The following is a 57,459-nucleotide window of genomic DNA, read 5'->3' on the forward strand; positions in this document are numbered from 1 at the left end:
TGGGGCCGCTCAAGCTGGTGGACTACATGGGCATGCTGCCCGGCAGCCAGCCGTTCAATGAACTGGTGGCCTGGGTCGCCGAATACCTGGGCCATGAACTGGACTGGGACCTGAACCTGGTCCTGGAGCAGCCCGAGGTCCCGGCGCTACAACTCAACGGCCGTTTCCGCCTGGGGTTCAACACCTGGCTGGGCCAGCCCGAAAAAGATGCCAACGATCTAATACTGGCCCGGCATTACGCCGAACAGGCCAACACCTCACAGACCTCAAGGAGCCATGAGCATGGGTGAAATCAGTCGCGCCGCGTTGTTCGGCAAACTCAACAGCGTGGCCTACAAAGCCATCGAAGCCGCCACCGTGTTCTGCAAGTTGCGCGGTAACCCTTATGTGGAACTGGCCCACTGGTTTCACCAGTTGCTGCAATTGCAGGACTCGGACCTGCACCGCATCATCCGCCAGTTCAACGTCGAGCCAGCGCGCCTGGCCCGCGACCTGACCGACGCCCTGGACCGCCTGCCACGCGGCTCGACCTCGATCACCGACCTGTCGTCCCACGTTGAGGAGGCCGTGGAACGCGGCTGGGTGTATGGCAGCCTGATGTTCGGTGAAAGCCAAGTGCGCACCGGGTACCTGGTGCTCGGCATCCTCAAGACGCCAAGCCTGCGCCATGCGCTGCTGGGGTTGTCGTCGGAGTTCGACAAGGTCAAGGCCGAAGCCCTGAGCGAACGCTTTGACGAATACGTCGGCGACTCCCCGGAAAACGCCCTGACCGCCAGTGACGGCTTCAACGCCGGCAGCGTGCCCGGCGAAGCCAGCGGCGCCATGGCCCCCAGCGCCATGGGCAAGCAGGAAGCGCTCAAGCGCTTTACCGTCGACCTCACCGAGCAGGCCCGCAGCGGCAAGCTCGACCCGATCGTCGGCCGCGACGAAGAGATCCGCCAACTGGTGGACATCCTCATGCGCCGCCGCCAGAACAACCCGATCCTCACCGGTGAAGCCGGCGTGGGCAAGACCGCCGTGGTCGAAGGCTTTGCCCTGCGCATCGTCGCCGGCGATGTGCCGCCGTCGCTCAAGGACGTGGAACTGCGCAGCCTCGACGTCGGCCTGTTGCAGGCCGGCGCGAGCATGAAAGGCGAGTTCGAACAGCGCCTGCGCCAGGTCATCGAAGACGTCCAGGCCTCGCCCAAGCCGATCATCCTGTTCATCGACGAAGCCCACACCCTGGTAGGGGCCGGTGGCGCCGCCGGCACCGGTGACGCGGCCAACCTGCTCAAGCCGGCCCTGGCCCGTGGCACCTTGCGCACCGTCGCCGCCACCACGTGGGCCGAGTACAAGAAGCACATTGAGAAAGACCCGGCCCTGACCCGTCGTTTCCAAGTGGTGCAAGTGGCCGAGCCGTCGGAAGACAAGGCCCTGCTGATGATGCGCGGCGTGGCCTCGACCATGGAACAGCACCACCAGGTGCAGATCCTCGACGAAGCCCTGGAAGCCTCGGTCAAGCTGTCTCACCGCTACATCCCCGCTCGCCAGTTGCCGGACAAGTCCGTGAGCCTGCTGGACACCGCCTGCGCCCGCGTCGCCATCAGCCTGCACGCCGTGCCGGCCGAAGTGGATGACAGTCGTCGGCGCATCGAGGCACTGGAAACCGAGCTGCAGATCATCGCCCGCGAGCACGCGATCGGCGTCGTCATCGGCAGCCGCCAGACCCACAGTGAAAGCCTGCTGAGCGCCGAGCGCGAACGCCTGGCCGAACTGGAAAGCCGCTGGGCCGAAGAGAAGAACCTGGTGGACGAACTGCTCGCCACCCGTGCCACCCTGCGCGAGCGCGTCGGCGTGGTGGACAGCGACGACGCCAGCGAAGCTGGCGACAACGAAAGCCACGACCTGCGGGCAAAACTGGTGGACCTGCAACAGCGCCTCAGCGCCCTGCAAGGCGAGAACCCGCTGATCCTGCCGACCGTGGACTACCAGGCCGTGGCCTCGGTGGTCGCCGACTGGACCGGTATCCCGGTGGGCCGCATGGCCCGCAACGAACTGGAAACCGTGCTCAACCTCGACCAGCACCTGAAAAAACGCATCATCGGCCAGGACCACGCCCTGCAGATGATCGCCAAGCGCATCCAGACTTCCCGCGCCGGCCTCGACAACCCGAGCAAGCCCATTGGCGTGTTCATGCTCGCCGGCACCTCTGGCGTGGGCAAGACCGAAACCGCCCTGGCCCTGGCCGAAGCCATGTACGGCGGCGAACAGAACGTCATCACCATCAACATGAGCGAGTTCCAGGAAGCCCACACCGTGTCCACCCTCAAGGGCGCGCCACCGGGCTACATCGGCTACGGCGAGGGCGGCGTGCTGACCGAAGCCGTGCGGCGCAAACCGTACAGCGTGGTGCTGCTGGACGAGGTGGAAAAAGCCCACCCGGACGTGCACGAGATCTTCTTCCAGGTGTTCGACAAAGGCGTCATGGAGGACGGCGAAGGCCGGGTGATCGACTTCAAGAACACCCTGATCCTGCTGACCACCAACGCCGGCACCGAGCTGATCGCCGACGTCTGCAAAGACCCGCAAAACGTGCCCGAGCCGGAAGAAATCGCCAAGGCCCTGCGCCAGCCGCTGCTGGAGATTTTCCCGCCGGCCCTGCTCGGCCGCCTGGTGACGATCCCGTACTATCCGCTCAGCGACGAAATGCTCAAGGCCATCACCCGCCTGCAACTCAACCGCATCAAGAAGCGCGTGGAAAGCACCCACAAAGTCGCGTTCGACTACGACGACGCGGTGATCGACCTGATCGTCTCGCGCTGCACCGAAACCGAAAGCGGCGGCCGTATGATCGACACCATCCTGACCAACAGCCTGCTGCCGGACATGAGCCGCGAGTTCCTGACCCGCATGCTCGAAGGCAAGGCCATGGCCGGCGTGCGGATCAGCGCGGTGGACAACGAATTGCAGTACGATTTCAGCGACGCGGCCTGATTCAAAGGTACACCGGCCCCTGTGGGAGCGAGCTTGCTCGCGATAGCGTAGTTACAGCCAGCATTACGGTTGACTGACACACCGCCATCGCGAGCAAGCTCGCTCCCACAGTTGATCCGGTCTATTCAGGGAAACAGCGGCGCAGCCCATACAACGACGAGATAACCGATGTTATTCAACCAAGCCTCACGCCTGGCCAAAATCACCAGCCCCCTGGGGCCCGAGGTGCTGCTGCTCAAGGACATGGGTGGCGGCGAAGAGCTGGGGCGGCTGTTCAACTATGAGTTGCAGCTGCACTCGCTGGACAACGCCATCGACCTCAACCAATTGCTCGGCAAACCCATGTGCGTGAGCCTGCAACTGGACGGCGGCGGCGAACGGTATTTCCACGGCATCGTTGCCCGCTGCAGCCAGAACGTCGACCAGGGCCAGTTCTCCAGCTACCAGGCCACGCTCAGGCCTTGGCTGTGGCTGCTGACGCGCACCTCCGACTGCCGGATTTTCCAGAACCTGACCATCCCGCAGATCATCAAGCAGGTGTTCCGCGACCTCGGGTTTTCCGATTTCGAAGACAGCCTGAGCGCCACCTACCGCGAGTGGGAATACTGCGTGCAGTATCGCGAGACCAGCTTCGACTTCGTCAGCCGGCTGATGGAGCAGGAAGGGATCTATTACTTCTTCCGCCACGAACAAGGCCGCCACGTGCTGGTGCTGGCCGATGCCTACGGCGCGCACACCAGCGCGCCCGGCTACGCGTCGGTGCCCTACTACCCGAAGAACGAGCAGCAACGCGAACGCGACCACATTCACGACTGGCACCTGGCTCAGGAAGTCCAGCCGGGTTCGCTGGAGCTCAACGACTACGACTTCCAGCGTCCCAGCGCACGGATCGACGTGCGTTCGGCGATGCCACGCCCGCATGCCGCCGGTGACTATCCGCTGTACGACTACCCCGGCACCTACGTGCAGAGCGCCGATGGCGAACACTACGCCCGCACCCGCATCGAAGCCTTGCAGACCCAGCACGAGCAGGTCGAGCTGGCCGGCAACGCCCGCGGCCTGGGCTCGGGCAACCTGTTCAGCCTCACTGGCTTCACCCGCCAGGACCAGAACCGCGAGTACCTGATCGTCGGTGCCCGTTACTATATTTCCCAGGAAAGCGGCGAAACCAACGGTGGCGCGCCCTCGGCCCAGTTCGAAAGCAGCCTGACCTGCATCGACGCCCAGCAAAGCTATCGACCGCTGCCCATCACCCATCGCCCCATCGTCAAAGGCCCGCAGACCGCGTTGGTGGTGGGCCCCAAGGACGAGGAAATCTGGACCGACCAGTTCGGCCGGGTGAAGGTGCATTTCTATTGGGACCGTCACGACCAGTCCAACGAAAACAGCTCCTGCTGGATTCGCGTGTCACAGGCCTGGGCCGGGAAAAACTGGGGCTCGATGCAGATCCCACGCATCGGCCAGGAAGTGATCGTCAGCTTCCTCGAAGGCGATCCGGACCGGCCGATCATCACCGGTCGTGTCTACAACGCTGAACAGACCGTGCCCTACGACCTGCCCGCCAATGCGACCCAGAGCGGCATGAAGAGCCGTTCGAGCAAGGGCGGCACGCCGGCGAACTTCAACGAAATCCGCATGGAAGACAAGAAAGGCGCCGAGCAGTTGTACATCCATGCCGAGCGCAACCAGGACATCGTGGTGGAAGTGGATGAAAGCCATTCGGTGGGCCACGACCGCAACAAGAGCATCGGCCATGACGAGACGGTGACCATCGGCAACAACCGCCTGCGCATCGTCAAGCAGGAGGACATCCTCTCGGTGGGCCTGCGCAAGACCGACAGCATCAGCCAGAGCTACGTCATCGAGGTGGGCGAGAACCTGCGCCTGGTGTGCGGCGAAAGCATCCTGGAGCTCAATGCCAGCGGCCAGATCAACCTGACCGGCGTGCAGATCAGCTTCTACGCCAGCGGCGATGCCGAGTTCAACACCGGCGGCGTGCTGCACCTGAACAACGGCGGCGGCCCCGGTGCCACGCCGGACGGCCAGGGCGTCAAGGGCAGCATCGACGCGAACATCAAAGCCGCGTTCCCCCAGGGTTAATCCAGAGATTCAGGCGCCATGACTTACCGCATCAACGAATTCCAGTTCCAACTGCCGCCCAGCGAACTGCTCGACGCGACGATCAATATCCTCAAGTTCCCCGAGCTGGGCACGTCCTTGATCGTCAGCCGCAGCCTGCTCGCCGAGGGCGAGACCTTGCAAAGCAACCTTGACGACCAACTGGCGCGCCTGGAAAAACAGGTCCAGGACCTGCGCTGCCAACCGGGCGTCCCGGTGCGCCTGGGCGCCAGCCAGGAGGTCGAAGGCATCGAGCTGCGCAGCCAGTTCAACAAGGGCACCGAAAAGGTATTCCAGTACCAACTGGCCCTGGTGCTGCCCGGCACCCGCAAGATGTTCGCCCTGAGCTACGTCAAGGCCGAGAAGCTCGGCGATGCCGAAGCCGCCCATTGGGCGAGCATCAAGGGCTCGCTGTTGTTCGACGTGCCGGCCTGATGAGCGACAGGCATGTCTGACGCGCTCTGGGCCGCACGCCTGGGCGATGCGCTGAACCACACCTCGATGATGGCCGACATTCTCGGCGGCGTCCTGGAAGTGGCGGCCAACATCGCCATCACCGCCGTCGCCACCGCCGCCGTGGTAGCCGCCACCGGCATCACCGTGGCCACCGGTGGGCTCGGCTGCTTCCTGCTCGGTGCGGTGGTGGGCGCCGTGGTGGGCATCGCCATGAGCAAGACCGGGGCCGACAAAGGCTTGAGCAATTTATGCGAGGGCATCGGCAACGCCCTCTTTCCGCCCACTGTGCAGGCCAACATCCTCACCGGCTCCACCGACACCCTGACCAACAACATTCCAGCGGCCCGCGCCGCCGGGGCCATCGAGTCCCATGTCGCGCCCGCCGGCACCGAACTCGAGGAGCCGCAGCCCGAGCCCAGCTACCTGGACATGGCCGAGAGCTTCTTCTCGCAGATGTGGCGCCCCACCGTCGCCACGCCCGCGCCCGGCGCCGTGCCCAAGCCGCTGGACATGATCACCTGCCTGAAGCATCCGCCGATGCCGCCGCAGTTTTTGGCCGAAGGCTCGGACAAGGTCACCATCAACGGCCAACCCGCGGTGCGCAGCGGCGACCGCAGCACTTGCGAAGCGACCGTGGTGTCGTCCGGTTTGATTTCCCCTGACGTGACCATCGGCGGCGGTACCGTGGTGGTGCGCGAGATCCGCAGCGGCAAGACGCCGGGCGTGGGGCTGGCCGTGACCGCACTGCTGATGCTCAAGGGCGGCAAGGGCAAGTTTCTGAGCAATCTGCCTTGCATGTTGATTGGCGGCGCAGCATCGATGGCGGTCAGCAGCGCGATGGGCGCGGCGGCGAACGCGGCCATGGGTTCGTCGAACCCGGTGCATGCCGCCACCGGGGCCAAGGTGCTGGGGGATGTCGAGGAACTGGACTTCGTCCTGCCGGGCATCCTGCCGATCGACTGGCAGCGTTTCTACAACAGCCGCGACGAGCGCCGTGAAGGGCTGTTCGGCGCCGGTTGGAGCGTGGCCTACGAGGTGCGCGTCGAGATACTGCCCCATCCCGAGGGTGGCGAGACCCTGGTCTACACCGACGAACAGGGCCGGCGCATCGACATGGGTTCGATTCCCCTGGGCGGTGCGGTGTTCAGCCCGGGCGAAGGGCTCAACGTGCGCCGGCACGTCAACGGCGAACTGCTGATCGAAAGCGCGGACGGCCTGTACCGCCTGTTCACACCGACGCCGGGGAACGCGGTCTTGCTGCGCCTCAACCAGCTGGGCGATCGCAACGACAACCGCATCCACCTCGATTACGACGAGAGCGGGCGGTTGGTGCGCCTGCGCGACACCTTCGACCTGGTGCAGGCCGAACTGGCCTACGACGCGCGCTGGCCACGCCGGGTCAGCCGGATCGAGCGCCTCTACCCCGACCAGCGTCGCGACGTGCTGATGCACTACGACTACGACAGCCAGGGGGACCTGGCCCAAGTGCGCCAGTCCAACAGCCAGGTCAAGCGGCGCTACGCCTACGACCTCGGGCGGCGGATGGTGGAGCACCAGTTGCCCACCGGCCTGCGCTGCTTCTACGAATGGGCGCTGATCGAAGACCGGGAATGGCGCGTGGTCCGCCACTGGACCGACGCCGGCGACACCTACACCTTCACCTATGACCTGGCCGCCGGTGTCACGCGCATCACCGACGGCTTGAACCGCCGCAGTACCCGGCGCTGGGATGCCCGCTACCAGATCCTCGAAGCCACCGATGCCCTGGACCGCACCTGGACGTTCCAGTGGAACGATGAAAGCCAACTGCTGGGCGCGACCGACCCCAACGGGGGGCAGCATCAGTTCAGCTATGACGAAGCAGGCAATCTGTGCCAGACCCTCGACCCACTCGGACGCAGCGAGTCGACCCTGTGGCTCGAACACTGGGCCCTGCCCCTGGCGGAAACCGACGCGGCCGGCAATACCTGGCAGTACCGCTATGACGCGCGGGGCAACCGCATCCGTGAAACCGACCCGCTGGGCCACGTCACCCGCTATCGCCACGATGCCCACGGCCAGGTGGTGGATGTCATCGATGCCAGCGGCAAGCGCAAGACGATGCGCTGGACGGCCCTCGGACAACTCAGCGAACACACCGACTGCTCTGGCTACACCACCCGGCTGAGCTACGACGAACGCGGGCTGCTGGTCAGCAGCAGCGATGCGTTGGGCGAGCGCACGCGCTTCAGCTATGACGACCAAGGCCGGTTGCTGAGCAAGCAACTGCCGGACGGTCGCACCGAGCACTATCAGCGCGATGCCAGCGGCCAGTTGATCGGCTACAGCGATCCCGCCGGGCACACCACCCGTTTCCAGCACACCCCGAGCGGGCAACTGCGCCTGCGCACCGACGCCCATGGCCGGCGGATAGAACTGAGCTACGACAACTACGGGCGGTTGCTGGCCCTGACCAACGAGAATGGCGAAAGCTATCGGTTCGCCTGGGACGCCGGCGACCGCCTGAGTGCCCAGCACAGCCTGGACGGCAGCCTCAAGCGCTACGCCTATGACCCGCTGGACAACGTCACCCGTGTGGAAGCCATCGCCGCTCCCGGCAGCACCGACCTGGACCTGGCGCCACAAGCCCCCATCGTCCATGAGCTGGAACGCGACGCCGTGGGCCGGTTGGTTGCCAAGGTCACCGCCGACGGGCGCACCGAGTACCGCTATGACGACCTCGACCAAGTCAACGCCATCACCTTCACCAGCCTGACCGGAGAACAGCAGAGCATCGGCTTTGGTTATGACGCGCTTGGGCAACTGATCGCCGAACAGGGCTGGGCCGGCAGCCTGGAGCATCGTTATGACGAACTGGGCAACCTCACCCAGACGCAGCTCCCCGATGGCCGCTGGCTGAATCGCCTGCACTACGGCAGCGGGCACCTGCACCAGATCAACCTCGACGGCAGGGTCATCAGCGATTTCGAGCGCGACCGCCTGCACCGCGAAGTGCTGCGTACCCAGGGCCGTCTCAGCACCCGCAGCGAGTACGACCGCAGCGGGCGCCTACGGGCCCGGCAGCGCCGCCAGCAAGGCCTGTCGACGTTGCTGCCGCCGGCGGCGCAGTCGCTGTTTGCCTATGACGGCAGCGATCAACTGGTGGAGCGCTTCGACAACCAACCCGAAACGCCTCATCGCCAACTGCTGCATTACGACGCCACCGGCCGGATCCTCGCCAGCCAGGACAACCTCCAGGGCCAGCGCGAAGGCTTTGCCTACGATCCGGCCGCCAACCTGCTCGACGGGCTGATGGGCACGGGGCACGTCGCCCATAACCGCTTGCTGACCTATCAGGACAAGCGCTACCGCTACGACGGCTTCGGTCGCATGGTGGAAAAGCGCAGCAGCCGGCGCGGTGTGCAGCGGTTCGTATACGACGCCGAGCAGCGCCTGGTGCAGGTGCATAACGACAACGGCTCGGTCGTGAAAATGACCTACGACCCGCTGGGCCGGCGCATCGAAAAAACCGAGTACGACCGCCACGCGACGCTGCTGGGCCGCACCCGCTTCACCTGGGATGCGCTGCAACTGTTACAGGAGCACCGCAACAGCCAGACCAGCCTCTACATCTACGCCGACGACGGCCACGAGCCTTTGGCCAGGGTCGATGGCCTGGGCGAGCAGCAGAAAGTCCGTTACTACCACAACGACTTCAACGGCCAGCCCGAGCAACTGTCGGAAAGCGACGGCCATACGCTGTGGCGTGCCCGTTATCAGGTGTGGGGCAACACCGCCGAAGAGTTGCGCGAGCCGTATTACATCGAAGAGCAGAACCTGCGGTTCCAGGGCCAGTACCTGGACCGGGAAACCGGCCTGCACTACAACACCCTGCGCTTCTACGACCCGGACATCGGCCGCTTCACCACGCCGGACCCCATCGGCCTGGCCGGTGGCCTGAACCTCTACCAGTACGCGCCGAACCCGGTGAGCTGGATCGACCCGTTGGGGTTGATGAAATGCAGCACCCCGCCGAAGGGCCGCAAGGTCAACCGGACGGTGTATCGATTCGAAGAGCCGGGGCGGATCAGCACGACCTGGACAGCGCACAAGTGGAACGTGGCCGCCCGCCACCGGTACACCGCGCCGGGGCTGGGTGGGGTATACGGCGCCAACTCGCGCAAGACCGCCATGGGCGAGGTCAACCACTGGGGCGTGGACCTGTCCACGCGGGTGCTGGTGAGCAAGAAGGTCCAGCTCAACAACGTCCTCGACCTGACCCGGGCCGATGTCCGCAAGCAACTGGGCGTGTCCCTCAAGAGCATCACCGGCAACAAATACACCCAGACCCACCAGATTGGTGCGTGGGCCAAGGCCAATGGTTACGATGGGATCCTGGCGCCGTCGGCGCGAAACCCGACCGGCAGCAACTTGATCTCCTTTGACGGATTCTGACATGGGACTGGAAGACGAATACGTCGGCGATGCCGACTGGCAAACGTTCGTGCGCCTGTATGAAGAGGACTACCTCGACGACAACGCCCGCACACTGGCCAAGGCCATGGACGGTCACCTCGACATGGCTGTGGTGCTCTACGGCAAACGCGGCCTCAAGGAAGGCCTGTGGTGGCTGGAACAGGTCGTCCCGGCCCTGGACAACAAGCGCCCGGCCGATTGCCTCAAGACCCCGAAACTGATCAGGCGCCTGCGCATGGCACTGATGAGCATGCCGTAACCGGCGGGACAAATCGCGGGCTCAAAAAAAAAGGCACCCGATTCCCTTGGTGTGCCTTTTTCGTGGTTGCTTTATCCCCCCGGTCCGGAGAGCCCGTAGCAATTACGGATTAACGCTGTCCTTCAAGAACTTGCCCGGTTTGAAGGCAACGGTGTTGCTGGCCTTGATTTTCACTGGCTCACCCGTTTGTGGGTTTTTGCCGGTGCGGGCGCCGCGGTGGCGTTGCAGGAAGGTGCCGAAGCCCACCAGGGTGACGCTGTCCTTGCGATGCAGGGCGCCGGTGATTTCTTCGAGTACCGCGTTGAGGACGCGGTTGGCTTGTTCTTTGGTGAGGTCTGCTTTTTCCGCGATGGCGGCGGCGAGTTCTGGTTTACGCATGAATGAAGCCCCTTTGACGGTTTTTTTGTTGTTATGTCCGTGCTGCTCTCTGTGGAACAGCCCCTAAGGCGCCGCAGGCTCTACACTGCGGCAGACGGGAGTGAGAATGGCACGGGGCCGAGGACGACGCCAGTGTCCGAACGACCTTTGTGGGGTCAAAAGTAGGGTTTTTGCGACAGAACGACCAGTATTTACGCCAGCAAGCCCGGAAGCTCCTTGTTCAGCGCCAGTTTCTCCATCACCGCGGCGCCGGTCAGGGCGTAGCCCAGCAGGTTGCCCTGGGCGTCGCGACACAGCGCCTTGATGTCGGCGCCCTGCCCTTCGACGCTCCACACGCCTTCTCGGCCGCGAGGCGGTGGCGACACCACCAGCGGACACACCGGGGTTTTCACGGTGATCGGCATGGGGCCGTAGCTCACGGCGGTCGGGTTGCCCGCCAGGGTCTGGGCCAGGGCGCGGGCGCAGCTCATCAAGGGCATGACGTACAGCAGGTTCAGCCCATCCACCTCGGCACAGTCGCCCAGGGCGTAGATGTTGGCGTGGGAGGTCTTCAAATGGCGGTCGACCACCACGCCGCGATTGACCACCAGGCCGGCAGCCGCCGCCAGGTCGATGCGCGGGCGCAGGCCGATGGCCGACACCACCAGGTCGCAGGCAATCACCTGGCCATCGGACAGGTGCGCCTCAAGCCCGTCGGCGCCGCGTTGCAGGCGATTGAGCACGGGGCCCAGGTGGAACCGCGCCCCCAGGCTCTCCAGCCCGGCCTGAACCGCCGCAGCGGCCGCCGGATGCAACAGCGTCGGCATCACCTGTTCGCACGGGGCCACCAGTTGCACCTCATAGCCGCCCAGGATCAGGTCGTTGGCGAACTCGCAACCAATCAGCCCGGCGCCGAGCAGCAGCACCCGGCGCTTGCCGGCAGCGGCGGCCCGGAAGCGCGCGTAGTCTTCCAGGTCGTTGATGGGGAAGATCAGGTCCGAGGCGTCGCCCTGTACCGGCACACGCACGGTTTCGGCGCCCCAGGCCAGGATGAGGTCACGGTAGTTCACCGCTTCCTCGCCGATCCACAGCCGCTGGTGCCCCGGGTCGATGCCGCTGATGCGCGTATGGGTGCGGACCTCGGCCTTGAGCTGCTCGGCCATGGCCCCCGGCTCGGCCATGCTCAGGCCGTCGGCATCCTTGTTCTTGCCAAAGCCGGTGGAGAGCATCGGCTTGGAGTAGGAGCGACCGTCGTCGGCGGTAATCAACAGCAAGGGGGTTTCGCTATCGAGCTTGCGAAACTCCCGGGCCAGGTTGTAACCGGCCAGGCCAGTACCGACGATGACGACAGGTGCGCTCATGTTGCTCTCCATCCGGGGAAACGGTCAGGGGTTCGCTTAGTTGATTTCGATCATTTCGAAATCCATCTTGCCGACGCCGCAGTCCGGGCACAGCCAGTCTGCCGGTACGTCTTCCCAACGGGTCCCGGCGGCGATGCCGTCATCGGGCCAACCCTCGGCTTCGTTGTAGATCAGGCCGCAGACGATACATTGCCACTTCTTCATTCAGGTACTTCCTCAGGTGTCAGGCGTTTGCCGGTATTGGTCGGGTCGATGAAGACGCCGTTGCGGCTCAGGGCGTTTTGTACTGATCGGTCGCGCCAGATGCAAGCGTGATCGGTACGACGGCAGGTCCAACCCGTCAACATCGCCGACCGACATGGTAAGCTCGCGGCCTCATTTGCTGCCATTCATGACCTCTGTGCCGCCGACAAATTCGATATTTCCTACACTCCAATGGCTGCCCGGGCCCCTGCTGTCGCCCCGTCCCGATGCCTGTGTACTCGACTGGTTGTTCGACGAAGGTTCCCTGACCCGCCGCCTGACGAGCCTGTCGGACGATCACTTCAGCGTGACGCCGCTGTTCGAAGGCTGGCAACCGCTGCGCGACGATGAATGCGCGGCTCTGGACCTGGCGCAGGGCAGCGAGGGCTGGGTGCGCGAGGTGTACCTGCGCGGTCACGGCGAGCCGTGGGTATTTGCCCGCAGCGTGGCGGCGCGCAGTGCGTTGCAGGGCGACGGGTTGCACCTGGATGGCCTGGGCAGCCGCTCCCTGGGCGAACTGCTGTTTTGCGACCAGGCGTTCCAGCGCCGAGCCATCGAGGTTTGCCATTACCCCGAACAATGGTTGCCGGCCGATGTGCGCCGCCGTGAACTGTGGGGCCGCCGTTCGCGCTTCGACCGCGGCGCGCTGAGCGTGCTGGTGGCGGAAGTCTTCTTGCCACGCGTGTGGACGGTCGCCCGTGCCTATTCGGAGAATTGCTGATGTACCTGCAACTGCTCAAATCCCTGAACCGCCTGAACCCACGGGCCTGGGACTTCGTGCAACTGACCCGCATGGACAAGCCCATCGGCATCTACCTGCTGTTATGGCCAACACTGTGGGCGCTGTGGGTCGCCGGTGAAGGCTCGCCCTCCCTGGCCAATATCGTGATTTTCGTCCTCGGCGTGGTGCTGACCCGCGCCGGCGGTTGCGTGATCAACGACTGGGCCGACCGCAAGGTGGACGGCCACGTCAAGCGCACCGCGCAGCGCCCTTTGGCGAGTGGCAAGATCAGTTCGAAAGAGGCATTGGTGTTCTTCGCCGTGCTGATGGCCGTGAGTTTCCTGCTGGTGCTGTGCACCAACGCGCCGACCATCCTGCTGTCCCTGGGCGGGCTGGCCCTGGCGTGCACCTACCCGTTCATGAAGCGCTACACCTATTACCCGCAAGTGGTGCTGGGCGCGGCGTTCTCCTGGGGCATGCCGATGGCCTTCACCGCCGAAACCGGCCATCTGCCGGCAGCCGCTTGGCTGTTGTACATCGCCAACCTGCTGTGGACGGTGGCCTACGACACCTATTACGCGATGACCGACCGGGACGATGACTTGCGAATCGGCGTGAAATCCACGGCGATTCTCTTTGGCGACGCCGACCGGGCGATCATCCTGACCCTGCAAGGCCTGGCCCTGGGCTGCCTGCTGCTGGCCGGCTCGCAGTTCAAGCTCGGCGGCTGGTTCCACCTGGGCCTGGTCGCCGCTGCCGCGTGCTTTGCCTGGGAATTCTGGTACACCCGCGGCAAGGACCGGATGCGCTGCTTCCAGGCATTCCTGCACAACCATTGGGCCGGGATGGCGATTTTCGTGGGGATCGTGCTGGATTACGCGTTGCGCTGAGCAGCGCTTTTTGTGACAAGGGGATTTATCCCCGCTGGGTTGCGAAGCAGCCCTGAAACCTGACATCTCATAGTGTCAGGCAGACTGGGATCGCGGCCTTAGGGCTGCTTTCGCAGCCCAACGGGGATAAATCCCCTCGCCACATCGTCTCTTGGCAGACCCGAGTCAGTCAGGCTTGGCTATGTGCCAGACGCCGCCTTTCCCCTCACCGGCCTTGTCACCGGCCTTCTCGTCGCCTTTGTAGGTGTACAACGGATCGTCGTCGTATGCCCATTGCATCGAACCATCATCACGTTTCACTACGGTCCACTTGCCCATCGTCTTCGCATCGCTCCCAGCCATCAGCGGTGGCCAGTTTTCCGCACATTGACCGTTGCAGTTGGACTTGCCGTCTGCGTCCTTGTCGTAGGTGTAGAGAGTCATGCCCTTATGGTCGGTAAACATGCCGTCCTTCTCCATGGCGGGATCGGCAGCCATGGCCAATCCAGGCAGGGCCGCGGCGGCAGCCAGCAGCAGGGCTTTGAAAGAAACAGTCATCGGAGTCATGGAAACCTTCTTTTGTGGTTGTCAGGATTCGGACTGAAAAGCTTAGTCCAGGATCCCCCGCGCTGCCGGTCAATGAAATTGTTGTCACACGACTGCAATAATTCCGTTATCTAATGCGGCGCAAGACAGTTAAATGACAAGAGGATTACCCCATGGTTGGCAGGAGCATTCTGATCGTCGACGACGAGGCGCCCATCCGCGAGATGATTGCCGTTGCGTTGGAGATGGCCGGCTATGACTGCATGGAAGCAGAGAACTCTCAACAGGCCCACGCCATCATCGTCGACCGCAAGCCCGACCTGATCCTGCTGGACTGGATGCTGCCCGGCACGTCCGGCATCGAACTGGCACGCCGGCTCAAGCGCGACGAGCTGACCGGGGATATCCCTATCATCATGCTCACCGCCAAGGGCGAAGAGGACAACAAGATCCAGGGCCTGGAAGTCGGTGCCGACGACTACATCACCAAGCCGTTTTCCCCGCGCGAGCTGGTGGCGCGCCTCAAGGCCGTGCTGCGCCGTGCCGGGCCGACCGATGGCGAGGCGCCGATCGAAGTCGGCGGCCTGCTGCTGGACCCGATCAGCCACCGCGTGACCATCGACGGTAAACCCGCCGAGATGGGCCCGACCGAATACCGCCTGCTGCAATTCTTCATGACCCACCAGGAACGCGCCTACACCCGTGGGCAACTGCTGGACCAGGTCTGGGGCGGCAATGTCTACGTCGAGGAACGCACCGTGGATGTGCACATCCGACGCCTGCGCAAGGCCCTCGGCGATGCCTATGAAAATCTGGTACAAACCGTGCGAGGCACCGGTTATCGTTTTTCGACAAAGGCATGAGAAAAGCAGCTGCGAGCTTTGAGCTACAAGCTGCAAGTAAAAGCCATTATCGACCCGCTTCAAACTTGCAGCTTGAAGCTTGCAGCTTTCAGCTGCTTCGAAAGGAAGCCCCGTGAATCAAAACTGGCATGGCACCCTGATTCGCCACATGTTGTTGCTGGTGACCGGCAGCCTGGTCGTCGGCCTGATCACCGGCTACTACGGCTGGAGCCTGGCTGCGGGCCTGGGGCTGTACCTGGCCTGGACCCTCAAGCAACTGCTGCGCCTGCACGAATGGCTGCGCCTGCACCAACCCGACGAAGCCCCGCCCGACGGCTATGGCCTGTGGGGCGAAGTGTTCGACAGCATCTACCACCTGCAACGGCGCGACCAGCGCGTGCGCGGGCGCCTGCAAGCGGTGATCGACCGGGTCCAGGAGTCCACCGCGGCCCTCAAGGACGCCGTGATCATGCTCGACAGCGAAGGCAACCTGGAATGGTGGAACCGCGCCGCCGAGACCCTGCTGGGCCTCAAGACGCCCCAGGACAGCGGCCAGCCGGTGACCAACCTGGTGCGCCATCCGCGCTTCAAGGAATACTTCGAGCAGGACAACTACGCCGAACCGCTGGAAATCCCCTCGCCCACCAACGACCGGCTGCGGATCCAGCTGTACATCACGCGCTACGGCAACAACGAGCACCTGATGCTGGTGCGGGACGTGACCCGCATCCACCAGTTGGAACAGATGCGCAAAGACTTCATCGCCAACGTGTCCCACGAACTGCGCACGCCGTTGACGGTGATCTGCGGCTACCTGGAAACCCTGCTCGACAACGTCGAGGAGGTGAACCCGCGCTGGACCCGAGCCTTGCAGCAGATGCACCAGCAAAGCGGGCGCATGCAGACCCTGCTCAACGACTTGCTGTTGCTGGCGAAGCTGGAGGCCACCGACTATCCGTCGGACAACCAGCCGGTGCCCATCGACGACCTGCTGCAGACCATTGCCGAGGACGCACAGGAACTGTCCGGCCCCAAGCAACAGACCATCACCCTGGAAGCCGACCCGGGCGTGCAGCTCAAGGGCAGCGAGGCGGAACTGCGCAGCGCGTTTTCCAATCTGGTGTTCAACGCGGTCAAGTACACGCCCGAGCAAGGCCGGATCCACGTGCGCTGGTGGGGCGACGAGCAAGGCGCGCACCTGAGCGTGCGGGACTCGGGGATCGGCATCGACAGCAAGCACCTGCCGCGCCTGACCGAACGCTTCTACCGCGTCGACTCCAGCCGCAACTCCAACACCGGGGGCACCGGCCTGGGCCTGGCGATCGTCAAGCACGTGCTGCTGCGTCATCGCGGGCGCATGGAAATCAGCAGCGTGCCCGGCCATGGCAGCACGTTCACCTGCCATTTCCCCCCGGCACAAGTGGTTCGCGCACGCCTCGCCAGCCCGGCCGATTGATACCGGCCGGCATTGCCCCCTAGGCAACAGCCGAGTCAGCCGCTACATTGGCTGACTTGTGCCTGCCTTTTCAGGCACTGATTTCCTACTTTTACGGCTAATACGGAACCTGCAAAACTCCATCATGGACCCTTCCCCTGGCTTGTCCCTCGTTACACTCTTCGCCGAATTCGGCATGATTCTTTTCGCTCTGATCCTGGTTTTGCTCAACGGCTTTTTCGTTGCAGCCGAATTCGCCATGGTCAAGCTACGCTCGACCCGGGTCGAGGCAATCGCCGAGCAGAACGGCTGGCGCGGGCATATCCTGCGGACCGTCCACAGCCAGCTCGACGCCTACCTGTCGGCCTGCCAACTGGGCATCACCCTCGCCTCGCTGGGCCTGGGCTGGGTCGGTGAGCCGGCGTTCGCCCACATCCTCGAACCGCTGCTGGGCGCGGTGGGCGTGCAGTCACCGGAAGTGATCAAGGCCGTGTCGTTCTTCACTGCCTTCTTCATCATTTCCTACCTGCACATCGTGGTCGGTGAGCTGGCGCCCAAGTCCTGGGCGATCCGCAAGCCCGAGCTGCTGTCGCTGTGGACCGCCGTGCCGCTGTACCTGTTCTACTGGGCCATGTACCCGGCGATCTACCTGCTCAACGCCAGCGCCAACGCCATCCTGCGCATCGCTGGCCAGGGCGAGCCCGGGCCCCATCACGAGCATCACTACAGCCGTGAAGAACTGAAGCTGATCCTGCACTCCAGCCGCGGCCAGGACCCCAGCGACCAGGGCATGCGCGTCCTGGCGTCGGCCGTGGAAATGGGCGAGCTGGAAGTGGTGGACTGGGCCAACTCCCGGGAAGACCTGGTCACGCTGGAGTTCAACGCGCCGCTCAAGGAAATCCTGGCGATGTTCCGTCGCCACAAGTTCAGCCGTTACCCGGTGTACGACAGCGAGCGCCAGGAGTTCGTCGGCCTGCTGCACATCAAGGACCTGCTGCTGGAGCTGGCGGCCCTGGATCACATTCCCGAGTCGTTCAACCTGGCCGAGCTGACCCGGCCCCTGGAGCGCGTATCGCGGCACATGCCGCTGTCGCAATTGCTGGAGCAGTTCCGCAAGGGCGGCTCGCACTTCGCCGTGGTGGAGGAAGCCGACGGCAACATCATCGGCTACCTGACCATGGAAGACGTGCTGGAAGTGCTGGTCGGCGATATCCAGGACGAACACCGCAAGGCCGAGCGCGGCATCCTGGCGTATCAGCCAGGCAAGCTGCTGGTGCGCGGCGACACGCCGTTGTTCAAGGTCGAGCGCCTGCTGGGGATCGACCTGGACCACATCGAGGCCGAAACCCTCGCCGGGCTGGTCTATGAAACCTTAAAGCGCGTGCCGGAAGAGGAAGAAGTGCTGGAAGTCGAAGGCCTGCGGATCATCATCAAGAAGATGAAAGGGCCGAAGATCATCCTGGCGAAGGTGTTGATGCTCGATTGAGTGTCAACCTCCTCCATGTCTAGACCGTTGTGATGATCACCTGTGGCGAGGGAGCTTGCTCCCGCTGGGTCGCGAAGCGGCCCTAAAGCGACGACTGCTTCGCCCGAGGCGTCGGACCGACCGAGCGGGAGCAAGCTCCCTCGCCACAAAAGCTCCTTCGCGAGTGCAGGGGCTATTGCTTGCCCAACGCAAAGTTGGGCAGCTCTCCCACCGGCTGATTGAACTGGTACGGAATCGACACCAGCCCCAGCCCGGTATTGCGCTGCACCACGAAATGCAGGTGCGGGCCGGAGCTGTTGCCGGTATTGCCGGACAACGCCAAAGGCGAGCCCACCGCCACCCGCTGCCCTTCGCGCACGCTCACCGAGCCTTTCTGAAGGTGCAGGTAAACCCCCATGGTCCCATCGTCGTGCAGTACCCGCACGAAGTTGCCCGAGGGATCGTCGCCACGGCCTGTCTGCTCATTCTCGGTCTTGATCACCACCCCGCCCCGCGCCGCGATGATCGGCGTGCCTTCGGGCATGGCGATGTCCATGGCGTAGCGGTTCTTCGGCCCGTAGTGGCTGTACTGGCCGTTGGCGCCCTGGCTCAGCCGAAACGGCCCACCCCGCCACGGCAACGGGTAGCGATAGGCCTGTGCCGCGCCTGCCGGGTCGCCCAGGGAGTATTCGAACCTTGGGGTATACACCAGCGGTCGGCCGGGTTGGGTGGCCGTGAGCAGCGCCAGGCGCAGGTTGCTGCGCGCCGGCAGCACCCTGCGGATCGGCCGGCTCGGCGCCCCGCTCACATTGCTCAGCCCGGCAAAACTCAACTCGATCTCCACCGGGGCGTACAGGTCATTGCGCACGAACACCGCATCCGTCCCCTTCTGCTTCTTGATATCGAGAAACACCTGTCGCTCCAGGTGTTCGACCATGCGGTCGCGAAACACGAACACCTGGGCGCCCTTGCTCGGACGATCACTGTAGGACACCACACCATTGGCATCCGTGGATTTGTAGATGGTCATGGCCATGGCCGAGGTGGAGGCCAGGACCAGACCGCAGGCGAACAAAGGGGGCGCGAGCATGGGCAAAGGTTCTGTCGAAAGATGAAGGCCTGCACAGCAGCCTAGCAGCTGGGATGGACCAGCGTAGTCGACGGATGTTTCAAAATTGGATCAGCGATCGGTGTTGGATCTAATGGCCCCATCGCGAGCAAGCTCGCTCCCACACTCGATCCAGTGAATACTGAAGATTCCGTGTGGGAGCGGGCTTGCTCGCGAAGGCTGCCTGAAGGGCACCGCTGGATCAGGCGCCGGGTACGAAGTGCTTCTGGGCGGTGCCGCGGGCGATCAGGCGGGAGATGTAGTCGAGTTTCTGCGGGTCTTTGTCGACGAAGCGGAACGTCAGTTGCAGCCATTCGCTGTCAGGCGTTTGCTCGTGAGCGACGATGGCGTGCAGGTAGCCGTTCAGGCGAGCGGTCTCGGCGTTGTCGCCCTGCTCCATGTCCAGCACCGCGCTTTCCAGCACTTGGGGCAGGTTGTCGCTGCGCTTGACCACCAACAGCGCTTCCTTGAGGCTCAGGGCCTTGATCACGCAGGCCTGGGTCCCGCTGGACAGGCGCAACTGGCCCTGGCCACGATTGCCCGCCGGCGCGGCAGCCGGGGCCTTGACGGGCGGGCTGTTGAGCAAACCTCCCGCTGGCGCGGCGGCGGCCACGGCAGCGGGCCTGGCGACGGGATTCACCGCAGGTGCAGCAGCGGCAACCGGAGCGGCCTTGCCCCCGGTGAGGGCGCTCAGGGAGTCATTGCCGAACGCCGAGTTCATCTTGGTCGGGGCGCTGTTCATCAGGGTGTCGAGCTTGCCGACCTTGTGCAGGGCCTGTTTGACCTTGGTCAGCAACTGTTCGTTGGTAAACGGCTTGCTGACGTAGCCGGACACGCCGGCCTGGATCGCCTGGACGACGTTTTCCTTGTCGCCACGGCTGGTCACCATGACGAACGGCATGCCCTTGAGATTGTCCTGTTGACGGCACCAGGTCAGTAGCTCCAGGCCGGACATTTCGGGCATTTCCCAATCGCACAGCACCAGGTCGAACGCCTCGCGGGCCAGCAGGGCCTGAGCTTTCTTGCCGTTTACCGCGTCTTCGATGCGCACGCCCGGAAAGTAATTGCGCAGGCACTTCTTCACCAGGTCGCGAATGAACGACGCATCATCCACGACCAACACACTGACCTTACTCATCCAGATACACCTCTAAAAAATCCCGGCAAGCATACCGCTTTTACTGATGGCACATTGCCAAAAACCGTCAGTCACGCCGGGACTTTTCGTTCACGGGGTGCTGCTTTCGATTAAAAAAAACCCAAAAAAAAGCCCGACCAGAAGGCCGGGCGCTTTTCTTGGCAATCTTACTTATCGTCCGTCTCGCCTGGAACATTAGCGGTTTCGGACGGGGTGCCTTCAACTTCTTCCTTCATGCGCTTGAGCCCCATGTGCCGTACATCGGTACCACGCACCAGGTAGATCACAAGTTCGGAGATGTTGCGCGCATGATCGCCGATACGCTCCAGGGAACGCAGGACCCAGATGATGCTCAGCACCCGGGAGATGGAGCGCGGGTCTTCCATCATGTAGGTCGCCAGCTCACGCAGGGCGGTCTTGTACTCGCGGTCGATGATCTTGTCGTACTGGGCCACCGACAACGCCAGGTCGGCGTCGAAGCGGGCGAACGCATCCAGCGCGTCGCGAACCATGTTGCGCACCTGGTCACCAATGTGGCGCACCTCGACGTAACCACGGGGCGCTTCGCCTTCTTCGCACAACTGGATGGCACGACGGGCGATCTTGGTGGCTTCGTCGCCGATCCGCTCCAGGTCGATCACCGACTTGGAGATGCTGATGATCAGGCGCAGGTCGGACGCCGCCGGCTGACGACGGGCCAGGATGCGCAGGCACTCTTCGTCGATGTTGCGTTCCATCTGGTTGATCTGGTCGTCGATCTCGCGCACCTGCTGGGCCAGGCCGGAGTCGGCCTCGATCAGCGCGGTCACCGCGTCGTTCACCTGCTTTTCCACCAGGCCGCCCATGGCCAGCAGGTGGCTGCGCACTTCCTCGAGCTCGGCATTGAACTGTGCGGAAATGTGATGAGTAAGGCCTTCCTTCGAAATCATGGTTTTGCTCCGCAAAAGCTGTGAGCTGCAAGCTTCAAGCTGCAAGCTGATGTGTGTCGTTACGCTAAACTGCTTTTACTTGCCGCTTGAAGCTTTGCGGCTCGCAGCTACCGCTAGCCATAGCGGCCCGTAATGTAGTCTTCGGTCTGTTTCTTGGCCGGGTTGGTGAACAAGGTGTCGGTGTCGCCGAATTCCACCAGTTTGCCCATGTACATGAACGCGGTGTAGTCGGACACCCGCGCTGCCTGTTGCATGTTGTGGGTCACGATGACGATGGTGAACTTGGACTTGAGCTCGTAGATCAGCTCCTCGACCTTCAGCGTCGAGATCGGGTCCAGGGCCGAGCATGGCTCATCGAGCAGCAGCACTTCGGGTTCCACGGCGATGGTGCGGGCAATCACCAGGCGCTGCTGCTGGCCGCCGGAAAGGCCCAGGGCCGAGTCATGCAGGCGGTCCTTGACCTCGTCCCACAGCGCCGCGCCCTTGAGCGCCCATTCCACGGCTTCGTCGAGAATACGCTTCTTGTTGATGCCCTGGATGCGCAGGCCGTAGACCACGTTCTCGTAGATGGTTTTCGGGAACGGGTTCGGTTTCTGGAACACCATGCCCACGCGACGACGCAGCTCGGCCACGTCCTCGCCCTTGCGGTAGATGTTGTTGCCGTAGAGGTTGATCTCGCCTTCGACGCGGCAACCGTCCACCAGGTCGTTCATGCGGTTGAACGTGCGTAGCAAGGTCGACTTGCCGCAACCCGACGGGCCGATGAACGCGGTGACGCGCTGCTTCGGGATGTTCATGCTGACGTCATACAGCGCTTGTTTCTCGCCGTAGAACAGGCTCAGGCCGGGCACTTCGATGGCGACGGTTTCCTGGGCCAGGTCCAGGCTCTGCTTGTCGCGGCCCAGGGCCGACATGTTGATGCCGTGTGAATGTGCTTCGTGTTGCATGGTCTCACTCCGTTCGTAGCTGCAAGCTTCGAGCTGCAAGCTGCAAGTTTGGGCAGAGGCGGCTTCTAGCTTGCCGCTCGTGGCTAAGCGCTGTCAGCTATCCAATGCTTTGTACTTTTCGCGCAGGTGGTTACGGATCCATACCGCCGACAGGTTCAAGACGGCGATCACCAGCACCAGCAACAGCGCCGTGGCGTATACCAGCGGCCGTGCGGCCTCGACGTTCGGGCTCTGGAAGCCCACGTCATAGATATGGAAGCCCAGGTGCATGATCTTCTGGTCCAGGTGCAGGTACGGGTAGTTGCCGTCCAGCGGCAGCGACGGCGCCAGCTTCACCACGCCCACCAGCATCAGCGGCGCCACCTCACCGGCGGCACGGGCCACGGCGAGGATCATGCCGGTCATCATCGCCGGGCTCGCCATCGGCAGGACGATTTTCCACAAGGTCTCGGCCTTGGTCGCGCCGAGGGCCAGGGAGCCTTCGCGCACGGTACGCGGGATCCGCGCCAGGCCTTCTTCCGTCGCCACGATCACCACCGGGACCGCCAGCAGCGCCAGGGTCAGCGACGCCCAGAGCAGGCCGGGAGTGCCGAAGGTCGGCGCCGGCAGGGCTTCGGGGAAGAACAGGCGGTCCACCGAGCCACCCAGCACATAGACGAAGAAGCCCAGGCCGAACACGCCGTAGACGATCGCCGGAACCCCCGCCAGGTTGTTCACCGCGATGCGGATCAAGCGGGTCATCGGCCCCTGGCGAGCGTACTCACGCAGGTAGACCGCGGCCAGCACGCCGAACGGGGTCACGATCATCGCCATGATCAGGGTCATCATCACCGTGCCGAAGATCGCCGGGAAGATACCGCCTTCGGTGTTGGCTTCACGCGGGTCATCGCTGAGGAATTCCCAGACCTTGCTGAAATAGAAGCCCAGCTTGGTAAAGGTGCCCATGGCGTTCGGCTGATAGGCGTGCACCACCTTGCCAATGCCGATCTCCACTTCCTTGCCGTTGGCGTCGCGGGCGGTCAGGCTGTCGCGGTTGAACTGCGCGTGCAGGTCGGCCAGGCGCGCCTCGATGTCCTTGTAGCGGGCGTCGAGCTCGGCCCGCTCACTGGCCATGTCGGCTTGGGCGGCGGCATCGAGCTTGCCCTCCAGCTCCAGTTTGCGCCCGTGCAGGCGGATACGTTCCAGGCCGGCGTTGATCGCGCCGATGTCGGATTTTTCCAGGGTCTTGAGCTCGGCGGCGAGCTTGTTGACCCGCGCAATGCGGGTCTGCAACTGCGGCCAGGCAGCCTCGCCCTCGGCGATGACCTTGCCGTCTTCCTTGACGTTGACCAGGTAGCCGTAGAAGTTGCCCCACTCACGACGCTCGATGGCCATCAGTTCCGGTGGCGTGGTCTGGTTGGTCAGCCAGTCGCCGACGATCCAGGTGAAGTCGGTGCCGTTCAGGTCACGGTTGCCCACCTTGACCAGTTCGCGGGTCATGAATTCCGGGCCTTCGTCGGGCACCGGCAGGCCGGCGCTCTTGAGCCGCTCGCGAGGCACTTCTTCTTTCTGCACCACCTCGCCCACCACCAGGTGCGCAGGCATGCCCGGCACGTTGTAGTTGGCGTGGATCAGGTCCGCCGGCCAGAAGTGGCCCAGGCCGCGCACGGCAATCACCGCCAGCAGGCCAATGGTCATGATGACCGCGATGGACACCGCGCCACCGCTGATCCAGACGCCGGGGGCGCCGCTCTTGAACCATCCTTTCAGGGAGTTCTGTTTCACAGACTTCTACCTTTCTTAAAGCGACGAATATTTCTTGCGCAGACGCTGACGGATCAGCTCGGCGAGGGTGTTCATGACGAAGGTGAACAACAGCAGCACCAGCGCCGACAGGAACAGCACGCGGTAATGGCTGCCGCCGACTTCCGACTCGGGCATTTCCACCGCCACGTTGGCCGCCAGGGTGCGCAGGCCTTCGAACAGGTTCATTTCCATGACCGGGGTGTTACCGGTGGCCATCAGCACGATCATGGTTTCACCCACCGCCCGGCCCATGCCGATCATCAAGGCCGAGAAGATGCCCGGGCTGGCGGTGAGGATCACCACGCGGGTCATGGTCTGCCACGGCGTGGCGCCCAGGGCCAGGGAGCCCAGGGTCAGGCCGCGTGGCACGCTGAACACGGCGTCTTCGGCGATGGAGTAGATGTTCGGGATCACTGCGAAGCCCATCGCCAGGCCGACCACCAGGGCGTTGCGCTGGTCGTAGGTGATGCCCAGGTCATGGGAGATCCACATGCGCATGTCACCGCCGAAGAACCAGGCTTCCATGTACGGACTCATGTACAGCGAGAGCCAGCCCACGAACAGGATCACCGGGATCAGCAAGGCGCTTTCCCAGCCATCCGGCACCTTCAGGCGCACGGACTCGGGCAAGCGGCTGAAGACGAAGCCGGCCAGCAGGATGCCGATCGGCAGCAACATCAGCAGGCTGAAGATGCCCGGCAGGTGGCCTTCGACGTACGGCGCCAGGAACAGGCCGGCGAAGAAACCGAGGATCACCGTCGGCATCGCTTCCATCAGCTCGATCACCGGCTTGACCTTGCGGCGCATGCCCGGAGCCATGAAATAGGCGGTATAGATCGCCGCCGCGACCGCCAGCGGTGCCGCCAGCAACATCGCGTAGAACGCCGCCTTGAGGGTACCGAAGGTCAGTGGCGAGAGGCTCAGCTTGGGTTCGAAGTCGGTGTTGGCCGCGGTCGATTGCCAGACGTACTTGGGTTCGTCGTAGTTTTCGTACCAGACCTTGCTCCACAACGCGCTCCACGAGACTTCCGGGTGCGGGTTATCCAGCGTCAGCGGTTGCAGCTTGCCGCCCTGCTCGACGATCAACCGGTTGGCCCGTGGCGACATGCCGAACAGGCCCTGGCCGTCGACCACCTGGTCCACCAGCAACGTGCGATGGGCCGTGCTGTGGAACACTCCGAGCTTGCCGGACGCATCGAGGGCAACGAAGCCCTTGCGACGCTCCTCGGCAGTGATCTCGACAATCGGCGTGGTGCCCATCTGGAAGCTGCGGATCTGCTTCAGGCGCTGCTCGCCGTCAGGATCGCGCGCCATGAACCACTGGCTCAGGCCTCCCGTGGAGTCGCCGACGATCAGCGAAATGCCGCCCACCAGCTGGGTCGCCGCGGTGACTTGGGCTTCGCCGTTTTCCAGCAGTTTGTAGCGCCCGTTGAGGCTCTTGTCCCGCAGGCTGAACACGTCAGCCTGGGCACGTCCGTTGATCACGTACAGCCACTGCTGACGTGGGTCGACGAAGATGTTCTTCACCGGCTCGGTCATCTGCGGCAAGTCGATGCGCGTCTGCTCGCTGGTGACTTCGCCGGTCATCATGTTTTCTTCGCTGGTCAGCGACAGCACCTGCAGTTGCGCGCCACTGGAACCGGCAAGCAGCAGGGTCGAATCGGTGGCGTTGAGGCTCACATGCTCCAGCGCGGCACCCTGCTCGTTCAAGGCGATAGGCGTTTCGCCGTACGGGTACTCGACATCGGGCGAGATGGTTTTCTTGCCGTCCGGGTAGCTGACCTTATAGGTGTGACGGAACACCAGGGCCTGGCCGTTGGACAAACCGATCACCACCAGCGGGCTGCCGGGCTGGTCTTCACCGATGGACGTCACGCTGGCGCCGGCCGGGATCGGCAGGTCGACGCGGCGCAGCTCGGCACCGTTGTGAACGTCGAAAAACAGCGCCTGGCCCTTGTCGGAAACCCGCATCGCCACCTGGTTCTGTTCTTCGATGGCAATCATCAGGGGTTTGCCGGCGTCTTGCATCCAGGCCGGGGTGATCGGGTCCTTGGCGGTCAGGTCCGCGCCCTGGAACAGGGGCAGCACCACATAGGCCAGGAAGAAGAAGATCAAGGTAATGGCGGCGAGTACCGCGAGGCCGCCCACCAGGACGTACCAGCGGGTCAGGCGATCCTTGAGCGCACGGACACGGCGCTTGCGTTGCAGCTCAGGCGTATTGAAGTCAATGCGCTTGGGAGGGGAAGTCGTAGTCATTGTGGAATTGGCCAGATCATTCATGCGCACACCCTAGCGATCCTGTATGACAGAAAGATGACAATGCAGTGACGCAACAAAACCGCCGCCCGTGGGAACCGGCAGCGGAGAGAAAATTAGTGTGTGGGAGCGAGCTTGCTCGCGATGAGGGCGTCACATTCAACATCAGTGTCGACAGACCCACCGCTATCGCGAGCAAGCTCGCTCCCACAGAAAGCCCGGGCATTGGCCCGGGCTCAGGCGTTACTTCTTGGCGACGTTGCCGCCTTCCGACAGACCCAGGTCAGCCAGCGCCTTGGCGGCGACCTTGGCTGGCAGTGGGATGTAGCCATCCTTGACCACGACTTCCTGGCCTTGCTTGGACAGGACCAGCTTCACGAACTCGGCTTCCAGCGGGGCCAGAGGCTTGTTCGGAGCCTTGTTGACGTACACGTAGAGGAAACGCGACAGCGGATACTTGCCGTTCAGGGCGTTTTCTTCGGTGTCTTCGATGTACTCAGTGCTGCCTTTCTTGGCCAGGGCCACGGTCTTCACGCTGGCGGTCTTGTAGCCGATGCCCGAGTAGCCCACGCCGTTGAGCGAAGAGCTGATGGACTGCACGACCGAAGCCGAACCAGGCTGCTCGTTCACGTTAGCCTTGTAGTCGCCTTTGCACAGGGCTTCTTCCTTGAAGTAGCCATAGGTGCCGGATACCGAGTTACGGCCGAACAGTTGCACCGGCTTGTTGGCCAGGTCACCGGTCACGCCCAGGTCGCCCCAGGTCTTGACGTCGGCTTTGCCGCCGCACAGACGGGTGGACGAGAAGATCGCGTCAACCTGTTCCATGGTCAGGTGCTGGATAGGGTTGTCCTTGTGCACGAATACCGCCAAGGCATCGACCGCCACTGGAATAGCGGTTGGCTTGTAGCCGTACTTCTGCTCGAAGGCTTGCAGCTCGTTGTCCTTCATCTTGCGGCTCATCGGGCCCAGGTTGGAGGTGCCTTCGGTGAGTGCGGGCGGCGCGGTGGAGGAACCGGCGGCCTGAATCTGGATGTTTACGTTCGGGTATTCTTTCTTGTAGTTCTCGGCCCACAAGGTCATCAGGTTGGCCAGGGTATCGGAGCCGACGCTGGACAGGTTGCCCGACACACCTGTGGTCTTGGTGTAGCTCGGGATCGCAGGGTCAACAGCGGCAACCGCGTTGGCAGTCGCAACGCCAGCGGCGACAAAGGTCATTGCCGCCATCAAACGCTTCAGTTTCATGCCTTACTCCTAGCAGATAGGGTGTGTTAAGTCGGCCAAGTATCGGTAAGCCGTGTGAACACTCTATGGCTGAAATATGACAATTGGATGAAAGGCCAGCATGGACTTTTACAAAGCGTTTCTGCGTTACAGATCAGCCTCCTTCACCACCCTCACCTTTTCCGCGTCCAGCGCATAGGCGGCGCTGGCCAGGTCGTTGTCGACCTTTTCGATCTTCAGCGTCCCGATTACCCACAGCGGTGTGTAGATATCGTCCAGCTTCAAGCCCTTGGGGTAGCGCACCAGCACCAGTTGATTGGGCGGTGGTGGCGGGACGTGGATGCAGGCGCCCGGGTAAGGCACCAGGAAAAATAGCGTGCTGCGGCCCTTGGCGTCGGTTTCCATCGGCACCGGGTAGCCGCCGATGCGGATGTGCTTGTCGTTCATCGACGCCACGGTCTTGGTCGAATACATCACCGCCGGCAACCCCTTGCTCTGCTTCAGGCCACCTTTATTGGTGAACGTGCCGTCGGCTTCGGGGGAGTTGTGGTCGATTTCAGGCATGGCCTCAAGGGCCTTCTGGTCCGACTTGGGCATCAGCTCGAGCCAATCGGTTTCCGGCAATTGGGCAGCATGGGCCAGGCCACTGCCCAGCAAAAGAAGGGTCAACACTAGACGGCGCATGAACGGGCTCGGCAATGAGGGAAGGTTGGAACGCCGGGCATTCTAGCCCCCTGCGCGCGCCGCGAGCAGAGGGCTTTGTCGCATTTGAATCAGTTTCTTTTGATCAGGCCGTAGATCACCAGCAGCACGATAGCGCCCACCAGGGCACCGATGAAGCCCGCGCCTTCGCCGGCATGGTAAATGCCCAGGGCCTGGCCGCCGTAGGTGGCTGCCAACGAACCGCCGATACCGAGCAGGATGGTCATGATCCAGCCCATGCTGTCATCGCCCGGTTTCAGGAAGCGCGCCAGCAGGCCGACGATCAAGCCAATAAAGATGGTTCCGATGATTCCCATGGCAATTCCCCTTTTGATTGAGCGTCATGCCAAAGCCTAGTCAGACTTTGGCACCTTGCCATGAGAGAATTCGGCCGACGAATGGTTCCAACAATGTTTCAGATTATTGCTCGGCGATCAGCGCCTCGACCTGGATGATCTGCTGGGCCAGGGTCGCCCGGTCAGCGCAACGCAGGTTGGCGTGACCCACCTTGCGGCCGGCCTTGAAGGCCTTGCCATAGTGATGCAGATGGCAGTCGGCAATCGCCAGGACTTTCTCGGTGTCCGGCACCTTGCCAATGAAGTTCAGCATCGCGCTTTCACCGACCTTGGCGGTCGATCCCAGCGGCAGGCCAGCCACCGCCCGCAGGTGGTTTTCGAACTGGCTGCACTCGGCGCCTTCGGTGGTCCAGTGACCGGAGTTGTGCACACGCGGGGCGATTTCGTTGGCCTTGAGGCCACCGTCCACTTCAAAGAACTCGAACGCCATGACGCCGACGTAGTCGAGCTGCTTGAGCACCCGGCTGGAATAATCCTCGGCCAAGGCTTGCAGCGGGTGTTCGGTGCTGGCGACGGACAGCTTGAGGATGCCGTCCTTGTGGGTGTTGTGCACCAGCGGGTAGAAACGGATTTCACCGTCGCGAGCGCGCACGGCGATCAGCGAGACTTCCCCGGTGAACGGCACGAAGCCCTCCAGCAGGCAAGCCACGCTGCCGAGTTCGGCAAAGGTGCCGGCCACGTCTTCAGGGCTGCGCAAAACTTTCTGGCCCTTGCCGTCATACCCCAGGGTGCGGGTCTTGAGGACAGCCGGCAAGCCGATGGCGGCGACGGCCGCGTCGAGATCGGCCTGGGATTGAATGTCGGCAAAGGCCGGGGTAGGAATGCCCAGGTTCTTGAACATGTTCTTTTCGAACCAGCGATCGCGAGCGATCCGCAGCGCTTCGGCACTTGGGTAGACGGGGACGAACTGGGACAGGAAGGCAACCGTTTCAGCCGGGACGCTTTCGAACTCGAAAGTCACCAGATCGACTTCATCAGCCAACTGGCGCAGGTGATCCTGGTCGCCGTAATCGGCCCGCAGATGTTCACCCAGCGCCGCGGCACAGGCGTCCGGCGCTGGGTCCAGGAAAGCGAAGTTCATCCCCAGCGGCGTACCTGCCAGGGCCAACATGCGACCCAACTGGCCGCCACCGATTACACCGATCTTCATTCGTCAACCACCTCAGGCAATGCGCGGGTCCGGGTTGTCCAGGACGCTGTCTGTCTGCTCAGCACGGAATTTTTTCAGCACGGTATGAAACTGCGGGTGCTTGGCGCCCAGGATGCTCGCCGACAACAGGGCGGCGTTGATCGCACCGGCCTTGCCGATGGCCAGGGTCGCCACCGGGATGCCGGCCGGCATCTGCACGATCGACAGCAGCGAATCGACGCCCGAGAGCATCGACGACTGCACCGGCACACCCAGCACCGGCAGGTGGGTCTTGGCCGCACACATGCCTGGCAAGTGGGCCGCGCCACCGGCACCGGCGATGATCACCTCAATGCCACGGGCCTCGGCTTCTTCGGCGTACTGGAACAGCAAGTCCGGGGTGCGGTGGGCAGAGACCACTTTGACCTCGTAAGGGATGCCGAGCTTTTCCAGCATATCGGCGGTGTGGCTAAGGGTGGACCAATCGGACTTGGAGCCCATGATCACGCCAACCAATGCACTCATCAATGTGCCTCTTCTCTCTGGGCGCCCGCGGGCGCGTCAAAAAACAACAAGCCACGCGGGAAACCGGCGTGGCTTGTTGTACGAATAATGGCCGGGTGAACCGACCGAAGGCCGGGCAGTATACCGAAAACGGTGCGTTAAACGCACTTTCGCCGACCATCTGTCATTTGAGGCGAAGCGGCGGTTTTATTGACTTCGAGGTCAGCAGAACAACGACACAAATCCCTTGTGGGAGCGGGCTTGCTCGCGATAGCGACCGGTCAGTCAATGCAACGGTGAATGTCAGTCCGTCATCGCGAGCAAGCTCGCTCCCACAGGGGCTCGGTGATGACCCTGATATCAGTGACATCCCACAAGAGGTCTGCGCTGTCTTCAGGAACCGGGAACACTCTGGGCCACCCCGCCCTCCAGCTTGCGCCACAACAACCGGACATTGGCCTTGCGCACCAGGGCACAGCGGTAGAGGCGGATCTCCAGTGGGACGTGCCATTGCGCCCCGCCGCAGATCACCAGTTCGCCCCGGGCCAGTTCGGCGCGCACGCTCAGGTGCGGCACCCAGGCGATCCCGAGGCCTTCCAGGGCCATGCTTTTCAGGCTGTCGGCCATGGCCGTTTCATAGACAGTGGTGAAGCGCAGCGCGCGTTGGCGCAGCAGCTGATTGACCGAGCGCCCCAGAAATGCCCCGGCGCTGTAGGCCAGCAGCGGCACGCTGGCCTCGCCTTCGAGGTCGAACAGTGGATTGCCGTCCGCATCCGCCGCACACACCGGGAGCATCTGGGTCTGGCCCAGGTGCAGCGACGGAAAGATCTCCGGGTCCATCTGCATCGCAGAGTCCGGATCATAGAAAGCCAGCATCAGGTCACAACCGCCCTCGCGCAGGGCGTGGACGGCGTCGCCCACGTTGGTCGCCACCAGGCGCGTGGCGATGTTCATGCCTTCGTTGCGCAACTGCGCGATCCAACGCGGGAAGAAGCCCAGCGCCAGGGAATGCGCGGCGGCCACCTGGATGACCTCGCCCTGCCCGCCTTCCAGGTGATGCAGATGACGCAACACTTCACCCAGTTGCTCGACCACCGTTCGCGCCGTCACCAGGAACAACTGCCCGGCCGCCGTCAGCTCGATGGGCGTGCGCGAACGGTTGACCAGGGTCAGCCCCAGTGCCGCTTCAAGGCTGCGGATCCGCCGGCTGAACGCCGGCTGCGTGACGAAGCGCCGCTCGGCCGCCTGGGAGAAACTGCGAGTCGCGGCCAGGGCACTGAAGTCCTCGAGCCATTTGCTTTCAAGATTCATCACGTCCTCCCACATGCACCAAAACGGGTCACACGCTCGCCATAACGCCGGCGTCACACCGGCATTATGCCGAATATGCATAGGGCAGTGTTTAACAGCATTGGCCCTAATTTGCATGCAGGCCTAGGATTCGAGGCGTTCCGGCTCAGACCGGGTCCTTATCGAGATGATTTCCGTCATGTCCTCCGCTGCATCTTTCCGCACAGAAAAAGACCTGCTTGGCGTACTCGAAGTACCGGCACAAGCGTATTACGGCATCCAGACCCTGCGAGCGGTGACCAACTTCCGCCTCTCCGGCGTTCCGATTTCGCATTACCCCAAGCTGGTGGTCGGTCTGGCCATGGTCAAGCAAGCCGCCGCCGATGCCAACCGCGAGTTGGGCCAGCTCAGCGAAGCCAAGCACGCCGCCATCAGCGAAGCCTGTGCACGATTGATCCGCGGTGATTTCCACGAAGAATTCGTGGTGGACATGATCCAGGGCGGCGCCGGCACGTCGACCAACATGAATGCCAACGAAGTCATCGCCAACATCGCGTTGGAGGTCATGGGCCACAACAAGGGCGAATACCAGTACCTGCACCCGAACAACGACGTGAACATGGCGCAGTCCACCAACGACGCCTACCCGACCGCGATCCGCCTCGGCCTGCTGCTGGGTCACGATGCGTTGCTGGCCAGCCTCGACAGCCTGATCCAGGCGTTCGCGGCCAAGGGTGAAGAATTCAGCCACGTCCTGAAAATGGGCCGCACCCAGCTGCAAGACGCCGTGCCGATGACCCTCGGCCAGGAATTCCGCGCCTTCGCCACCACCCTGGGCGAAGACCTGGCGCGCCTCAAGACCCTGGCACCCGAACTGCTCACCGAAGTGAACCTGGGCGGCACCGCCATCGGCACCGGCATCAACGCCGACCCGCGCTACCAGGCCCTGGCCGTACAGCGCCTGGCGACCATCAGCGGCCAGCCGCTGGTGCCGGCCGCCGACCTGATCGAAGCCACCTCCGACATGGGCGCCTTCGTGCTGTTCTCCGGCATGCTCAAGCGCACCGCGGTCAAGCTGTCGAAGATCTGCAACGACCTGCGCCTGCTGTCCAGCGGCCCGCGCACCGGCATCAACGAAATCAACCTGCCGGCCCGCCAGCCAGGCAGCTCAATCATGCCTGGCAAGGTCAACCCGGTGATCCCGGAAGCGGTCAACCAGGTGGCCTTCCAGATCATCGGCAACGACCTGGCCCTGACCATGGCAGCCGAAGGCGGCCAACTGCAATTGAACGTGATGGAGCCGCTGATCGCCTTCAAGATCTTCGACTCGATCCGCCTGCTGCAACGGGCCATGGACATGCTGCGCGAGCACTGCATCGTCGGCATCACCGCCAACGAAGTGCGCTGCCGCGAGCTGGTCGAACACTCGATCGGCCTGGTCACTGCCCTGAACCCGTACATCGGCTATGAAAACGCCACCCGCATCGCCCGTGTCGCCCTTGAAAGTGGCCGCGGCGTGCTGGAACTGGTGCGTGAGGAAGGCTTGCTCGACGACGCCATGCTCGACGACATCCTGCGCCCGGAAAACATGATTGCTCCGCGCCTGGTCCCGCTCAAAGCGTGATCGACGCGACCATTGCTCACCAGGTCGAGGGACTAGACACCTCTCACCTTTTGAGGGCTTGGGGATCTTCCCCAAGCCCTTTTTTTAATTGAAAGCTGCAAAGCGAGGATGCCAGAACCTGTGGGAGCGAGCCTGCTCGCGATGAACGATGACGCGCTGCCGTTTGAAAAAACCGTGTCGTCAGCCATCGCGAGCGGGCTCGCTTCCACAAGAACCTGACCGAAAGGCCAGGTGCTGCAAAAGCTCCGTTTCGTCGGACGCACCACAACCGTGCAGACGGGCACCGCACTGATCGGTATAGTGCCGCCCCTCTTCGCGTGAGCGGTCGTCGGTAACGAGGCCCAACACATGCGAAACCCGAACTAATAACAAACCCGCGAAATGGACCGGGACGAAACATCGCCTCGCCTGTCGTGCCGTCCGCCGGCCGATGTAACGCGATGTTTCCAACTGGCCAGCATTTGCTTAAACAAAAAACAGCGAGGAATACTCATGCTCGAAGTCATCAACGACTTCCTCTCAGGGAAAGTGCTGATCCTGCTTATTGTGGGACTCGGTAGCTACTTCACGATCCGCTCGCGCTTCGTCCAGTTCCGCCATTTCGGCCACATGTTCAGTGTCTTCAAAGAGTCCCTTCACGGCCAGGCAGGCCAGCTGAGCTCGTTCCAGGCCCTGATGCTGAGCCTCGCCGGTCGCGTCGGCGCCGGTAACATCGCCGGTGTCGGCATCGCCGTGACCCTCGGCGGCCCGGGCGCTGTGTTCTGGATGTGGGTCACCGCACTGGTGGGCATGTCCAGCAGCTTCTTCGAATGCACCCTGGCCCAGGTCTACAAGCGCGCCGACGGCGACGGCCTGTACCGCGGCGGTCCGGCCTACTACATCCAGCACGGCCTGAAGCTGAAAGGCATGGCGGTGGTGTTCTCCATCCTGCTGCTGGTCACCTACGGCTTCGCCTTCATCGGCCTGCAGTCCTACACCGTGACCCACTCGCTGCAGAACGCCTTTGCCTTCGATCCACGCCACACCGGTATCGTCCTGGCGGTGCTGCTGGCCATCACCTTCATCGGCGGCATCAAACGCATCGCCGCGGTGTCCGACCTACTGGTACCGATCAAGACCCTGGCCTATATCGGCGTGACCCTGTACGTGATCGGCACCCAGATCGAACACGTGCCAGCCATGCTGGAAACCATCTTCAAGAGCGCCTTCGGCCTCGACCCAGCCTTCGGCGGCCTGCTCGGCAGCGCCATCGTGATGGGCGTGAAGCGTGGCGTGTTCGCCAACGAAGCAGGCCTGGGCAGTGCGCCGAACGTCGCCGCCGTGGCCGCCGTGAAGCACCCGGGCGCCCAGGGCGTGGTCCAGGCCTTCAGCGTGTTCCTCGACACCTTCGTGATCTGCACCTGCACCGCGCTGCTGATCCTGCTGTCGGGCTTCTACACCCCGGGCTTCGAAGGTGACGGCATCGTCCTGACCCAGAACTCGCTGGCCGCCGTGGTCGGTGACTGGGGGCGCGTGTTCGTCAGCGTCGCGCTGTCGCTGTTCGTCTTCACCTGCATCCTCTATAACTACTACCTGGGCGAGAACAGCCTGCAGTTCCTCAGCCGCAACCGCGTCGTGCTGATGGTTTTCCGCGGCCTGGTTCTGGCGCTGGTGGTATGGGGTTCGATGCAGGATCTTTCGACCGTGTTCGCCTTCGCCGACATCACCATGACCTGCCTGGCCTTCGTCAACTTGATGGCCCTGGCCATGTTGTTCAAGGTCGGCCTGCGCGTGATGCGCGACTACGACGAGCAGCGCCGCGCCGGCGTCAAGCAACCAGTGTTCGATTCCAGCAAATTCACCGATCTGGACCTGGACCTGAAGGCCTGGCCGACCAGCCCAAGCCAATCGGCTCCACGCGAGCAAGGCGCAGCCCAGGGCACGCCTGCCACGCAACGCTGATCGACCTGGCGGGTGGCTCCCCGCCACCCGCCGCGACAGACCGCAACGAGTGGCGTCCTGCCACTCGACGTGACACACCTTGCGCACGCAGGCATGCTGCGGCGCAAGGTGTATTCGTCCAGGAGACCCATCAATGAATTCCGCCTCTTACCCTGCCGCCCAGCACGTCATGGTGCTCTACACCGGCGGCACCATCGGCATGCAAGCCAGCGCCCACGGCCTGGCGCCTGCATCCGGTTTCGAAGCGCGGATGCGCGACTACCTGCACAGCCAACCCGAACTCGTCGTCCCGCAGTGGCGCTTCCGGGAAATGTCGCCTTTGATCGACAGCGCCAACATGACCCCGGCCTACTGGCAGCAACTGCGCGAGGCGGTGGTCGAGGCGGTGGATGAGCAGGGATGCGACAGCGTGCTGATCCTGCACGGCACCGACACCCTGGCCTACAGCGCGGCGGCGATGAGCTTCCAGTTGCTCGGCCTGCATGCCCGCGTCTGTTTCACCGGCTCGATGTTACCGGCGGGCGTGACCGACAGCGACGCCTGGGAAAACCTCAGCGGCGCCCTGGTCGCCCTCGGCCAGGGCCTGGCGCCAGGCGTGCACCTGTATTTCCATGGCGAGCTGCTGCCACCGACCCGCTGCGCGAAAGTGCGCAGCTTCGGTCGTCACCCGTTCAAGCGCCTGGAGCGCCAGGGTGGCGGCGTGAAAGCCGGGGCGTTGCCGACGCAGTTGAATTACGACCAGCCCAAGCAACTGGCGAACGTCGCAGCGCTGCCGCTGTTTCCCGGCATCAGCGCCGAAATCCTCGATGGCCTGCTGGGCAGCGGTATCCAGGGCCTGGTGCTGGAGTGCTACGGCAGCGGCACCGGGCCCAGCGACAACCCGGCCTTCCTTGCCAGCCTGGAGCGGGCGCGGGACAACGGCGTGGTCGTGGTGGCGGTGACCCAATGCCATGAAGGTGGCGTCGAGCTGGATGTGTACGAGGCCGGCAGCCGCCTGCGGGGCGTCGGCGTGTTGTCCGGTGGTGGCATGACCCGCGAAGCGGCGTTCGGCAAGTTGCAGGCGTTGATTGGCGCCGGCTTGCCGGTGGACGAGGTTCGCCGGTTGGTCGAGCTGGATTTGTGTGGCGAACTCGCCTGAGGTAGGCCCTTAACCTGTGGCGAGGGAGCTCGCTCCCGCTTGAGCGCGAACCGCTCACAGCACAGAGGGCTGCTGCGCAGCCCAGCGGGAGCAAGCTCCCTCGCCACAGCATCCCTGTGCCAACGAAAGGTACGGCACACAACTTGCTCGATTTCCAGCCTTCCCCCGGCTGGAAACGGACATGCTGCATTCCCACCTCACCACCCTCAACGCCGTCTCCCTGGTGCTCAACGCCTTCAAGCACGAAGGGCTGCCCGGTGACGCCCTGTTGGCCGGCAGCGGCATCAGCACGGCGGATCTGAGTCGGGCCGACACGCGCATCACCACCAATCAGGAGATGCAGGTCTGCGCCAACGCCGTGGCCCTCAAGCGGGACATCGGCCTGGAACTGGGGCGGGACATGCACGTGTCCTCCTACGGCATGCTCGGCTATGCACTGCTCACCAGTGCCACCTTAGGTGACGCTTTGCGCCTGGCGCTGCACTATCCGGCGCTATTGGGAACACTCTTCGAACTGAACCTGGAGGACGATGGCGAGTACGTCTGGCTCAACGCCAGCGACTATCGAGAGAACCCGGCCCTGGCGGTGTTCAACGCCGAGTTCTGCATGGTTTCGCTGAAAGTCATCTGCAACGACCTGCTCGGCCATCCGCTGCCCTTGCGCGCGGCACGCTTCGAACATGCGGCGCCGGATTACCAGGCACGGTACAGCGCGCACTTCAATTGCCCGGTGCGCTTCAACAGCCTGGACAACGGGTTCGCCTTCGATCGCCAATGGCTCGGGCAACCCCTGCCCCTGGCCGACCCCATCACCCACCACGCCATGGCCGAACGTTGCCGCCGGCAGAACACCGAATTCACGGGCCGCCAAGCCTGGCTAGGACGGATCCGCCAGTTGCTGGCCGCTCAATTGGACGCCGCCCCCGGCCTGGAAAGCCTGGCCGAACAGATGAACTGCTCGGCGCGCACCTTACGCCGGCACCTCAAGGAGCTGGGTTGCAGCTATCAGGAACTGCTGGACGAGCTGCGCTTCGAACGGGCCAAGCAGATGCTGTACGAGGACCAACTGCCGATCTACCGGATCGCCGAGCTGCTCGGCTTCAGTGAAACCGCCAGCTTCCGCCACGCTTTCGTACGCTGGAGCGGCGTAGCGCCGAGCCAGTTCAGGCCTTGAGCCGTTCGATCACGATGGAACTAGCCGCGCACAAACGCCCGGTGCAACGCGTCCACCGTCTGGAAGTGATAGGCCGGGCTTTCGGCACACAACTCCTCATGGCTTCCGAATCCATACCCCACTGCCGCCGCGTCCAGGCCATTGCTGCGGGCGCCGATCAGGTCGTGCTTGCGGTCGCCGATCATCAGGGTGCTGGCCGGGTCGAGGTTTTCTTCGGCCAGCAGGTGGGCAATCAGCTCGACCTTGTCGGTACGGGTGCCGTCCAGTTCGCTGCCGTAGATCACCTTGAAGTGCCGGGCGAAGTCGAAGTGGCGGGCGATTTCCCGAGCGAAGACCCACGGCTTGGACGTCGCGATGTACAGCTGCCGGCCCTGCCCGCCCAGGGTTTCCAGCAACGGCATCACGCCGTCGAAGACGCGGTTTTCATAAAGCCCGGTGACCTTGAAACGCTCACGGTAGAAATTCACCGCCTCCCAGGCCTTCGCCTCATCGAAGCCATAGAACTGCATGAACGCCTGCAACAGCGGTGGGCCGATGAAATGCTCGAGGCGGGTCAGGTCGGGTTCGTCGATGCCCAGCTTGCTCAAGGCAAACTGGATCGAACGGGTGATGCCCTCGCGTGGGTCGGTGAGGGTGCCGTCGAGGTCGAAGAGTAGGGTTTGGTAGTGCATGAACATTCCTGGGGAGCGGTGCGACATGGCGTCCATCTTACGGACTGGAGTGAGTTCGTGGCGAGGGTGCTTGCTCCCGCCGGGCCGGGCTGGTGCTCCAGCGTGCAACGGCCCTGAACTCAAGTAACTCGGTGGATCAGATAGATCGAGGGGGCTGCTGCGCAGCCCAGCGGGAGCAAGCTCCCTCGCCACGGTAGTAAAAAGGGCAATTCAGATCCGGTCATAACCTTCGGCCAGGTGCAGGTCCTTGAGCTTCACGTAGTTCGCCGCGCTGTAGGTGAAGAACGCGCGCTCCTTGTCGGTCAGCGGCCGGGCCTGTTTCACCGGGCTGCCGACGTACAGGAAGCCACTCTCCAGCCGCTTGCCCGGCGGTACGAGGCTGCCGGCACCGATGATCACGTCGTCCTCGACCACGGCACCATCCATCACGATGCTGCCCATGCCAATCAACACTCGGCTGCCCACGCTGCAGCCATGGAGCACGACCTTGTGGGCGATGGTCACGTCGTCGCCGACCCGCAATGGAAAACCGTCGGGGTTGAAAGGCCCGGCGTGGGTGATGTGCAGCACGCAGCCGTCCTGGACGCTGGTGCGGGCACCGATGCGGATATGGTGCATGTCGCCACGAATGACGGTCAGCGGCCAGACGGAGCTGTCTTCACCGATCTCGACGTCGCCGATCACCACCGCGGTGCTGTCGACAAAGGCGCCCCGGGCAAGCCGTGGGCTGTGGTTCTGGTACGTGCGAAGGGTCACGATAGGCTCTCTCTTTTCGGCTGATAGGTGCTGCTAGCTGCGGTGAGCGTCGATTGTAATTAAGATGGCCCCATGTTTCTTCCAGCCAAGGTGCCAACCGTGAGCGTGAACAACCCTCTTTTGCAACCCTATGACCTGCCGCCATTCTCGGCGATTCGTGCCGAGCATGTGCAACCGGCCATCGAGCAGATCCTGGCTGACAACCGCGCGGCCATCGCGCAAATCCTCAAGAGCCAGGGGCAGCAGCCGACCTGGGCCGGCCTGGTGCTGGCGATGGACGAACTCAATGATCGCCTCGGCGCTGCCTGGAGCCCGGTCAGCCATTTGAACGCCGTGCGTAACAGCCCCGAACTGCGCGAGGCCTACGAGGCCTGCCTGCCGGCGCTGAGTGCGTACTCCACCGAACTGGGCCAGAACCGCGAACTGTTCCAGGCATTCGAAGCCCTGGCGCGCAGCCCCGAAGCCGCCGGGTTCGACGTCGCGCAAAAAACCATCCTCGAGCATTCCCTGCGGGACTTCCGTCTGTCGGGTATCGACCTGCCGCCCGAGCAGCAGAAGCGCTACGCCGAGGTACAGAGCATGTTGTCCGAGCTGGGCAGCCGTTTTTCCAACCAACTGCTGGACGCCACCCAGGCCTGGACCAAGCACGTCACTGACGAAGCCGCCCTCGCCGGCCTGACCGACTCGGCCAAGGCGCAGATGGCCGCCGCCGCGCAGGCCAAGGGGCTGGACGGCTGGCTGATCAACCTGGAATTCCCCAGCTACTACGCGGTGATGACCTACGCCGAAGACCGCGCCCTGCGTGAAGAGGTCTACGCGGCCTACTGCACCCGCGCCTCGGACCAGGGCCCGAATGCCGGCCAGAACGATAACGGCCCGGTGATGGAACAGATCCTCGACCTGCGCCAGGAGCTGGCCCAACTGCTGGGCTTCGCCAATTTCGCCGAGTTGAGCCTGGCGACCAAAATGGCTGAGTCCAGCGACCAGGTGCTCGGTTTCCTGCGGGATCTGGCCAAGCGCAGCAAACCGTTCGCCGCACAGGACCTGGAGCAGTTGAAGGCCTTCGCCGCCGAACAGGGCTGCCCCGACCTGCAAAGCTGGGACAGCGGCTTCTATGGCGAAAAACTGCGCCAGCAACGCTACAGCGTTGCCCAGGAAGCCCTGCGTGCCTACTTCCCGATCGACAAGGTACTGGGCGGCCTGTTCGCCATCGTGCAACGCCTCTATGGCATCGAGATCGCCGAACTGAAAGGTTTCGACGCCTGGCACCCGGACGTTCGCCTGTTCGAGATCAAGGAGAATGGACAACACGTCGGCCGCTTCTTCTTCGACCTCTATGCCCGCGCCAACAAACGCGGCGGTGCCTGGATGGATGGCGCGCGCGACCATCGGCGCACCCTCGACGGCTCGCTGCAAAGCCCGGTGGCCAACCTGGTGTGCAACTTCACACCGGCCGACAGCGGCAAGCCGGCGCTGCTGACCCACGACGAGGTCACCACGCTGTTCCACGAATTCGGCCATGGCCTGCACCACCTGCTGACCCGTGTCGAGCACGCCGGTGTGTCCGGCATCAACGGCGTGGCCTGGGATGCCGTGGAGCTGCCGAGCCAGTTCATGGAAAACTGGTGCTGGGAGCCCGAAGGCCTGGCGCTGATTTCCGGCCACTATGAAACCGGCGAACCGCTGCCCCAGGACCTGCTGGAAAAAATGCTCGCGGCGAAAAACTTCCAGTCCGGCCTGATGATGGTCCGTCAACTGGAGTTCTCGCTGTTCGACTTCGAGCTGCACGCGACCCACGGCGACGGCCGCAGCGTGCTGCAAGTGCTCGAAGGCGTGCGCGACGAGGTGTCGGTCATGAGGCCGCCGGCCTACAACCGCTTCCCCAACAGCTTCGCGCACATCTTTGCCGGCGGCTACGCGGCGGGCTACTACAGCTACAAATGGGCGGAAGTGTTGTCGGCCGACGCGTTCTCGAAGTTCGAAGAGGACGGCGTGCTCAACGCCAACACCGGCCGCGCGTTCCGCGAAGCCATCCTCGCCCGCGGCGGCTCGCAAGAGCCGATGGTGCTGTTCGTCGACTTCCGTGGCCGTGAGCCGTCGATTGACGCACTCTTGCGCCATAGCGGCCTGACCGAGGACGCGGCAGCATGAGCGAGGGGCCTGTGATCACCAAACGACGCTTCATCGCCGGGGCGGTCTGCCCGGCGTGCAGTGAGCCGGACAAGCTGATGATGTGGAACGAAGACGGCGTACCCCACCGCGAATGCGTGGCCTGCGGTTATTCCGACACACTCAACGAGCAAGGCCTGTCGGTGCCCAAGGAACTGGGCACGCGCGTCAACACCTCGGCGCCCAAGGTGCCGGACGCCAAGGTCCAGGCGGTGCAGTTCTTCCCCAACCCCAAGTTGAAGAAGAAAACCGACTGAAACCTGCGGTGTGACCGCCCGGCCCGGCCGGAAGAACACACCACAGGCCATACATAGTTACCGCCCGGCACGCGGCCTTCCTTTCCAGACTGTCCAGCACGTACAGACTGACAGGAAGGCCCCATGCCCGACGACAACCCGCTGTTGCAGGCCTATGACCTGCCCCCGTTCGCACAGATCCAGGCTCGCCATTTCTCGCCGGCCCTCGACCGGATCCTGGCCGAGAGCCGCGCCCAAGTGGCCGACATCATCAAGACCCAGACGCCTTTTCCCACGTGGGACGACCTCGTGCTGGCCATGGACGCCATCCATTCGCGACTGGAGGGTTTCGGTTATCTGCTGCACCTGCTGACCTCGACCCGCACAGGGGACGCCTGGGCGCAGGTGGCCCTCGAGTGCAGCGAACGGCTGCATGATTTCCAGGCCTGGCTGAAACGCCATCCCACGCTGTTCACGCTCTACCGGCGCCTGGCGGACAGCGCGATCGCCCGGCATTTTTCACCGGCGCGCAAGCGAGTGCTGGAGAAAATCCTGCGGCGCTTGCACCACAATGGCGCAGCGGGGAGCTTGCCGGCCGACTTGGGCGTGTTGAAGCTGCGCATCAAGGAAATCCAGGGATTGTTCCTGGAGAACCTGCACATGGCCACCCAGGCCTGGCGCATGACGTTTGACGATGAAGCCCGGTTGCGTGGCCTGCCGCCCCGGTTCAAGCGGCAGATGGCCCGCCAGGCGCGGGAAGCCGGGCACGGCGGATGGCTGCTAACCCTCAGCGACGAGGCGTATGGCCTCGTCAGCCAGTACGCCGACGATCGCTTGCTGCGCCAGCAGGTGCACGAAGCCTACAGCACCCGCGCATCGGATCAGGGGCCCCACGCGGGGCAGTTCGACAACAGCGACATGCTCCGGCAATTGCTCGATGACCGGCATCGGTACGCCACGTCCCTGGGCTACACCGACTTTGCCCAGATGGCGATCGAGCCGGAGCAAGCCGCGTCCACCGAAGACGTGCGAGCGTTCCTGCGGCGCCAACTCGAACGCCAGCACCGTCACCTCAAGCGCGACGCCGACCAGCTCAAGGCGTTTGCCGCGCAGCAAGGCCTCGACGAACTCCAGCCTTGGGATTACCCGTACCTGGCCAACCAACTTCGCCAGCAAGCGGCCGGCGCATCCAAGGAGGCGCTGAGCGTCTGGTTCGCACTGGACGCCACTTTTGCACAGCTGTTGCAGATGGCCACGACGCTGTTCGGCGTCGACTTCGTCGAGCGCCAGGAGGTAGCGACCTGGCACCCGGACGTGCGTCTTTACGAGGTCCGTGAATGGGGGGCGGTGATCGGCTACCTGTATTTCGATCCGTTTTCGGACCCCAACCGAGACGGTTTCCCCCACACCAGCACCCTGCGAAACCGCCATATCACCGCCGAGGGCCGCCCCCGACACCCCATTGCCGTATTGCATGGCTGGCTGCCGCGCAGCGAGGGGCCGGAGCCGTTACTGCTCGACCACCTGCAACTGCGCATACTGTTCCACGAGTTCGGCCATTGCCTGCAGCATGTGTTGACCCGCGCCGACTATCGCGACCTGTCGGGCATCAACGGCCTGTCTCGCGACACTGCCGAGTTTGCCGGGGCGTTGTTCGAGCAATGGTGTTTTTCCAGGCAAGGCCTGGTGCGCGTCGCGCGGCACTATCAGAGCGGCGAAACCATGCCCGACACGGTCGCCGAGCAGTTGCTGACCTTCACCCGGACCCAGGCCAGTTGGGATACCGCCGTGCTGTTGCGCAACGCGCTGTTCGACCTGGAACTGCACCGCACCCACGGCGACGGGCGCAGCGCCCAGCAGGTCTTCGATCAAGCCAGCGCTAAATTGCAGCACCTGCCGATGACCACGACCGAACGCTGGCCCAACAGCCTGGATTACCTGGTGACCGGCTACGAGGCAAAGCTCTACGCTTACGCCTGGACGAAGGAGCTGGCCGCCAGTGTGTTCCACCGGTTCAAGCGCGAGGGGCTGTTCAACCCGGCCACCGGCCGCGCACTGCGTGAAATCATTTTTGCACCGGGGGACTCGCGACCGTTGTCCGAATCCATCGCCGCCTTTGCAGGCGCACCGCCGATCAGTGGTCCGGCCGGACCATCTGCGGATCGAGGTGCGGGGCCGAGACGGTCGAGTTGACCCAGCTTTCCAGGGAACACAGCGCGAAGACGCTGGTGCTGCAGTCACCGTTCGCCAACGCCAGACGGAGTTTCTCCACATCGGCCTGCATCACGTAACGAACGCCGTCCTTGAAGTGATGGCTGTCACCGAAGCCGCCTTCGGTCATTTCGTTCAAGGCGTCCTCTTTGCTCCAGCCCTGCACCACCACCCGGTACATGGCCGCCACCAGCCCGGTGCGGTCCGAGCCGTGCTTGCAGTGCATCAGCACCGGCCCCTTGGCTTCCGCGGCCTGGACGGCGCGCAGGGCGCGAAGGATGTCGCTGTCGTCGACGTGATTGGTGCGATAAGGCAGCCGGACCTGTTCAATACCAGGGTCGGAGAGCCAGCGCGCATCCGATTCCGGCAGGAACGTGATAACCGTGCCGATCCGCAGCTTCGTCAGCAATGGCATAGCGCCGCCGTTCGGCAAGGAGCTGCGGTAAAGCGTGGGCGACATCTGGTAAAGGTTGTAATCCTTTTCCACAGGCTGCGCCCATTCAGGGGGGCGAGTCTGCACGGCATCCGCCGCCTGGGCGGGCATTTCGGCCAGCCCGATGAGCAAGGCCAGGCAACACAGTGAACGGGAGCAGAGCTTGAGCATGCACGCAGGACCGCAAACGAGAAGGTTCGGAGGTGCACAGTGTCGGCTCGCTCCGGTTAAAAACCCGTAAGCAGGACGTCAAAGTGTTGTGAATTGCGCTTGGCGATGGTCGGGCCGCTGAATGGCACTGGTTCGAAGGCAAGGGGCACGATACTGTATGCCCATACAGCTTCGGAGTATTCGCCATGTCAGCCCCCCTGCCGCCACGTGGCCGTGGCACCGCGGCCAACCCGCACAACCGCTTCGCCCCCAGCCGCTCGGTGGTCGAGGATGACGGCTGGTACCAGGAAGTGCCGCCAACCCAGGGCACTGAAATCCGCTTCGAAACAGCGAAGACCATCATCACCCGCAACACCTCGCCGGACATCCCTTTCGATCGCTCGATCAACCCCTACCGCGGCTGTGAGCACGGCTGCATCTACTGTTACGCCCGTCCCAGCCATGCGTACTGGGACATGTCGCCGGGGCTGGATTTCGAAACCCGGCTGATCGCCAAGAGCAACGCCGCCGATGTGCTGGAAGAACAGCTGTCCAAGCGTGGCTATCAATGCGCGCCGATCAACCTGGGCTCCAACACCGACCCCTACCAGCCCATCGAGCGCGAGCAGCGCATCACCCGCAGGGTCCTGGAAGTGCTGCTGCGCTACCGCCATCCGGTGACCATCGTGACCAAGGGCTCGCTGATTCTGCGCGACCTGGACCTGCTCACGGAACTGGCCCGCCAGCGGCTGGTGGCGGTGATGATCAGCCTCACCACCCTGGACGATGAGCTCAAGCGCATTCTCGAACCGCGCGCGGCGGCGCCCAAGGCGCGGTTGCGGGCAATCAAAGTCATGCGCGAGGCCGGCATCCCGGTGGGGGTGCTGTGTGCACCGATGATCCCGATGATCAACGACAGCGAGATCGAAGCCCTGCTGGCCGAAGCCCACGCCGCCGGCGCCCAGTCGGCGTCGTACATCATGTTGCGTCTGCCCTTGGAGGTGGCGCCGCTGTTCGAGCAATGGCTGCAGGCGCATTACCCGCAGCGCGCCGCCCACGTGATGAGCCTGGTCCGCCAGAGCCGTGGTGGCGAACTGTACGACAGCCAGTTCGGCAGCCGCATGCGCGGCGAAGGCCCGTTCGCCGACCTGCTGGTCCAGCGTTTCACCAAGGCGATCAAGCGCCTGGGGCTGGATCGGCGCGAAGGCTACACGCTCGATTGCGACGCCTTTTGTCCGCCGGGCCGACAAATGTCCTTGATTTGAATACAGTTGACCTTGAAACAGCGTTGAAACAACGTTCACCCACCGGGGCCTGACCTCGCCTGGTTGTGATTCATGCCTTGTAATCTACGTCCTAGAGCCGTTGATTCAGTTTGAGTTAAGTTTCGGCCGCTACCTTGTTTCACGAGTGACTGACGGGTCGAACCCATCGACCTGGACGTTTTTTAACCAGCCACTAGTGGCCAGTGTGACTGGATCCGTCACGTTGGACACCGAACCGTCAAAGAGGATGAATCATGAGTGACAAGGATAAACAGCCGTTGGCTGCGTCGGCTTCAGCCCAACCCGAGGCGGAGACCGCCGATGCAGCGCTGCAGCATATTGTTGACGGCTTTTTGCATTTCCATCACGAAGTCTTCCCACAGCAGGAAGAGCTTTTCAAGAAACTCGCCACCGCCCAATCTCCCCGGGCGATGTTCATCACCTGCGCGGACTCGCGCATCGTGCCCGAGTTGATCACCCACAGTTCCCCCGGCGACCTGTTCGTCACCCGTAACGTCGGCAACGTCGTCCCGCCCTACGGGCAGATGAACGGCGGCGTGTCCACGGCCATCGAGTACGCCGTGCTGGCCCTCGGTGTGCAGCACATCATTGTCTGCGGCCATTCCGATTGCGGTGCCATGCGTGCCGTGCTCAACCCGCAAACCCTGGAACAAATGCCCACGGTCAAGGCCTGGCTGCGCCACGCCGAAGTGGCCAAGACCATGGTCCATGACAACTGCCCGTGCGGCGACGAAAAACAGACCATGCCCATCCTCACCGAAGAGAACGTGATCGCACAGTTGCAGCACTTGCGAACGCACCCTTCGGTGGCCTCGCGCATGGCCAGCGGCCAGCTGTTCATCCATGGCTGGGTGTACAACATCGAGACCAGCGAGATCAAAGCCTTCGACGCGGACCGGGGTTGTTTCCTGCCGCTCGACGGTAGCCGACCGATCCCGGTGGCGACGCCCAAAGCGCGCTTCTAACCGCTCCTAATACCATCCTTGCGTGGAACAAAGCCTGCCGCCCTTTCGGCGGTCGGGCCTTGCCATGCCTGAAGAAACTTCGGGAGAGTCGCCATGCGTGCTGCTCAATTAAAAGCTGTTCTGCCACGCGAGCTACTCGCTTCCGTGGTTGTGTTCCTGGTGGCGCTGCCCTTGTGCATGGGCATTGCCATCGCCTCCGGCCTGCCGCCCGCCAAAGGGCTGGTCACCGGCATCATCGGTGGTCTGGTGGTGGGTTTCCTCGCCGGCTCCAAATTGCAGGTCAGTGGCCCGGCCGCCGGGTTGGCGGTGCTGGTCTTCGAACTGGTGCGCCAACATGGCGTGGCGATGCTCGGGCCGATCCTGCTGCTGGCCGGGCTCCTGCAACTGCTGGCCGGGCGCTTTCGCCTCGGCTGCTGGTTCCGGGTGACCGCACCGGCGGTGGTCTACGGGATGCTGGCGGGCATCGGCGTGCTGATCGTGTTGTCCCAGGTCCATGTGATGCTCGACGCGGCGCCCAAGCCGTCCGGGCTGGATAACCTGCTGGCCTTCCCGGCTGCGGTGGGCCAGGCCTTGCCGTCCTTCGGCTGGCAGGCCGGGCTGCTCGGCCTGTCGACGATTGCGGTGATGTGGCTGTGGGAAAAGTTTCGTCCCCACAGCCTGCGCTTCGTCCCCGGCGCCTTGCTCGGCGTAGGCCTGGCGACCGTCGCCAGCCTGATGCTGGCCTTGCAGGTCAAACGCGTGGAAGTCCCGGACAACCTCGCCGACGCCATCGACTGGTTGCGTCCGGCAGACCTGCTGAACCTGGCTGACCCGACGGTACTGATCGCCGCCTTCGCGGTCGCGTTCATCGCCAGCGCCGAAACCCTGTTGTCGGCCGCGGCGGTGGATCGCATGCACAGCGGCGAACGGGCGGACTTCGACCGGGAACTCTCGGCCCAAGGCATCGGCAACATGCTGTGCGGCCTGGTCGGCGCCTTGCCGATGACCGGTGTGATCGTGCGCAGCTCCGCCAACGTCCAGGCCGGGGCAACCACCCGGATGTCGACGATTTTCCACGGCCTGTGGCTGTTGCTGTTCGTGTTGCTGCTGTCCAGCGTGCTGCAGAGCATTCCGGTGGCGAGCCTGGCGGGGGTGCTGGTGTACACCGGTTTCAAACTGGTGGACGTCAAGGCCTTTCGAAACCTGGGCCGCTATGGCCGGATGCCGATGTTCACCTACGCCGCCACGGCGCTGGCCATCATCTTCACCGACCTGCTGACCGGCGTGCTGATCGGTTTCGGCCTGACCCTGGCGAAACTGGCCTGGAAAGCCTCGCGGTTGAAGATCAGCCTGATCGACCTGCCCCAGGAAGGTGAGATGGAACTGCGGCTGGTGGGCGCGGCGACCTTCCTCAAGGTCCCGGCACTGACCCAGGTGCTGGACACCCTGCCAGAAGGCGTAACGGTGCATGTACCGCTCAATAACCTGAGCTACATCGACCATTCGTGCCTGGAGCTGTTGGAAGAATGGGGCCGGGCGAATGCCAGCAAGGGCTCGAAGCTGTTGATCGAATCCCGCGGGCTCAAGCGTCGGCTGGAGGGGCGGTTGCGCACGACCGTCGGGGTGGGCGCAGCTTCTGCCTGATATCCAATAAACGCTGTGGGAGCGGGCTTGCTCGCGAAGGCGTAGTGTCAGGCACCGCTTTCGTTAACTGATACATCGCTTTCGCGAGCAAGCCCGCTCCCACACGGGTTATGTGTTTCAAGCCGCTGGCTGATCCAGCTCCAGGCCCAGGCCCAGGCGGCGTGACATGCAAGGCCAGCGTTTCCACGCGGCGCCGGTGTGCGGGCTGCTGAGCTTCTCGCGGTAGGTTTCCACCGACTCCAGGGCGAACGTCTCGTCGTTGAGCATCTCGTCGAAGGCGTGATGCACCACTTCATCGAGTTGGTTGGCAAAGGCTTCGCCGATCAACTGGTGGGCAATCAGATTGGCGACCGTCATGTCCAGGGGGATCAGTGGCTGGCCGAAATGCTTGATGTACAGGTCATTGACCTCTTCGACGAATCGATGGGCCAGGTAGGCTTCGTCCAGCAGGCTGTCGAGCCCGACATGGCCGGCCATGATCGTCGGCGGCTGGAGGAAGTACTGTTCGGCGATCTTCAGGACCGGCTTGATCTGCGGCTCGATGCCCGCCTCTTTGGCGACTTCGTTGGCGGCATCCAGCAGGTCAGGCACTTCATCGATGTAGGCGGCGACAAAGCGCGCCAGGACGGCGTTGGCATTCGCCTCGGGCAATTGGATAGCACGGTGCAGGTGAGGTAACTGGTTTTCCAACTGACGGGCCAACTGGCCGGTCTGGGCTTCGTGTTGTTGGGCTTTTTGGATCTGCTCGCGCAATGCGGCGGTGTTCATGACAACTCCAGGGAAACAAAGGCAATGAAATAGGGAAGACATAACTTAGCTGGCGCAAACACACTCCTAAGACCTATTTTTCATAATTGCGCTCTTCCTTGATGCGTCACAGTTATATCGGTTTGCCATCACTCAAGGCCGAATGGTTCTCCATTCGCGGTCCCTGGCGCAAGTCCCCCTGTTTCAAACGATTTACGCGGTCGCGTTGCGAGGTTGCAGTCGCTGTCTATACTCGGGTTGGAATGGAGTTAGCTGATGACACCCGATGCATAGGCAGCAAGGCACGGCGGTCGAGTTCGCAGTCTGATGTAGCCGCTCTCCTTGCCGCAGGCGTTACGCCTACGGGATAACAAGAACGATAAGGGGAACCCGCAATGACGCGACATCCACACGTATGGATGGGCCTCCTGTTGTGGTCGATTTTCAGTCAGGCACAAGCCGCCTGGACTGTGAATATGGCGCCTGGAGCGACACAGATCAGCAACGCAGTGTTCGACTTGCACATGACCATCTTCTGGATCTGTGTAGTCATCGGCATCATCGTCTTCGGCGCCATGTTCTGGTCGATGATGATGCACCGCCGCTCAACCGGCCAGAATGCCGCCCACTTCCACGAAAACACCCGCGTCGAGATCCTCTGGACGATCGTGCCTTTCGTGATCCTGGTGGCCATGGCGATTCCCGCCACCGCCACGCTGATCAAGATGTATGACTCCAGCGAGTCGGACATCGACATCCAGATCACCGGCTACCAATGGAAATGGCACTACAAATACCTGGGCCAGGACGTCGAGTTCTTCAGCAACCTGGCCACGCCCGCCGAACAGATCCATAACCAGAGCGCCAAGGGCGAGCACTACCTGCTGGAGGTCGACAAGCCGCTGGTGCTGCCGGTCGATGCCAAGGTGCGCTTTCTGGTGACCTCCGCCGACGTGATCCACTCCTGGTGGGTGCCGGCCTTCGCGGTCAAGCGCGATGCGATTCCCGGTTTCGTCAACGAAGCCTGGACCCGCGTCGACAAGCCCGGCGTGTATCGCGGCCAATGCGCCGAACTGTGCGGCAAGGACCACGGGTTCATGCCGATCGTGGTCGAGGTCAAGAGCAAGCCCGACTACGAGAAATGGCTGGGTGAACGCAAGGCCGAAGCCGCGCAGCTCAAGGAGCTGACCAGCAAGGAATGGACCCTCGACGAGCTCAAGGAACGTGGCGACAAGATCTACCACACCACTTGCGTGGCCTGTCACCAGGCCGAAGGCCAGGGCCTGCCGCCGATGTTCCCGGCACTCAAGGGCTCGAAGATCGCCACCGGACCCAAGGCCGATCACTTGAGCATCGTCTTCCACGGCAAGCCCGGCACCGCCATGGCGGCGTTCGGCAAGCAGTTGTCGGAGGTCGATATCGCGGCCGTCGTGACCTATGAACGTAACGCCTGGGGCAACAACAAGGGCGACATGGTCACGCCTAAAGAAGTGCTGGAACTCAAACAGGCGGAAAGCAAATGAGCCGGCCTGAAGCGTTTTCCCGCAACCGGTCGGGGCTCGCCGCTCCGCGCCGTCCAGCCCAATCGTTCGAAGGAGACAGGACATGAGTGCTGTGATCGATGACCACGGTCATGCCGGCGCCGACCACGCCCACGGCCCCGCCAAGGGCCTGATGCGCTGGGTACTGACCACCAACCACAAGGACATCGGCACGCTGTACCTGTGGTTCGCCTTCTCCATGTTCCTGCTGGGCGGCTCGTTCGCCATGGTGATCCGCGCCGAGCTGTTCCAGCCCGGCCTGCAGATCGTGGAGCCGGCGTTCTTCAACCAGATGACCACCATGCACGGCCTGGTGATGGTCTTCGGCGCGGTGATGCCGGCCTTTGTCGGCCTCGCCAACTGGATGATCCCGTTGATGATCGGCGCGCCGGACATGGCCCTGCCACGCATGAACAACTTCAGCTTCTGGCTGTTGCCGGCCGCGTTCCTGCTGCTGGTGTCGACGTTGTTCACCGCCGGCGGCGGGCCGAACTTCGGCTGGACCTTCTACGCCCCGCTTTCCACCACCTATGCGCCGGAAAGCGTGACGTTCTTCATCTTTGCCATCCACCTGATGGGCATCAGTTCGATCATGGGCGCGATCAACGTGATCGCCACCATCCTCAACCTGCGCGCCCCCGGCATGACGCTGATGAAAATGCCGCTGTTCGTCTGGACCTGGCTGATCACCGCGTTCCTGCTGATCGCGGTGATGCCGGTGCTGGCCGGCTGCGTGACGATGATGCTGATGGACATCCACTTCGGCACCAGCTTCTTCAGTGCCGCCGGCGGCGGTGACCCGGTGCTGTTCCAGCACGTGTTCTGGTTCTTCGGCCATCCCGAGGTGTACATCATGATCCTGCCGGCCTTCGGTGCCGTCAGCTCGATCATCCCGGCGTTCTCGCGCAAGCCGTTGTTCGGCTACACCTCGATGGTCTACGCCACCGCGGCCATTGCGTTCCTGTCGTTCATCGTCTGGGCGCACCACATGTTCGTGGTGGGCATCCCGCTGGTGGGCGAGCTGTTCTTCATGTACGCCACCTTGCTGATCGCCGTGCCCACCGGGGTGAAGGTGTTCAACTGGGCCAGCACCATGTGGCAAGGCTCGCTGACCTTCGAGACGCCGATGCTGTTCGCCGTGGCGTTCGTGATCCTGTTCTCCATCGGCGGCTTCTCCGGGCTGATGCTGGCCATCGCCCCGGCGGACTTCCAGTACCAGGACACCTACTTCGTGGTCGCGCACTTCCACTACGTACTGGTGCCCGGCGCAATCTTCGGGATCTTCGCCTCGGCCTACTACTGGCTGCCGAAATGGACCGGCCACATGTACGACGAGACCCTGGGCAAGCTGCACTTCTGGCTGTCGTTCATCGGGATGAACATGGCGTTCTTCCCGATGCACTTCGTCGGCCTGGCCGGTATGCCCCGGCGTATTCCCGACTACAACCTGCAGTTCGCCGACTTCAACATGGTCTCGTCCATTGGCGCGTTCATGTTCGGCACCACGCAGATCTTCTTCCTGTTCATCGTGATCAAGACCATCCGTGGCGGCCCACCGGCACCGGCCAAGCCATGGGATGGCGCCGAAGGGCTGGAGTGGAGCGTGCCGTCGCCGGCGCCCTACCACACCTTCACTACGCCGCCGGAAGTGAAATGAGATGACACACAGGCCTCCTGTGGGAGCGGGCTTGCTCGCGAATCAGAAGACGCGGTCTGACAGAAACACCGCGTCATCGTTCTTCGCGAGCAAGCCCGCTCCCACAAGGTTCGGTGCAAGGAGCCGATGCCATGGCTGACTCGATTTCGCTGAAGAAACTGGTCACCCGCCTGCTGGTCGTGGTGGTGGCCATGTTCGTCTTCGGTTTCGCCCTGGTGCCGATCTACGACGTGATGTGCAAGGCGTTCGGCATCAACGGCAAGACTGCCGGGCAGTACGAGGGCGAGCAGGTCACCGATGCGTCGCGCCAGGTGCGCGTGCAATTCCTGTCGACCAATGCGGTGGACATGCCCTGGGACTTCTACCCCAAGGGCGATCAGTTGGTGGTCCAGCCGGGTGCCGTGAACGAAATGGTCTTCGTCGCGCACAACCCCACCAACCGGCCGATGAGTGCCCAGGCCGTGCCAAGCATCGCGCCGAGCACCGCGGCGGCGTACTTCCACAAGACCGAATGTTTCTGCTTTACCCAGCAAGTGCTGCAACCCGGAGAACGCATCGAAATGCCCATGCGCTTCATCGTCGACCGGGACATGCCCAAGGATGTGAAGCACCTGACGCTGTCCTACACGCTGTTCGATATCACCGCTCGTCATCCACCGGTGGCTCTAAACACTGACCGATAGCGTGCCCGATAAGGAGAACAATAAATGGCAACTCACGAACACTATTACGTTCCGGCCCAGAGCAAATGGCCGATCATCGCCACGGTCGGGATGTTCGTCACGGTGTATGGCCTAGCGACCTGGTTCAACGACCTGAAGGCCGCGCGACCGGAGTCCCATGGCCCGCTGATCTTCTTCATCGGCGGCCTGCTGGTGGCCTACATGCTGTTCGGCTGGTTCGGCGCGGTGATCAAGGAAAGCCGCGCCGGGCTCTACAGCCCGCAGCTCGACCGCTCGTTCCGCTGGGGCATGAGCTGGTTCATTTTCTCGGAGGTGATGTTCTTCATCGCCTTCTTCGGTGCGCTGTTCTATGTCCGCCACGTGTCGGTGCCGGGCCTGGCGGGCGAAGGCACCAAGGGCCTGTCGCACATGCTCTGGCCCAACTTCGAATACGCCTGGCCATTGCTGAACAACCCTGACCCGAAACTCTACCCGGCACCCAAGGAGGTCATCAGCCCCTGGGGGCTGCCGCTGCTCAACACCGTGCTGCTGGTCAGCTCCAGCGTCACCATCACCATCGCCCACCACGCGCTGAAGAAAGGCCATCGCGGTGCGCTGAAGCTATGGCTGGCGATTACCGTGCTGCTGGGGTGCGCCTTCCTGGGCTTCCAGGCCGAGGAGTACATCCACGCCTACAAGGAACTGGGCCTGACCCTGGGTTCCGGCGTCTACGGCGCCACCTTCTTCATGCTCACGGGGTTCCACGGCGCCCACGTCACCATCGGCACGATCATCCTGTTCGTCATGCTGATGCGCATCCTGCGCGGGCATTTCGATAACGAGCATCAGTTCGGCTTCGAGGCGGCGAGTTGGTATTGGCACTTCGTCGACGTGGTGTGGATCGGCTTGTTCATCTTCGTCTACGTGCTCTAGGAGCACGCGTTACCACGGGGCATGGGACACCAGCTGGCCGCTGAAGAAACCCCAGGCGATCAAGCCGACGGTGACCGCGGCCAAGCCGACCCGAACGGCCAGGGCAATCAGCAGGCGATTGGAATCGCTGTCGTCCTTGACCAGGAAAAACAGGCCGCTGAACAGGCTCGCAACCGTGGCAATCAGCATCAGGACGATGGCTGCTTTTAGCATTGGGATACTCCGGGGGGGACGCGATGCAGGTGAGTATAGCTATCCCGTTCGAGCACTTTCGGACGGCGCCATGAGAGGCTTCCGGCCGGGCCTCGTGCCGACGCTGGTGGTGGCCGTGCTGGTGCCGCTGATGGTGTGCCTGGGGTTCTGGCAGTTGAGCCGTGGCGAATACAAGCGCGTGCTCATGCAGCAATACGCCGAGCGCCGCGTGGCGCCCCCGATGGACAGCACCGAACTGGCGCAGACCACCGACCCGGCTTTTCGCGTGGTCGAGCTGCAAGGTCACTTCGACGTCGAGCACAGCATCCTGCTGGACAACCGCCAGCACGACGGCCAGGTCGGCGTCGAACTGCTGCAACCGTTTCTCGACCGTGCAACCGGCGCATGGCTGCTGGTCAATCGCGGCTGGCTGCCATGGCCTGACCGTCGCACGCCTCCCGTCTTCAGCACCCCGGAGCAACCGGTGAGCGTTCAAGCCTGGGTCTATGTCGCACCGGGCGCCACCTTCCAGCTCCACGCCGACCCGGTGGCCGCCCCGTGGCCGCGCCTGGTCACCGCCATCGAACCGGACAAACTCTGGGCGGAACTGGGGCGCAACGGCTTCAGCTATGAACTGCGCCAGCAAGGCGGCCCGGGCGCCTATCGGACCGACTGGCCGGTGGTGAGCATGGGCCCGGAAAAACACCTCGGTTATGCCGTGCAGTGGTTCGCCATGGCGGCGGCGCTGTTCGGCCTTTTTCTTTATCTCGGATGGCACAACGCAGGGAGACCGCATGGGAACCACCATGAATCCAACCAACACGTCTGAGGCACCCGCCACGCCCAGCCGGCGCAAAGGGCGCCTGCAACTGCTGCTGATCGTGTTCGGCGTGATCGGGCCGATGATCCTCGCCACCGGCATGTACAAGTTCCAGTTCTGGGTGCCCGACAGCCGCAGCTACCACGGCGAACTGATCGGCAACGGCCAGACCCGCGCCGAGATCGGCGTGCAGGCCGACGAGCAGCGCTGGCAGATCCTGGTCACCGCACCGCAGGCGTGCTCGGTGGATTGCCGGCAACTGGTGTACCTGGCCCGGCAGGTGCAGATCGGCCTCGGTCGCGACGCGTCCCGCGCCAGCCATGCCCTGGCCATCGCCCAGCCGCTGGACGCCGAGTACGACGCCCAATTGCAGCGCGAGTATCCGCAACTGCAGCGCTACCCGCTGGACCTGCCGGCCTACCGCAAAGGTGCCCAGGACACGGGCGGCGCCCAGCTGTGGATCATCGACCCCCACAGCAACCTGGTGCTGCGCTACGACGCCCGCGTCAAGGGCAAGGACCTGCTCAACGACCTGCGCCACCTGCTGAAACTGTCGAACATCGGATGAGGGCATCGACATGGCCAAACCTGGATTTCGCCTTGCGCTGTTTGCCACGTTGCTGGCACTGATCGTCGTATTGCTGGGCGCCTACACCCGCCTGACCCACGCCGGCCTCGGTTGCCCGGACTGGCCCGGTTGCTACGGTTTCATCAGCGTGCCCAAGAGCGAAGCCCAACTGGCCCATGCCGAGCTGCACTTTCCCGACGCGCCGGTGGAAGCCCATAAAGGCTGGAACGAGATGGTCCACCGCTACTTTGCCGGGACCCTCGGGCTGCTGATCACCGTGCTCGCCGCCCGGGCCTGGATGAACCGTCGGCACCCCGGCCTGCCGTTGAAACTGCCGCTGTTCCTGCTGGCCGTGGTCTTCGCGCAAGCGGCGTTCGGCATGTGGACCGTGACCCTCAAGCTCTGGCCGCAGGTGGTCACCGGGCATTTGCTCGGCGGCTTTGCCACCCTGAGCCTGTTATTTTTGCTGACCTTGCGCCTGTCCGGCGTGTTGCCGGCACTGACCGTGCCCAAGCGCCTGCAACACTGGGCCACCGCCGGGTTGTTGCTGGTGATCGGCCAGATCGCCCTGGGCGGTTGGGTCAGTTCCAACTACGCCGCGGTGGCCTGTATCGACTTCCCCACCTGCCACGGCCAATGGCTGCCGCCAGCGGATTTCGCCAACGGCTTTCACCTGACCCAACACATCGGCCCCAATTACCTGGGCGGGCAGCTCGACAGCAATGCCCGCACCGCCATCCACCTGACCCACCGCATTGGCGCGCTGCTGGTCACGGTGGTGCTGCTGGGGTTGGCCTGGCAGTTGAAGACGGTCGGCATGACCCGCCTCGCCGGCCTGGTGCTGGTGGCCCTGGCGGCGCAAATCACCCTGGGCATCAGCAACGTGCTGTTCCATTTGCCGCTGCCGGTGGCCGTCGCCCACAACGCCGGGGGCGCCGCGCTGCTGCTGACCCTGGTGCTGGTCAATTATCACGCCCGGACCAGCTTGGTCCGGGTCAGGCATCAGGTGCCGCTGCGCTGGCGGTTCACGCCGCATAAGCACGGCGCCAGCCCCATCACGATAAAAGGAGAGATGCCATGGCAACCCTGACCGGTGAACGCCACAGCCGGGCGATCTGGCGCGATTACCTGGAGCTGACCAAGCCCAAGGTGGTGGTGCTGATGTTGATCACCTCGCTGGTAGGCATGTTCCTCGCCACTCGCGCCGGCGTACCGTGGACGGTGCTGGTGTTCGGCAACCTGGGGATCGCCTTGTGCGCCGGTGGCGCGGCGGCGGTCAACCACGTGGTGGACCGGCGCATCGACGCGGTCATGGCCCGTACCCACAAACGGCCGCTGGCCGAGGGCCGCGTATCCCCTGCCGCCGCCCTGACCTTCGCCCTGGCCCTGGCCGTGGCCGGGCAAGCGTTGCTGCTGGCCTTCACCAACCCGCTGACCGCCTGGCTGACCCTGGCCTCCTTGCTGGGCTATGCGGTGGTCTACACCGGTTTCCTGAAACGGGCGACGCCGCAGAACATCGTCATCGGCGGCCTCGCCGGCGCCGCGCCGCCGCTGTTGGGCTGGGTGGCCGCCACCGGTCACGTCAGCGCCGAACCGCTGCTGCTGGTGCTGATCATCTTCGCCTGGACCCCACCGCACTTCTGGGCCCTGGCCATCCATCGCAAGGAGGAATACGCCAAGGCCGACATCCCGATGCTGCCGGTGACCCACGGCGAGCACTACACCAAGGTGCATATCCTGCTGTACACCCTGGTGCTGCTGGCGGTGAGCCTGATGCCGTTCGTGATCCAGATGAGCGGGATGCTCTACCTGATTTGCGCCCTGGTACTCGGCGCCCGGTTCCTGCAATGGGCCGTGGTGTTGTACCGTGGCAGCCGGCCGCACGCGGCGATCAACACGTTCAAGTACTCTATCTACTACTTGTTCCTGTTGTTCATCGCCCTGCTTGTAGATCATTACTTACTGTTGAGCCTATGACTCGAACCCAGAAAACCGTCTTCGCCCTCGTGGCCGTGATCGCGCTGATCCTCGGCCTTACCGTCAACAAGGTGCTGTCCGGCAAGGGCGAAGGCGACCCGACGGGGCTGATCGACGCCGGCATCATCCTGCTGCCCCAGAGTCGCAACCTGCCGGACGTGAAAATGACCGACCAGGACGGCCAACCGGTGGCGATGGATGGCTTGAAAGACAAATGGAGCCTGCTGTTCTTCGGCTACACCTTCTGCCCGGACATCTGCCCGACCACCCTCGCCCAGCTGCGCCAGATCAAAAGCGAGTTGCCGAAGGAGGCTGTGGACAAGCTGCAGATCGTGCTGGTGAGCGTCGACCCGAACCGCGACACGCCCCAGCAGCTCAAGCAGTACCTGGGCTACTTCGATCCGCAGTTCAAAGGCCTCACCGCCTCTTCCATCGAAGACCTGCAAAAACTCGCCAATGCGGTGAGCATTCCGTTCATCCCGGCGGACACCAGCAAACCCAACTACACCGTCGATCACAG

The 57,459-nt window shown here is 63.4% G+C and carries 51 protein-coding genes (2 of these 51 cut by a window edge); 30 read left to right on the forward strand and 21 right to left on the reverse strand.

Annotated features, from left to right (window positions below; all coding sequences use genetic code 11):
* The 6 genes from tssG to AD664_RS23730 all read left to right on the forward strand — a co-directional run.
* Positions 1-290, forward strand: the 3' portion of a protein-coding gene (tssG, locus tag AD664_RS23705; protein ID WP_042731850.1) for a type VI secretion system baseplate subunit TssG. Its footprint begins 763 nt before the window's first position; the window shows 290 of its 1,053 coding nt (coding positions 764-1,053); its start codon lies beyond the left edge, outside the window; its stop codon occupies positions 288-290.
* Complete coding sequence (gene tssH / locus AD664_RS23710; RefSeq protein ID WP_053150349.1) at positions 283-2,973, forward strand: type VI secretion system ATPase TssH; 2,691 nt, start codon at positions 283-285, stop codon at positions 2,971-2,973. The genes tssG and tssH overlap by 8 nt, the downstream gene beginning before the upstream one ends.
* Before the next feature lie 168 nt (positions 2,974-3,141).
* Entirely contained in the window at positions 3,142-5,073 is a 1,932-nt protein-coding gene (locus tag AD664_RS23715; protein ID WP_047735740.1) for a type VI secretion system tip protein VgrG, read from the forward strand.
* Positions 5,074-5,091: 18 nt separating this feature from the next.
* Positions 5,092-5,526 (forward strand): DcrB-related protein, encoded by a 435-nt coding sequence (locus AD664_RS23720; RefSeq protein ID WP_042731853.1) that lies wholly within the window; start codon positions 5,092-5,094, stop codon positions 5,524-5,526.
* A 12-nt stretch (positions 5,527-5,538) separates the two neighbouring features.
* Positions 5,539-9,981 (forward strand): RHS repeat-associated core domain-containing protein, encoded by a 4,443-nt coding sequence (locus AD664_RS23725; protein ID WP_053150352.1) that lies wholly within the window; start codon positions 5,539-5,541, stop codon positions 9,979-9,981.
* 1 nt (position 9,982) lies between these two features.
* Positions 9,983-10,261, forward strand: a complete 279-nt coding sequence (locus AD664_RS23730; protein WP_053150355.1) for a hypothetical protein — start codon at positions 9,983-9,985, stop codon at positions 10,259-10,261.
* 102 nt (positions 10,262-10,363) lie between these two features.
* Here AD664_RS23730 and AD664_RS23735 read toward each other — a convergent pair whose 3' ends face one another.
* The 3 genes from AD664_RS23735 to AD664_RS23745 all read right to left on the reverse strand — a co-directional run bounded on the left by AD664_RS23735 (position 10,364) and on the right by AD664_RS23745 (position 12,183).
* A complete protein-coding gene (locus tag AD664_RS23735; RefSeq protein WP_003177201.1) occupies positions 10,364-10,639 on the reverse strand; it encodes an HU family DNA-binding protein in 276 nt (91 codons plus the stop codon).
* 191 nt (positions 10,640-10,830) lie between these two features.
* Complete coding sequence (locus tag AD664_RS23740; protein ID WP_053150358.1) at positions 10,831-11,979, reverse strand: NAD(P)/FAD-dependent oxidoreductase; 1,149 nt, start codon at positions 11,977-11,979, stop codon at positions 10,831-10,833.
* 36 nt (positions 11,980-12,015) lie between these two features.
* Positions 12,016-12,183 carry a rubredoxin gene (locus AD664_RS23745; protein WP_041476603.1) on the reverse strand — a complete coding sequence of 56 codons (168 nt, stop codon included), beginning with the start codon at positions 12,181-12,183 and terminating at the stop codon, positions 12,016-12,018.
* Positions 12,184-12,370: 187 nt separating this feature from the next.
* On the opposite strand from AD664_RS23745, the gene AD664_RS23750 reads away from it, so the two are divergent.
* Both AD664_RS23750 and ubiA read left to right on the forward strand, forming a co-directional pair.
* The gene (locus tag AD664_RS23750) at positions 12,371-12,943 is read left to right on the forward strand and encodes a chorismate lyase (protein WP_157061595.1); all 573 of its coding nucleotides are present in this window, start codon (positions 12,371-12,373) and stop codon (positions 12,941-12,943) included.
* Positions 12,943-13,833 carry a 4-hydroxybenzoate octaprenyltransferase gene (ubiA, locus tag AD664_RS23755; RefSeq protein ID WP_053150361.1) on the forward strand — a complete coding sequence of 297 codons (891 nt, stop codon included), beginning with the start codon at positions 12,943-12,945 and terminating at the stop codon, positions 13,831-13,833. The genes AD664_RS23750 and ubiA overlap by 1 nt, the downstream gene beginning before the upstream one ends.
* Positions 13,834-13,998: 165 nt before the next feature.
* On the opposite strand, the gene AD664_RS23760 is transcribed toward ubiA, so the two are convergent.
* The gene (locus AD664_RS23760; protein WP_053150364.1) at positions 13,999-14,379 is read right to left on the reverse strand and encodes a hypothetical protein; all 381 of its coding nucleotides are present in this window, start codon (positions 14,377-14,379) and stop codon (positions 13,999-14,001) included.
* Positions 14,380-14,531: 152 nt separating this feature from the next.
* On the opposite strand from AD664_RS23760, the gene phoB reads away from it, so the two are divergent.
* The 3 genes from phoB to AD664_RS23775 all read left to right on the forward strand — a co-directional run bounded on the left by phoB (position 14,532) and on the right by AD664_RS23775 (position 18,121).
* The gene (phoB, locus tag AD664_RS23765; protein WP_003177195.1) at positions 14,532-15,221 is read left to right on the forward strand and encodes a phosphate regulon transcriptional regulator PhoB; all 690 of its coding nucleotides are present in this window, start codon (positions 14,532-14,534) and stop codon (positions 15,219-15,221) included.
* Positions 15,222-15,369: 148 nt separating this feature from the next.
* Positions 15,370-16,656: a phosphate regulon sensor histidine kinase PhoR gene (gene phoR / locus AD664_RS23770; protein WP_256207148.1), complete on the forward strand. Its 1,287-nt coding sequence runs from the start codon at positions 15,370-15,372 to the stop codon at positions 16,654-16,656.
* Between the two features lie 124 nt (positions 16,657-16,780).
* Positions 16,781-18,121: a hemolysin family protein gene (locus AD664_RS23775; RefSeq protein WP_042731548.1), complete on the forward strand. Its 1,341-nt coding sequence runs from the start codon at positions 16,781-16,783 to the stop codon at positions 18,119-18,121.
* Between the two features lie 172 nt (positions 18,122-18,293).
* On the opposite strand, the gene AD664_RS23780 is transcribed toward AD664_RS23775, so the two are convergent.
* The 12 genes from AD664_RS23780 to AD664_RS23835 form a co-directional block, all read right to left on the reverse strand.
* Entirely contained in the window at positions 18,294-19,190 is an 897-nt protein-coding gene (locus tag AD664_RS23780; RefSeq protein ID WP_053150371.1) for a M23 family metallopeptidase, read from the reverse strand.
* Between the two features lie 220 nt (positions 19,191-19,410).
* On the reverse strand, positions 19,411-20,346 hold the full coding sequence (locus tag AD664_RS23785; RefSeq protein ID WP_053150374.1) for a response regulator: 936 nt from the start codon (positions 20,344-20,346) through the stop codon (positions 19,411-19,413).
* Positions 20,347-20,513: 167 nt separating this feature from the next.
* A complete protein-coding gene (gene phoU / locus AD664_RS23790; protein WP_030139132.1) occupies positions 20,514-21,275 on the reverse strand; it encodes a phosphate signaling complex protein PhoU in 762 nt (253 codons plus the stop codon).
* Positions 21,276-21,388: 113 nt separating this feature from the next.
* A complete protein-coding gene (gene pstB, locus AD664_RS23795; RefSeq protein WP_053150376.1) occupies positions 21,389-22,222 on the reverse strand; it encodes a phosphate ABC transporter ATP-binding protein PstB in 834 nt (277 codons plus the stop codon).
* Between the two features lie 93 nt (positions 22,223-22,315).
* A complete protein-coding gene (pstA, locus tag AD664_RS23800) occupies positions 22,316-23,986 on the reverse strand; it encodes a phosphate ABC transporter permease PstA (protein WP_053150379.1) in 1,671 nt (556 codons plus the stop codon).
* Between the two features lie 15 nt (positions 23,987-24,001).
* Positions 24,002-26,035 carry an ABC transporter permease subunit gene (locus AD664_RS23805; RefSeq protein WP_172679765.1) on the reverse strand — a complete coding sequence of 678 codons (2,034 nt, stop codon included), beginning with the start codon at positions 26,033-26,035 and terminating at the stop codon, positions 24,002-24,004.
* A 471-nt stretch (positions 26,036-26,506) separates the two neighbouring features.
* The gene (locus AD664_RS23810; protein ID WP_047735733.1) at positions 26,507-27,505 is read right to left on the reverse strand and encodes a phosphate ABC transporter substrate-binding protein PstS; all 999 of its coding nucleotides are present in this window, start codon (positions 27,503-27,505) and stop codon (positions 26,507-26,509) included.
* 126 nt (positions 27,506-27,631) lie between these two features.
* Complete coding sequence (locus tag AD664_RS23815; RefSeq protein WP_053150385.1) at positions 27,632-28,168, reverse strand: DUF3299 domain-containing protein; 537 nt, start codon at positions 28,166-28,168, stop codon at positions 27,632-27,634.
* An 89-nt stretch (positions 28,169-28,257) separates the two neighbouring features.
* Positions 28,258-28,503 carry a GlsB/YeaQ/YmgE family stress response membrane protein gene (locus AD664_RS23820; protein WP_053150387.1) on the reverse strand — a complete coding sequence of 82 codons (246 nt, stop codon included), beginning with the start codon at positions 28,501-28,503 and terminating at the stop codon, positions 28,258-28,260.
* A 103-nt stretch (positions 28,504-28,606) separates the two neighbouring features.
* On the reverse strand, positions 28,607-29,692 hold the full coding sequence (locus AD664_RS23825; RefSeq protein WP_053150390.1) for a 5-(carboxyamino)imidazole ribonucleotide synthase: 1,086 nt from the start codon (positions 29,690-29,692) through the stop codon (positions 28,607-28,609).
* A 12-nt stretch (positions 29,693-29,704) separates the two neighbouring features.
* Positions 29,705-30,196, reverse strand: coding sequence for a 5-(carboxyamino)imidazole ribonucleotide mutase (gene purE / locus AD664_RS23830; protein WP_003196369.1), 492 nt, complete (start codon positions 30,194-30,196; stop codon positions 29,705-29,707).
* 372 nt (positions 30,197-30,568) lie between these two features.
* Positions 30,569-31,486 (reverse strand): LysR substrate-binding domain-containing protein, encoded by a 918-nt coding sequence (locus AD664_RS23835; protein ID WP_042731962.1) that lies wholly within the window; start codon positions 31,484-31,486, stop codon positions 30,569-30,571.
* Between the two features lie 178 nt (positions 31,487-31,664).
* On the opposite strand from AD664_RS23835, the gene aspA reads away from it, so the two are divergent.
* From aspA to AD664_RS23855, 4 genes are all read left to right on the forward strand, one after another.
* Positions 31,665-33,089, forward strand: a complete 1,425-nt coding sequence (gene aspA / locus AD664_RS23840) for an aspartate ammonia-lyase (protein ID WP_042731957.1) — start codon at positions 31,665-31,667, stop codon at positions 33,087-33,089.
* Between the two features lie 492 nt (positions 33,090-33,581).
* Positions 33,582-35,030: a sodium:alanine symporter family protein gene (locus AD664_RS23845; RefSeq protein WP_053150391.1), complete on the forward strand. Its 1,449-nt coding sequence runs from the start codon at positions 33,582-33,584 to the stop codon at positions 35,028-35,030.
* 133 nt (positions 35,031-35,163) lie between these two features.
* On the forward strand, positions 35,164-36,168 hold the full coding sequence (locus AD664_RS23850) for an asparaginase (protein ID WP_053150394.1): 1,005 nt from the start codon (positions 35,164-35,166) through the stop codon (positions 36,166-36,168).
* Positions 36,169-36,349: 181 nt separating this feature from the next.
* Positions 36,350-37,342 (forward strand): AraC family transcriptional regulator, encoded by a 993-nt coding sequence (locus AD664_RS23855; protein ID WP_053150398.1) that lies wholly within the window; start codon positions 36,350-36,352, stop codon positions 37,340-37,342.
* Between the two features lie 20 nt (positions 37,343-37,362).
* Here the strand turns inward: AD664_RS23855 and AD664_RS23860 are convergent, their stop codons facing one another.
* Positions 37,363-38,013 (reverse strand): HAD family hydrolase, encoded by a 651-nt coding sequence (locus AD664_RS23860; RefSeq protein ID WP_053150401.1) that lies wholly within the window; start codon positions 38,011-38,013, stop codon positions 37,363-37,365.
* A 210-nt stretch (positions 38,014-38,223) separates the two neighbouring features.
* Positions 38,224-38,769: a gamma carbonic anhydrase family protein gene (locus tag AD664_RS23865; protein WP_053150404.1), complete on the reverse strand. Its 546-nt coding sequence runs from the start codon at positions 38,767-38,769 to the stop codon at positions 38,224-38,226.
* Positions 38,770-38,841: 72 nt separating this feature from the next.
* On the opposite strand from AD664_RS23865, the gene prlC reads away from it, so the two are divergent.
* The 3 genes from prlC (at position 38,842) to AD664_RS23880 (ending at position 43,367) form a co-directional block, all read left to right on the forward strand.
* Positions 38,842-40,920 (forward strand): oligopeptidase A, encoded by a 2,079-nt coding sequence (gene prlC / locus AD664_RS23870; RefSeq protein WP_172679763.1) that lies wholly within the window; start codon positions 38,842-38,844, stop codon positions 40,918-40,920.
* A complete protein-coding gene (locus tag AD664_RS23875; protein WP_042732621.1) occupies positions 40,917-41,195 on the forward strand; it encodes a YheV family putative zinc ribbon protein in 279 nt (92 codons plus the stop codon). The genes prlC and AD664_RS23875 overlap by 4 nt, the downstream gene beginning before the upstream one ends.
* A gap of 123 nt (positions 41,196-41,318) precedes the next feature.
* On the forward strand, positions 41,319-43,367 hold the full coding sequence (locus tag AD664_RS23880) for a M3 family metallopeptidase (protein ID WP_083454246.1): 2,049 nt from the start codon (positions 41,319-41,321) through the stop codon (positions 43,365-43,367).
* Here the strand turns inward: AD664_RS23880 and AD664_RS23885 are convergent.
* On the reverse strand, positions 43,309-43,989 hold the full coding sequence (locus AD664_RS23885) for a tyrosine-protein phosphatase (protein ID WP_053150407.1): 681 nt from the start codon (positions 43,987-43,989) through the stop codon (positions 43,309-43,311). The two genes, AD664_RS23880 and AD664_RS23885, sit on opposite strands and share 59 nt — an antisense overlap.
* Positions 43,990-44,174: 185 nt before the next feature.
* On the opposite strand from AD664_RS23885, the gene AD664_RS23890 reads away from it, so the two are divergent.
* The 3 genes from AD664_RS23890 (at position 44,175) to AD664_RS23900 (ending at position 47,842) form a co-directional block, all read left to right on the forward strand.
* Positions 44,175-45,233, forward strand: a complete 1,059-nt coding sequence (locus AD664_RS23890; RefSeq protein ID WP_053150410.1) for a PA0069 family radical SAM protein — start codon at positions 44,175-44,177, stop codon at positions 45,231-45,233.
* 254 nt (positions 45,234-45,487) lie between these two features.
* Positions 45,488-46,219 (forward strand): carbonic anhydrase, encoded by a 732-nt coding sequence (locus AD664_RS23895; protein WP_053150414.1) that lies wholly within the window; start codon positions 45,488-45,490, stop codon positions 46,217-46,219.
* 93 nt (positions 46,220-46,312) lie between these two features.
* Positions 46,313-47,842 carry a SulP family inorganic anion transporter gene (locus AD664_RS23900; protein ID WP_053150417.1) on the forward strand — a complete coding sequence of 510 codons (1,530 nt, stop codon included), beginning with the start codon at positions 46,313-46,315 and terminating at the stop codon, positions 47,840-47,842.
* A gap of 117 nt (positions 47,843-47,959) precedes the next feature.
* On the opposite strand, the gene AD664_RS23905 is transcribed toward AD664_RS23900, so the two are convergent.
* Positions 47,960-48,610: a hypothetical protein gene (locus AD664_RS23905; RefSeq protein ID WP_053150420.1), complete on the reverse strand. Its 651-nt coding sequence runs from the start codon at positions 48,608-48,610 to the stop codon at positions 47,960-47,962.
* Positions 48,611-48,984: 374 nt separating this feature from the next.
* On the opposite strand from AD664_RS23905, the gene coxB reads away from it, so the two are divergent.
* The 4 genes from coxB (at position 48,985) to AD664_RS23925 (ending at position 53,382) form a co-directional block, all read left to right on the forward strand.
* Positions 48,985-50,112 (forward strand): cytochrome c oxidase subunit II, encoded by a 1,128-nt coding sequence (coxB, locus tag AD664_RS23910; protein ID WP_042731241.1) that lies wholly within the window; start codon positions 48,985-48,987, stop codon positions 50,110-50,112.
* A gap of 82 nt (positions 50,113-50,194) precedes the next feature.
* Positions 50,195-51,787, forward strand: coding sequence for a cytochrome c oxidase subunit I (gene ctaD, locus AD664_RS23915; protein ID WP_024778458.1), 1,593 nt, complete (start codon positions 50,195-50,197; stop codon positions 51,785-51,787).
* Positions 51,788-51,918: 131 nt separating this feature from the next.
* Entirely contained in the window at positions 51,919-52,470 is a 552-nt protein-coding gene (locus AD664_RS23920) for a cytochrome c oxidase assembly protein (protein ID WP_042731240.1), read from the forward strand.
* 24 nt (positions 52,471-52,494) lie between these two features.
* Positions 52,495-53,382 carry a cytochrome c oxidase subunit 3 gene (locus tag AD664_RS23925; protein ID WP_053150423.1) on the forward strand — a complete coding sequence of 296 codons (888 nt, stop codon included), beginning with the start codon at positions 52,495-52,497 and terminating at the stop codon, positions 53,380-53,382.
* A 9-nt stretch (positions 53,383-53,391) separates the two neighbouring features.
* Here AD664_RS23925 and AD664_RS23930 read toward each other — a convergent pair whose 3' ends face one another.
* Positions 53,392-53,595, reverse strand: a complete 204-nt coding sequence (locus tag AD664_RS23930; RefSeq protein WP_042731238.1) for a twin transmembrane helix small protein — start codon at positions 53,593-53,595, stop codon at positions 53,392-53,394.
* A 70-nt stretch (positions 53,596-53,665) separates the two neighbouring features.
* Between AD664_RS23930 and AD664_RS23935 the strand changes: the two genes are divergently transcribed.
* The 5 genes in view from AD664_RS23935 to AD664_RS23955 are tightly spaced (at most 10 nt apart) and all read left to right on the forward strand, a layout consistent with a single transcriptional unit that may run on beyond the window.
* Positions 53,666-54,403, forward strand: coding sequence for an SURF1 family protein (locus AD664_RS23935; protein ID WP_053150425.1), 738 nt, complete (start codon positions 53,666-53,668; stop codon positions 54,401-54,403).
* On the forward strand, positions 54,369-54,962 hold the full coding sequence (locus AD664_RS23940; RefSeq protein ID WP_053150686.1) for a hypothetical protein: 594 nt from the start codon (positions 54,369-54,371) through the stop codon (positions 54,960-54,962). Before AD664_RS23935 ends, AD664_RS23940 begins: the two co-directional genes overlap by 35 nt.
* Positions 54,963-54,972: 10 nt before the next feature.
* Positions 54,973-56,052: a heme A synthase gene (locus AD664_RS23945; RefSeq protein ID WP_053150428.1), complete on the forward strand. Its 1,080-nt coding sequence runs from the start codon at positions 54,973-54,975 to the stop codon at positions 56,050-56,052.
* Positions 56,040-56,939: a heme o synthase gene (gene cyoE, locus AD664_RS23950; protein WP_053150431.1), complete on the forward strand. Its 900-nt coding sequence runs from the start codon at positions 56,040-56,042 to the stop codon at positions 56,937-56,939. Before AD664_RS23945 ends, cyoE begins: the two co-directional genes overlap by 13 nt.
* Positions 56,936-57,459, forward strand: the 5' portion of a protein-coding gene (locus tag AD664_RS23955; protein WP_053150434.1) for an SCO family protein. Its footprint extends 112 nt past the window's final position; only the first 524 of its 636 coding nucleotides appear in the window; it begins with the start codon at positions 56,936-56,938; its stop codon lies off the right edge, out of view. The genes cyoE and AD664_RS23955 overlap by 4 nt, the downstream gene beginning before the upstream one ends.

This window comes from Pseudomonas sp. P97.38 (genome assembly GCF_001269745.1).
Lineage (GTDB): Bacteria > Pseudomonadota > Gammaproteobacteria > Pseudomonadales > Pseudomonadaceae > Aquipseudomonas > Aquipseudomonas chlororaphis_E.

Coding starts and splice junctions, on each gene's coding strand:
- tssH (WP_053150349.1), top strand. CDS start 283: ATGGGTGAAATCAGTCGCGCCGCGTTGTTCGGCAAACTCAACAGCGTG.
- AD664_RS23715 (WP_047735740.1), top strand. CDS start 3,142: ATGTTATTCAACCAAGCCTCACGCCTGGCCAAAATCACCAGCCCCCTG.
- AD664_RS23720 (WP_042731853.1), top strand. CDS start 5,092: ATGACTTACCGCATCAACGAATTCCAGTTCCAACTGCCGCCCAGCGAA.
- AD664_RS23725 (WP_053150352.1), top strand. CDS start 5,539: ATGTCTGACGCGCTCTGGGCCGCACGCCTGGGCGATGCGCTGAACCAC.
- AD664_RS23730 (WP_053150355.1), top strand. CDS start 9,983: ATGGGACTGGAAGACGAATACGTCGGCGATGCCGACTGGCAAACGTTC.
- AD664_RS23735 (WP_003177201.1), bottom strand. CDS start 10,639: ATGCGTAAACCAGAACTCGCCGCCGCCATCGCGGAAAAAGCAGACCTC.
- AD664_RS23740 (WP_053150358.1), bottom strand. CDS start 11,979: ATGAGCGCACCTGTCGTCATCGTCGGTACTGGCCTGGCCGGTTACAAC.
- AD664_RS23745 (WP_041476603.1), bottom strand. CDS start 12,183: ATGAAGAAGTGGCAATGTATCGTCTGCGGCCTGATCTACAACGAAGCC.
- AD664_RS23750 (WP_157061595.1), top strand. CDS start 12,371: ATGACCTCTGTGCCGCCGACAAATTCGATATTTCCTACACTCCAATGG.
- ubiA (WP_053150361.1), top strand. CDS start 12,943: ATGTACCTGCAACTGCTCAAATCCCTGAACCGCCTGAACCCACGGGCC.
- AD664_RS23760 (WP_053150364.1), bottom strand. CDS start 14,379: ATGACTCCGATGACTGTTTCTTTCAAAGCCCTGCTGCTGGCTGCCGCC.
- phoB (WP_003177195.1), top strand. CDS start 14,532: ATGGTTGGCAGGAGCATTCTGATCGTCGACGACGAGGCGCCCATCCGC.
- phoR (WP_256207148.1), top strand. CDS start 15,370: ATGTTGTTGCTGGTGACCGGCAGCCTGGTCGTCGGCCTGATCACCGGC.
- AD664_RS23775 (WP_042731548.1), top strand. CDS start 16,781: ATGGACCCTTCCCCTGGCTTGTCCCTCGTTACACTCTTCGCCGAATTC.
- AD664_RS23780 (WP_053150371.1), bottom strand. CDS start 19,190: ATGCTCGCGCCCCCTTTGTTCGCCTGCGGTCTGGTCCTGGCCTCCACC.
- AD664_RS23785 (WP_053150374.1), bottom strand. CDS start 20,346: ATGAGTAAGGTCAGTGTGTTGGTCGTGGATGATGCGTCGTTCATTCGC.
- phoU (WP_030139132.1), bottom strand. CDS start 21,275: ATGATTTCGAAGGAAGGCCTTACTCATCACATTTCCGCACAGTTCAAT.
- pstB (WP_053150376.1), bottom strand. CDS start 22,222: ATGCAACACGAAGCACATTCACACGGCATCAACATGTCGGCCCTGGGC.
- AD664_RS23805 (WP_172679765.1), bottom strand. CDS start 26,035: ATGCAAGACGCCGGCAAACCCCTGATGATTGCCATCGAAGAACAGAAC.
- AD664_RS23810 (WP_047735733.1), bottom strand. CDS start 27,505: ATGAAACTGAAGCGTTTGATGGCGGCAATGACCTTTGTCGCCGCTGGC.
- AD664_RS23815 (WP_053150385.1), bottom strand. CDS start 28,168: ATGCGCCGTCTAGTGTTGACCCTTCTTTTGCTGGGCAGTGGCCTGGCC.
- AD664_RS23820 (WP_053150387.1), bottom strand. CDS start 28,503: ATGGGAATCATCGGAACCATCTTTATTGGCTTGATCGTCGGCCTGCTG.
- AD664_RS23825 (WP_053150390.1), bottom strand. CDS start 29,692: ATGAAGATCGGTGTAATCGGTGGCGGCCAGTTGGGTCGCATGTTGGCC.
- purE (WP_003196369.1), bottom strand. CDS start 30,196: ATGAGTGCATTGGTTGGCGTGATCATGGGCTCCAAGTCCGATTGGTCC.
- AD664_RS23835 (WP_042731962.1), bottom strand. CDS start 31,486: ATGAATCTTGAAAGCAAATGGCTCGAGGACTTCAGTGCCCTGGCCGCG.
- aspA (WP_042731957.1), top strand. CDS start 31,665: ATGTCCTCCGCTGCATCTTTCCGCACAGAAAAAGACCTGCTTGGCGTA.
- AD664_RS23845 (WP_053150391.1), top strand. CDS start 33,582: ATGCTCGAAGTCATCAACGACTTCCTCTCAGGGAAAGTGCTGATCCTG.
- AD664_RS23850 (WP_053150394.1), top strand. CDS start 35,164: ATGAATTCCGCCTCTTACCCTGCCGCCCAGCACGTCATGGTGCTCTAC.
- AD664_RS23855 (WP_053150398.1), top strand. CDS start 36,350: ATGCTGCATTCCCACCTCACCACCCTCAACGCCGTCTCCCTGGTGCTC.
- AD664_RS23860 (WP_053150401.1), bottom strand. CDS start 38,013: ATGCACTACCAAACCCTACTCTTCGACCTCGACGGCACCCTCACCGAC.
- prlC (WP_172679763.1), top strand. CDS start 38,842: ATGTTTCTTCCAGCCAAGGTGCCAACCGTGAGCGTGAACAACCCTCTT.
- AD664_RS23875 (WP_042732621.1), top strand. CDS start 40,917: ATGAGCGAGGGGCCTGTGATCACCAAACGACGCTTCATCGCCGGGGCG.
- AD664_RS23880 (WP_083454246.1), top strand. CDS start 41,319: ATGCCCGACGACAACCCGCTGTTGCAGGCCTATGACCTGCCCCCGTTC.
- AD664_RS23885 (WP_053150407.1), bottom strand. CDS start 43,989: ATGCTCAAGCTCTGCTCCCGTTCACTGTGTTGCCTGGCCTTGCTCATC.
- AD664_RS23890 (WP_053150410.1), top strand. CDS start 44,175: ATGTCAGCCCCCCTGCCGCCACGTGGCCGTGGCACCGCGGCCAACCCG.
- AD664_RS23895 (WP_053150414.1), top strand. CDS start 45,488: ATGAGTGACAAGGATAAACAGCCGTTGGCTGCGTCGGCTTCAGCCCAA.
- AD664_RS23900 (WP_053150417.1), top strand. CDS start 46,313: ATGCGTGCTGCTCAATTAAAAGCTGTTCTGCCACGCGAGCTACTCGCT.
- AD664_RS23905 (WP_053150420.1), bottom strand. CDS start 48,610: ATGAACACCGCCGCATTGCGCGAGCAGATCCAAAAAGCCCAACAACAC.
- coxB (WP_042731241.1), top strand. CDS start 48,985: ATGACGCGACATCCACACGTATGGATGGGCCTCCTGTTGTGGTCGATT.
- ctaD (WP_024778458.1), top strand. CDS start 50,195: ATGAGTGCTGTGATCGATGACCACGGTCATGCCGGCGCCGACCACGCC.
- AD664_RS23920 (WP_042731240.1), top strand. CDS start 51,919: ATGGCTGACTCGATTTCGCTGAAGAAACTGGTCACCCGCCTGCTGGTC.
- AD664_RS23925 (WP_053150423.1), top strand. CDS start 52,495: ATGGCAACTCACGAACACTATTACGTTCCGGCCCAGAGCAAATGGCCG.
- AD664_RS23930 (WP_042731238.1), bottom strand. CDS start 53,595: ATGCTAAAAGCAGCCATCGTCCTGATGCTGATTGCCACGGTTGCGAGC.
- AD664_RS23935 (WP_053150425.1), top strand. CDS start 53,666: ATGAGAGGCTTCCGGCCGGGCCTCGTGCCGACGCTGGTGGTGGCCGTG.
- AD664_RS23940 (WP_053150686.1), top strand. CDS start 54,369: ATGGGAACCACCATGAATCCAACCAACACGTCTGAGGCACCCGCCACG.
- AD664_RS23945 (WP_053150428.1), top strand. CDS start 54,973: ATGGCCAAACCTGGATTTCGCCTTGCGCTGTTTGCCACGTTGCTGGCA.
- cyoE (WP_053150431.1), top strand. CDS start 56,040: ATGGCAACCCTGACCGGTGAACGCCACAGCCGGGCGATCTGGCGCGAT.